The 54,795-nt window shown below is 68.9% G+C and carries 61 protein-coding genes and 1 tRNA gene (2 of these 62 cut by a window edge); 28 read left to right on the top strand and 34 right to left on the bottom strand.

Features of this window, described 5'->3' with window-relative positions:
* On the top strand, nt 1-1,042 hold the 3' portion of the coding sequence (gene typA / locus ASE12_RS15680) for a translational GTPase TypA (RefSeq protein WP_056402644.1). Its footprint begins 824 nt before the window's first position; the window shows 1,042 of its 1,866 coding nt (coding positions 825-1,866); its start codon lies off the left edge, out of view; the stop codon is at nt 1,040-1,042.
* Between the two features lie 54 nt (nt 1,043-1,096).
* On the opposite strand, the gene ASE12_RS15675 is transcribed toward typA, so the two are convergent.
* The 4 genes from ASE12_RS15675 to ASE12_RS15660 all read right to left on the bottom strand — a co-directional run bounded on the left by ASE12_RS15675 (nt 1,097) and on the right by ASE12_RS15660 (nt 5,401).
* Nucleotides 1,097-2,095 carry a hypothetical protein gene (locus ASE12_RS15675; protein ID WP_056402639.1) on the bottom strand — a complete coding sequence of 333 codons (999 nt, stop codon included), beginning with the start codon at nt 2,093-2,095 and terminating at the stop codon, nt 1,097-1,099.
* A 188-nt stretch (nt 2,096-2,283) separates the two neighbouring features.
* Complete coding sequence (locus ASE12_RS15670) at nt 2,284-2,907, bottom strand: alpha-ketoglutarate-dependent dioxygenase AlkB (RefSeq protein WP_056404897.1); 624 nt, start codon at nt 2,905-2,907, stop codon at nt 2,284-2,286.
* A gap of 32 nt (nt 2,908-2,939) precedes the next feature.
* A complete protein-coding gene (locus ASE12_RS15665; protein ID WP_056402636.1) occupies nt 2,940-4,511 on the bottom strand; it encodes an ABC transporter permease in 1,572 nt (523 codons plus the stop codon).
* Nucleotides 4,508-5,401 (bottom strand): ABC transporter ATP-binding protein, encoded by an 894-nt coding sequence (locus ASE12_RS15660; RefSeq protein ID WP_056402633.1) that lies wholly within the window; start codon nt 5,399-5,401, stop codon nt 4,508-4,510. The genes ASE12_RS15665 and ASE12_RS15660 overlap by 4 nt, the downstream gene beginning before the upstream one ends.
* 72 nt (nt 5,402-5,473) lie before the next feature.
* Between ASE12_RS15660 and ASE12_RS15655 the strand changes: the two genes are divergently transcribed.
* The gene (locus ASE12_RS15655) at nt 5,474-5,932 is read left to right on the top strand and encodes a GbsR/MarR family transcriptional regulator (protein WP_056402630.1); all 459 of its coding nucleotides are present in this window, start codon (nt 5,474-5,476) and stop codon (nt 5,930-5,932) included.
* Nucleotides 5,929-6,225, top strand: a complete 297-nt coding sequence (locus tag ASE12_RS15650) for a hypothetical protein (RefSeq protein ID WP_056402627.1) — start codon at nt 5,929-5,931, stop codon at nt 6,223-6,225. The genes ASE12_RS15655 and ASE12_RS15650 overlap by 4 nt, the downstream gene beginning before the upstream one ends.
* On the opposite strand, the gene ASE12_RS15645 is transcribed toward ASE12_RS15650, so the two are convergent.
* From ASE12_RS15645 to ASE12_RS15630, 4 genes are all read right to left on the bottom strand, one after another.
* Nucleotides 6,222-6,488 (bottom strand): DUF2516 family protein, encoded by a 267-nt coding sequence (locus tag ASE12_RS15645; protein WP_056402625.1) that lies wholly within the window; start codon nt 6,486-6,488, stop codon nt 6,222-6,224. The genes ASE12_RS15650 and ASE12_RS15645 overlap by 4 nt on opposite strands.
* A gap of 80 nt (nt 6,489-6,568) precedes the next feature.
* Entirely contained in the window at nt 6,569-7,081 is a 513-nt protein-coding gene (locus ASE12_RS20415) for a hypothetical protein (protein WP_056402621.1), read from the bottom strand.
* Entirely contained in the window at nt 7,078-7,491 is a 414-nt protein-coding gene (locus ASE12_RS15635; RefSeq protein WP_056402619.1) for a helix-turn-helix domain-containing protein, read from the bottom strand. Before ASE12_RS15635 ends, ASE12_RS20415 begins: the two co-directional genes overlap by 4 nt.
* 77 nt (nt 7,492-7,568) lie before the next feature.
* Complete coding sequence (locus ASE12_RS15630; RefSeq protein ID WP_235508926.1) at nt 7,569-8,498, bottom strand: asparaginase; 930 nt, start codon at nt 8,496-8,498, stop codon at nt 7,569-7,571.
* A gap of 125 nt (nt 8,499-8,623) precedes the next feature.
* Here ASE12_RS15630 and ASE12_RS15625 point away from each other — a divergent pair, with 125 nt between their 5' ends.
* From ASE12_RS15625 to ASE12_RS15610, 4 genes are all read left to right on the top strand, one after another.
* Nucleotides 8,624-10,342 (top strand): fibronectin type III domain-containing protein, encoded by a 1,719-nt coding sequence (locus ASE12_RS15625; protein WP_056402612.1) that lies wholly within the window; start codon nt 8,624-8,626, stop codon nt 10,340-10,342.
* Between the two features lie 53 nt (nt 10,343-10,395).
* A complete protein-coding gene (locus tag ASE12_RS15620) occupies nt 10,396-11,607 on the top strand; it encodes an endonuclease/exonuclease/phosphatase family protein (RefSeq protein WP_056402610.1) in 1,212 nt (403 codons plus the stop codon).
* A gap of 210 nt (nt 11,608-11,817) precedes the next feature.
* Nucleotides 11,818-13,254: an endonuclease/exonuclease/phosphatase family protein gene (locus ASE12_RS15615; RefSeq protein WP_056402607.1), complete on the top strand. Its 1,437-nt coding sequence runs from the start codon at nt 11,818-11,820 to the stop codon at nt 13,252-13,254.
* 9 nt (nt 13,255-13,263) lie between these two features.
* Nucleotides 13,264-14,334 (top strand): mannose-1-phosphate guanylyltransferase, encoded by a 1,071-nt coding sequence (locus ASE12_RS15610; protein WP_056402604.1) that lies wholly within the window; start codon nt 13,264-13,266, stop codon nt 14,332-14,334.
* On the opposite strand, the gene manA is transcribed toward ASE12_RS15610, so the two are convergent.
* The 4 genes from manA to ASE12_RS15590 all read right to left on the bottom strand — a co-directional run bounded on the left by manA (nt 14,294) and on the right by ASE12_RS15590 (nt 19,267).
* On the bottom strand, nt 14,294-15,538 hold the full coding sequence (gene manA / locus ASE12_RS15605; RefSeq protein WP_056402601.1) for a mannose-6-phosphate isomerase, class I: 1,245 nt from the start codon (nt 15,536-15,538) through the stop codon (nt 14,294-14,296). The genes ASE12_RS15610 and manA overlap by 41 nt on opposite strands.
* The gene (locus ASE12_RS15600) at nt 15,538-17,358 is read right to left on the bottom strand and encodes a DEAD/DEAH box helicase (protein WP_082582318.1); all 1,821 of its coding nucleotides are present in this window, start codon (nt 17,356-17,358) and stop codon (nt 15,538-15,540) included. The genes manA and ASE12_RS15600 overlap by 1 nt, the downstream gene beginning before the upstream one ends.
* Before the next feature lie 161 nt (nt 17,359-17,519).
* Nucleotides 17,520-19,007, bottom strand: coding sequence for a sugar transferase (locus ASE12_RS15595; protein ID WP_056402599.1), 1,488 nt, complete (start codon nt 19,005-19,007; stop codon nt 17,520-17,522).
* Nucleotides 19,004-19,267, bottom strand: coding sequence for a hypothetical protein (locus ASE12_RS15590; RefSeq protein ID WP_157412980.1), 264 nt, complete (start codon nt 19,265-19,267; stop codon nt 19,004-19,006). Before ASE12_RS15590 ends, ASE12_RS15595 begins: the two co-directional genes overlap by 4 nt.
* 170 nt (nt 19,268-19,437) lie before the next feature.
* On the opposite strand from ASE12_RS15590, the gene ASE12_RS15585 reads away from it, so the two are divergent.
* Nucleotides 19,438-20,799 carry a polysaccharide biosynthesis tyrosine autokinase gene (locus tag ASE12_RS15585; RefSeq protein ID WP_056402594.1) on the top strand — a complete coding sequence of 454 codons (1,362 nt, stop codon included), beginning with the start codon at nt 19,438-19,440 and terminating at the stop codon, nt 20,797-20,799.
* 3 nt (nt 20,800-20,802) lie between these two features.
* Here ASE12_RS15585 and ASE12_RS15580 read toward each other — a convergent pair whose 3' ends face one another.
* From ASE12_RS15580 to ASE12_RS15570, 3 genes are read right to left on the bottom strand one after another with little or no spacing between them, the layout of a single operon-like run.
* Entirely contained in the window at nt 20,803-21,345 is a 543-nt protein-coding gene (locus tag ASE12_RS15580) for a hypothetical protein (RefSeq protein WP_056402591.1), read from the bottom strand.
* A complete protein-coding gene (locus ASE12_RS15575; RefSeq protein WP_056402586.1) occupies nt 21,345-22,277 on the bottom strand; it encodes a folate-binding protein YgfZ in 933 nt (310 codons plus the stop codon). Before ASE12_RS15575 ends, ASE12_RS15580 begins: the two co-directional genes overlap by 1 nt.
* Nucleotides 22,270-22,764, bottom strand: a complete 495-nt coding sequence (locus tag ASE12_RS15570; protein ID WP_056402582.1) for an FABP family protein — start codon at nt 22,762-22,764, stop codon at nt 22,270-22,272. Before ASE12_RS15570 ends, ASE12_RS15575 begins: the two co-directional genes overlap by 8 nt.
* A gap of 36 nt (nt 22,765-22,800) precedes the next feature.
* Here ASE12_RS15570 and dtd point away from each other — a divergent pair, with 36 nt between their 5' ends.
* Complete coding sequence (dtd, locus tag ASE12_RS15565) at nt 22,801-23,244, top strand: D-aminoacyl-tRNA deacylase (protein WP_056402579.1); 444 nt, start codon at nt 22,801-22,803, stop codon at nt 23,242-23,244.
* 69 nt (nt 23,245-23,313) lie between these two features.
* Nucleotides 23,314-24,435, top strand: a complete 1,122-nt coding sequence (locus ASE12_RS15560; RefSeq protein WP_056402576.1) for an LCP family protein — start codon at nt 23,314-23,316, stop codon at nt 24,433-24,435.
* A 21-nt stretch (nt 24,436-24,456) separates the two neighbouring features.
* Here ASE12_RS15560 and ASE12_RS15555 read toward each other — a convergent pair whose 3' ends face one another.
* From ASE12_RS15555 to ASE12_RS15520, 8 genes are all read right to left on the bottom strand, one after another.
* Nucleotides 24,457-26,247, bottom strand: coding sequence for a DUF4012 domain-containing protein (locus ASE12_RS15555; protein WP_056402573.1), 1,791 nt, complete (start codon nt 26,245-26,247; stop codon nt 24,457-24,459).
* A 74-nt stretch (nt 26,248-26,321) separates the two neighbouring features.
* Nucleotides 26,322-26,918: an LPXTG cell wall anchor domain-containing protein gene (locus ASE12_RS15550; RefSeq protein WP_082582317.1), complete on the bottom strand. Its 597-nt coding sequence runs from the start codon at nt 26,916-26,918 to the stop codon at nt 26,322-26,324.
* Nucleotides 26,919-27,178: 260 nt separating this feature from the next.
* The gene (locus ASE12_RS15545; RefSeq protein ID WP_056402567.1) at nt 27,179-27,475 is read right to left on the bottom strand and encodes a DUF1416 domain-containing protein; all 297 of its coding nucleotides are present in this window, start codon (nt 27,473-27,475) and stop codon (nt 27,179-27,181) included.
* The gene (locus ASE12_RS15540; RefSeq protein WP_056402565.1) at nt 27,475-28,323 is read right to left on the bottom strand and encodes a sulfurtransferase; all 849 of its coding nucleotides are present in this window, start codon (nt 28,321-28,323) and stop codon (nt 27,475-27,477) included. The genes ASE12_RS15545 and ASE12_RS15540 overlap by 1 nt, the downstream gene beginning before the upstream one ends.
* A gap of 76 nt (nt 28,324-28,399) precedes the next feature.
* Nucleotides 28,400-28,837 carry a DUF4395 domain-containing protein gene (locus tag ASE12_RS15535; protein WP_056402563.1) on the bottom strand — a complete coding sequence of 146 codons (438 nt, stop codon included), beginning with the start codon at nt 28,835-28,837 and terminating at the stop codon, nt 28,400-28,402.
* A gap of 250 nt (nt 28,838-29,087) precedes the next feature.
* On the bottom strand, nt 29,088-29,513 hold the full coding sequence (locus ASE12_RS15530) for a thioredoxin family protein (protein ID WP_082582316.1): 426 nt from the start codon (nt 29,511-29,513) through the stop codon (nt 29,088-29,090).
* A 42-nt stretch (nt 29,514-29,555) separates the two neighbouring features.
* On the bottom strand, nt 29,556-30,368 hold the full coding sequence (locus tag ASE12_RS15525; protein WP_056402561.1) for a hypothetical protein: 813 nt from the start codon (nt 30,366-30,368) through the stop codon (nt 29,556-29,558).
* Between the two features lie 37 nt (nt 30,369-30,405).
* Complete coding sequence (locus ASE12_RS15520) at nt 30,406-30,672, bottom strand: MoaD/ThiS family protein (protein ID WP_056402559.1); 267 nt, start codon at nt 30,670-30,672, stop codon at nt 30,406-30,408.
* Nucleotides 30,673-30,807: 135 nt separating this feature from the next.
* Here ASE12_RS15520 and ASE12_RS15515 point away from each other — a divergent pair, with 135 nt between their 5' ends.
* Genes ASE12_RS15515 through mshD form a run of 3 tightly spaced genes read left to right on the top strand, consistent with a single transcriptional unit; the run spans nt 30,808 to nt 33,773 of the window.
* Nucleotides 30,808-31,515, top strand: a complete 708-nt coding sequence (locus ASE12_RS15515) for a response regulator transcription factor (RefSeq protein WP_056211454.1) — start codon at nt 30,808-30,810, stop codon at nt 31,513-31,515.
* A gap of 27 nt (nt 31,516-31,542) precedes the next feature.
* Nucleotides 31,543-32,967 carry a carboxyl transferase domain-containing protein gene (locus ASE12_RS15510; RefSeq protein WP_056402556.1) on the top strand — a complete coding sequence of 475 codons (1,425 nt, stop codon included), beginning with the start codon at nt 31,543-31,545 and terminating at the stop codon, nt 32,965-32,967.
* Entirely contained in the window at nt 32,964-33,773 is an 810-nt protein-coding gene (gene mshD / locus ASE12_RS15505) for a mycothiol synthase (RefSeq protein ID WP_056402554.1), read from the top strand. Before ASE12_RS15510 ends, mshD begins: the two co-directional genes overlap by 4 nt.
* Before the next feature lie 3 nt (nt 33,774-33,776).
* On the opposite strand, the gene ASE12_RS15500 is transcribed toward mshD, so the two are convergent.
* Nucleotides 33,777-34,820 (bottom strand): alpha/beta hydrolase, encoded by a 1,044-nt coding sequence (locus ASE12_RS15500; RefSeq protein ID WP_056402551.1) that lies wholly within the window; start codon nt 34,818-34,820, stop codon nt 33,777-33,779.
* 82 nt (nt 34,821-34,902) lie between these two features.
* Between ASE12_RS15500 and ASE12_RS15495 the strand changes: the two genes are divergently transcribed.
* Nucleotides 34,903-37,026, top strand: a complete 2,124-nt coding sequence (locus ASE12_RS15495; protein ID WP_056402548.1) for an RNA degradosome polyphosphate kinase — start codon at nt 34,903-34,905, stop codon at nt 37,024-37,026.
* Between the two features lie 4 nt (nt 37,027-37,030).
* Here the strand turns inward: ASE12_RS15495 and ASE12_RS15490 are convergent, their stop codons facing one another.
* Nucleotides 37,031-38,113 (bottom strand): hypothetical protein, encoded by a 1,083-nt coding sequence (locus ASE12_RS15490; RefSeq protein ID WP_056402544.1) that lies wholly within the window; start codon nt 38,111-38,113, stop codon nt 37,031-37,033.
* 44 nt (nt 38,114-38,157) lie between these two features.
* Here ASE12_RS15490 and ASE12_RS15485 point away from each other — a divergent pair, with 44 nt between their 5' ends.
* The 5 genes from ASE12_RS15485 to pstB all read left to right on the top strand — a co-directional run bounded on the left by ASE12_RS15485 (nt 38,158) and on the right by pstB (nt 43,179).
* Nucleotides 38,158-39,045, top strand: coding sequence for an NUDIX hydrolase (locus ASE12_RS15485; protein WP_082582314.1), 888 nt, complete (start codon nt 38,158-38,160; stop codon nt 39,043-39,045).
* A gap of 139 nt (nt 39,046-39,184) precedes the next feature.
* On the top strand, nt 39,185-40,276 hold the full coding sequence (pstS, locus tag ASE12_RS15480; RefSeq protein WP_056402540.1) for a phosphate ABC transporter substrate-binding protein PstS: 1,092 nt from the start codon (nt 39,185-39,187) through the stop codon (nt 40,274-40,276).
* A 92-nt stretch (nt 40,277-40,368) separates the two neighbouring features.
* On the top strand, nt 40,369-41,316 hold the full coding sequence (gene pstC, locus ASE12_RS15475; protein ID WP_056402537.1) for a phosphate ABC transporter permease subunit PstC: 948 nt from the start codon (nt 40,369-40,371) through the stop codon (nt 41,314-41,316).
* Nucleotides 41,316-42,380, top strand: a complete 1,065-nt coding sequence (pstA, locus tag ASE12_RS15470) for a phosphate ABC transporter permease PstA (RefSeq protein ID WP_056402534.1) — start codon at nt 41,316-41,318, stop codon at nt 42,378-42,380. Before pstC ends, pstA begins: the two co-directional genes overlap by 1 nt.
* Before the next feature lie 19 nt (nt 42,381-42,399).
* On the top strand, nt 42,400-43,179 hold the full coding sequence (gene pstB, locus ASE12_RS15465) for a phosphate ABC transporter ATP-binding protein PstB (protein ID WP_056402530.1): 780 nt from the start codon (nt 42,400-42,402) through the stop codon (nt 43,177-43,179).
* A 139-nt stretch (nt 43,180-43,318) separates the two neighbouring features.
* Here pstB and ASE12_RS15460 read toward each other — a convergent pair whose 3' ends face one another.
* The 3 genes from ASE12_RS15460 to ASE12_RS20410 form a co-directional block, all read right to left on the bottom strand.
* Nucleotides 43,319-44,332, bottom strand: coding sequence for an inorganic phosphate transporter (locus tag ASE12_RS15460; RefSeq protein ID WP_056402528.1), 1,014 nt, complete (start codon nt 44,330-44,332; stop codon nt 43,319-43,321).
* Nucleotides 44,333-44,335: 3 nt separating this feature from the next.
* Nucleotides 44,336-44,953, bottom strand: a complete 618-nt coding sequence (locus ASE12_RS15455) for a DUF47 domain-containing protein (RefSeq protein WP_056402524.1) — start codon at nt 44,951-44,953, stop codon at nt 44,336-44,338.
* A gap of 86 nt (nt 44,954-45,039) precedes the next feature.
* Nucleotides 45,040-45,192: a hypothetical protein gene (locus ASE12_RS20410; RefSeq protein WP_188110630.1), complete on the bottom strand. Its 153-nt coding sequence runs from the start codon at nt 45,190-45,192 to the stop codon at nt 45,040-45,042.
* 213 nt (nt 45,193-45,405) lie between these two features.
* Here ASE12_RS20410 and ASE12_RS15450 point away from each other — a divergent pair, with 213 nt between their 5' ends.
* From ASE12_RS15450 to ASE12_RS15425, 6 genes are all read left to right on the top strand, one after another.
* Complete coding sequence (locus ASE12_RS15450; protein ID WP_056404894.1) at nt 45,406-46,320, top strand: NAD(P)-dependent oxidoreductase; 915 nt, start codon at nt 45,406-45,408, stop codon at nt 46,318-46,320.
* Entirely contained in the window at nt 46,317-47,240 is a 924-nt protein-coding gene (locus ASE12_RS15445; protein ID WP_056402521.1) for an RNA polymerase sigma-70 factor, read from the top strand. Before ASE12_RS15450 ends, ASE12_RS15445 begins: the two co-directional genes overlap by 4 nt.
* A gap of 63 nt (nt 47,241-47,303) precedes the next feature.
* Nucleotides 47,304-47,376: transfer RNA gene (locus ASE12_RS15440), tRNA-Lys, on the top strand.
* Between the two features lie 266 nt (nt 47,377-47,642).
* On the top strand, nt 47,643-47,978 hold the full coding sequence (locus ASE12_RS15435; protein WP_056402518.1) for a hypothetical protein: 336 nt from the start codon (nt 47,643-47,645) through the stop codon (nt 47,976-47,978).
* On the top strand, nt 47,971-48,270 hold the full coding sequence (locus ASE12_RS15430) for a hypothetical protein (protein WP_157412978.1): 300 nt from the start codon (nt 47,971-47,973) through the stop codon (nt 48,268-48,270). The genes ASE12_RS15435 and ASE12_RS15430 overlap by 8 nt, the downstream gene beginning before the upstream one ends.
* A 1-nt stretch (nt 48,271) precedes the next feature.
* A complete protein-coding gene (locus tag ASE12_RS15425) occupies nt 48,272-48,871 on the top strand; it encodes a hypothetical protein (protein ID WP_056402510.1) in 600 nt (199 codons plus the stop codon).
* 155 nt (nt 48,872-49,026) lie between these two features.
* Here ASE12_RS15425 and ASE12_RS15420 read toward each other — a convergent pair whose 3' ends face one another.
* Nucleotides 49,027-50,364 carry an NAD(P)-binding domain-containing protein gene (locus ASE12_RS15420; protein ID WP_056402507.1) on the bottom strand — a complete coding sequence of 446 codons (1,338 nt, stop codon included), beginning with the start codon at nt 50,362-50,364 and terminating at the stop codon, nt 49,027-49,029.
* Nucleotides 50,365-50,450: 86 nt separating this feature from the next.
* Here ASE12_RS15420 and ASE12_RS15415 point away from each other — a divergent pair, with 86 nt between their 5' ends.
* Together ASE12_RS15415 and ASE12_RS15410 are read left to right on the top strand one after the other, a co-directional pair.
* Nucleotides 50,451-50,798 (top strand): helix-turn-helix transcriptional regulator, encoded by a 348-nt coding sequence (locus ASE12_RS15415; protein WP_056402504.1) that lies wholly within the window; start codon nt 50,451-50,453, stop codon nt 50,796-50,798.
* Between the two features lie 113 nt (nt 50,799-50,911).
* Entirely contained in the window at nt 50,912-52,165 is a 1,254-nt protein-coding gene (locus tag ASE12_RS15410) for an HNH endonuclease signature motif containing protein (RefSeq protein ID WP_157412977.1), read from the top strand.
* 34 nt (nt 52,166-52,199) lie between these two features.
* Here ASE12_RS15410 and ASE12_RS15405 read toward each other — a convergent pair whose 3' ends face one another.
* The 5 genes from ASE12_RS15405 to ASE12_RS15385 all read right to left on the bottom strand — a co-directional run bounded on the left by ASE12_RS15405 (nt 52,200) and on the right by ASE12_RS15385 (nt 54,707).
* A complete protein-coding gene (locus ASE12_RS15405; protein WP_056402499.1) occupies nt 52,200-52,853 on the bottom strand; it encodes a cation transporter in 654 nt (217 codons plus the stop codon).
* Nucleotides 52,846-53,208, bottom strand: a complete 363-nt coding sequence (locus ASE12_RS15400; RefSeq protein WP_056402496.1) for a metalloregulator ArsR/SmtB family transcription factor — start codon at nt 53,206-53,208, stop codon at nt 52,846-52,848. Before ASE12_RS15400 ends, ASE12_RS15405 begins: the two co-directional genes overlap by 8 nt.
* A gap of 27 nt (nt 53,209-53,235) precedes the next feature.
* Nucleotides 53,236-53,634 carry an arsenate reductase ArsC gene (locus ASE12_RS15395; RefSeq protein ID WP_056402493.1) on the bottom strand — a complete coding sequence of 133 codons (399 nt, stop codon included), beginning with the start codon at nt 53,632-53,634 and terminating at the stop codon, nt 53,236-53,238.
* Complete coding sequence (locus ASE12_RS15390) at nt 53,627-54,361, bottom strand: MIP/aquaporin family protein (protein ID WP_056402491.1); 735 nt, start codon at nt 54,359-54,361, stop codon at nt 53,627-53,629. Before ASE12_RS15390 ends, ASE12_RS15395 begins: the two co-directional genes overlap by 8 nt.
* Before the next feature lie 61 nt (nt 54,362-54,422).
* Nucleotides 54,423-54,707, bottom strand: coding sequence for a hypothetical protein (locus ASE12_RS15385; RefSeq protein WP_056402487.1), 285 nt, complete (start codon nt 54,705-54,707; stop codon nt 54,423-54,425).
* A 40-nt stretch (nt 54,708-54,747) separates the two neighbouring features.
* Between ASE12_RS15385 and ASE12_RS15380 the strand changes: the two genes are divergently transcribed.
* Nucleotides 54,748-54,795 carry the beginning of an AraC family transcriptional regulator gene (locus ASE12_RS15380; RefSeq protein WP_056402483.1) on the top strand. It continues 954 nt past the right edge of the window, so the window shows 48 of its 1,002 coding nt (coding positions 1-48); its start codon is at nt 54,748-54,750; the stop codon falls past the right edge of the window.

Raw genomic sequence — 54,795 nt, 5'->3', positions numbered from 1 at the left:
GGAGCTCGAGCGCGTACCCGGTGAGAGCGCCGGACCCGGCGACATCGTCGCCATCGCAGGCATCCCCGACATCACGATCGGCGAGACGCTGGCCGATCCCGAGAACCCCGTTGCGCTGCCGCTCATCACGGTCGACCAGCCGGCCATCTCGATGACGATCGGCACCAACACGTCGCCGCTCGCCGGTCGCGAGAAGGGCACCAAGGTCACCGCACGGCTCGTCAAGGACCGCCTCGACCGCGAGCTCATCGGCAACGTGTCGCTCAAGGTGCTCGACACCGAGCGCCCGGACGCGTGGGAGGTCCAGGGCCGCGGCGAGCTCGCGCTGGCGATCCTGGTCGAGCAGATGCGTCGCGAGGGCTACGAGCTCACGGTCGGCAAGCCGCAGGTCGTGACCCGCGAGGTCGACGGCAAGATCCACGAGCCGATGGAGCGCCTCACGATCGACGCCCCCGAGGAGTACCTCGGCGCGATCACGCAGCTGCTCGCCGTCCGCAAGGGCCGCATGGAGCAGATGATCAACCACGGCACCGGCTGGGTCCGCATGGAGTTCATCGTCCCGGCGCGTGGCCTGATCGGCTTCCGCACGGAGTTCCTCACCGACACCCGTGGCACCGGCATCGCGCACCAGACGTTCGAGAAGTACGAGCCGTGGGCCGGCGAGATCTCGACGCGCCCCTCGGGCTCGCTCGTGTCGGACCGCGCCGGGGCTGCGACGTCGTACGCGATGACCAACATCCAGGAGCGCGGCACGCTGTTCATCGAGCCCGCGACCGAGGTCTACGAGGGCATGATCGTCGGCGAGAACTCGCGGTCGGACGACATGGACATCAACATCGTCCGTGAGAAGAAGCAGACCAACGTCCGCTCGAACGCCGACGAGTTCGAGAAGCTCGTGCCGCCGCGCAAGCTGTCGCTCGAGCAGTCGCTGGAGTTCTGCCGTGAGGACGAGTGCGTCGAGGTCACCCCGACCGCCGTGCGCATCCGCAAGATCATCCTCGACGCCACCGAGCGCAACCGCGCCAACCGCGGCAAGAAGTAACCCATCGCCGCTGGGGCGGTGAGCTAGTCGCCCATCGGAAGACGCAGCGGTGAGTTAGTCGCCCATCGCTAGACGCAGCGGTGAGTTAGTCGCCCATCCGGGCTCCGGTTGGGCGACTGACGCACCGCTCGATGGGATCACAGCGAACAAGGCGTCCCATCGATCGGCGAACACGGGCGGCGGGCCGGCGTACCCCAGCTCCACCATCCGCGCGTGAATGCGCTGGACCAGCGTCTTGGGGCGGTCCAGCATCTCGTTGGTGACCTGGAGGTACTCGACGTCGTTGCGCCGGAACGCGGCATAGCGCGTGATGTCTCGGTTGAACTGGCGGATGCTTTCGGCGTGCTGCCGTCCCTCGTACTCCAGCACGAGCATGACGCAGCGAATCAACAGATCGACGACTCCGATGCGTTCGCCGGCGATGATCAATGGCACGTTGACCTCGGGCACCGGGAGCCCTGAGAAGACGACCAGGGCGCGCGTCTCCGACTCCTTCAGGGACCGGGCAGCAGCATCCAGGTACGGCAGAGCTCGGCGCACCTGCCTCGCGCCAGGACGCCATGCATCCCTCCGGGCGAGCTCCGACACCTCGAGAACCGTGATGTGACGGCGGTGCAGCAGCCAATCGCCCACTTCGATCGCGTCGATCAACCGGGCGGTTGCGCAGTACTGGATGAAGGCGGCAGCCGGGGTGACTCCGACGTCGTCGAGCGGCGGCAGGACCTCCGTGCGATGGAGAAAGACGTCATCCACTGCGAGGTGGAGGTCACCGCTGACTGTGAAGTGGACCGGCTTGACGTCCCCGATGTCGAGGCCCAGTGCCTGAATGCGTGAGACATGGCTCAGCTGCGCACGAGTCGGCATGGCCAGCGTCGCAGCGGTGATCCAGTCGCCGCGGCTCATCTCGTGATCGCGGTGCACCCAGACTCGCGGGAAGATCCTCGTCCAGGCCGCGCCGTTGAGCTTGTGGACGCTGAGACCGAGCGCCAACCCCTCGGATTGGAGGAACGGTCGATGGCGGAGGTCGTCTGGTACGAACGGGCGGCGCGGCATTCCTTCAGCAGAGCGTCGCTGCTGGCGGGGCACCACTTGCGCACCGTCAGGTTGTGGACACTCCATTCGGTCCCGCGTCCCTGTGGAGCGGTGAGCTACTCGCCTGTCGGCGCCCGTTTGAGGCGACCAAGTCACCGCTCCATCCAGGGATGGGCGACTAACTCACCGCTCCACCTGGTGACGACGGGTCACAGGACGTTGCGGGGGCGGAACTGGACGCTGATGCGGGGGCCGACGGGCTTGGCGGTCTTGAGGATCGCGTGCTCCCACGTGCGTTGGCACGACCCGCCCATCACGACGAGGTCGCCATGGCCCAGCGAGAAGCCGATCTGCTGACCGCCACCACGGGGACGCAGCGACAGCCGGCGAGCAGCGCCGAGCGAGACGATCGCAACCATCGTGTTGTCGGTGCGGCCACGACCGATGCGGTCACCGTGCCACGCCACGCTGTCGCGGCCGTCGCGGTAGTAGCAGAGGCCCGCCGTCACGAACCGCTCGCCGAGCTCGGGCTCGTAGTGGTCGCTCAGCGCCTCGCGCGCCTCGAGCAGCAGCGGATCGGGCAGCGTGGCGTCGACGCCGTAGTGGCAGAGCAGGCGCGGCACGTCGACCATGCGGTCGTACATCTCACGGTTCTCCGCACGCCACGGCACCTCGGCCTGCAGGCGGAGGAACAGGTCGTCGGACCCCGTGACCCAGCCGGGCTGCACGTCGACCCACGCGCCCTGCGTCAGGACCGTGCGCTCCGGCGCCAGCGGTCCGAGACCCGTGGGCTGCCCCATGTCGAGCAGCGATCCTTGGAAGAACTCCTCCATCCCGACATCGTACGCCGAGTCGAACACATGTTCTAGGCCGAGACGACATCCCGCCGCCGCATCGCGACCATGCCGGCCGCAGCGGCAGCCACCGCGACGAGGGCGACCGCGACCAGCGGCCAGAGCCGGAAGTCCTCCGCCGGTGTCTGCGCGAGGTGCCGGAACGGCGACACGTCCATCAGCCAGGCCGGCAGCTGCAGCACCTCGCCGAACATCATCACGACGAAGCAGAAGCCGAGCCCCAGCCAGCCCACCGCCGCCCACCCCGAACGGATCCCGTACGCCAGCCAGGCCACCGCGGCCAGGAGCAGCACCGGCACGGCGTACGGCACTGTGGCCCCGGTGAGCCGCAGCACCGCCGACCCGTCCCCGGTGACCATCGCGAACCCGAGCCCCATGCCGACGCCTCCCGCGAGGACGACCAGGAGCGTGCCGCAGACCGTCACCGCGAGGTGCGCCACCACCCATCGCCACCGCGGCAGCGCCGTCGCCAGCAGGGTCTCGGCGAAGCCGGAGCTCTCCTCGGCACGCAGCCGCTGCACCGACGCGATCGCGAAGCCCGCACCGATCAGCGACAGCATCACCGCGGCGGTCGCATAGAACGAGTCGACGATCGAGCCGCCGGCCGAGGTGAACACGTCCTGCGAGAACTGCGAGTCGCCGATCAGGTCTGCCACGTCGTCGCCGATCGACCCGTACGCGATGCCGCCGAGCAGCAGGCCGACAGCCCAGCCGATGACGCTGCCACGCTGCAGCCGCCACGCCAGCGCGGACGCCGACCCGAGTGACCCGCGCGCGGGTCCCGGGCGCGCGGGCCACACCCCCGAGCCGATGTCGCGCCGATCGAACAGCGCCACCGCGCCGAGGACGAGCAGCACGACAGCGATGACGGGCAGCACGAGCGGCCACCACTGCTCATCGGCGTACGGGCGCAGGTACTGCCCCCAGCCGATCGGCGACAGCCACGACAATGCACCGTTGCCGACATCGCCGACGGCCCGCAGCGCGTACGCGACTCCGAGCACCGCGCCCGTGATCCCGTATGCGGCGCGCGTGCTCTCGACGAGCTGGACGGCGATCAATGCAACCCCGCCGAACACCAGACCCGTCAGCCCCGCGGCGAGCCCGAGCGCCGAGGATCCGGCCGCCGGCAGCCCGTACGCGATCAGGCTGGCGGCGATCAGCGCACCCATCAGGGCGTCAGCGATCAGCACGACCAGCGCGGTCGCGGCCAGCGGCGCATGCCGGCCGATCGCAGCGGCACGCACGAGCTCGTCACGGCCGGTCTCCTCCTCCGCGCGGGTGTGCCGGCCGACGAGGAACATGCTCATCAGTGCCGCGACGATCGCGCCGAACGCCGAAGCCTGCCAGGCGACCTGCCCACCCAGGGTGTCGAGTGCCCGCGCCGGCCCGGCCATCGCGATGAACGCCGCATTGTCGGCCATCCCGGCCGCAGCCTTGTCGAGATCGGCCTGCGTCGGATAGAGACCGTCGGTGCTGACCGCCTGCGAGTAGTAGAGGAGCACGTTGCCGGCGATCCACCAGAACAGCATCATCCGGTCACGGCGCAGGTGGAACCGCAGCACCGACAACGCACCGGTCACGATGCGACCTGCTCGCCGTAGTGCCGCAGGAACAGCTCCTCGAGCGTTGGCGGCTGGCTGGTGAGCGTACGTACGCCGAACCGGCCCAGGGCTTCGAGCGCAGCACCGAGGTGCACCGTGTCGACCTCGAACGTGGCACGCACGCCCTCGACGACGAGGTCGTGAACGCCGGTCAAGGCTTCGAGCCCCGACGGCGACTGCGACAGCTCGGCCGAGACCGACGTACGGGTGAGGTGCCGCAGGTCCGCGAGCGTGCCCGACTCGGCCGTGCGGCCGGACCGGATGATGCTGACCCGGTCGCACAGCCGCTCCACCTCGGCGAGGATGTGGCTCGAGAGCAGCACCGAGCGGCCGTCGTCCTTGAACTCGTCGACGCAGTCGGTGAACACCGCCTCCATCAACGGGTCCAGCCCCGAGGTCGGCTCGTCGAGGATCAACAGCTCGACGTCACTGGCCAGGGCGGCGACGAGGGCGACCTTCTGCCGGTTGCCCTTGGAGTACGTGCGCGCCTTCTTGGTCGGGTCGAGCTCGAAGCGCTCGACGAGCAGCGCGCGGCGCTTCTCGTCGAGTCCCCCGCGCAGCCGGCCGAGCAGGTCGATGACCTCGCCACCGGACAGGTTGGGCCAGAGGTTCACGTCGCCGGGCACGTACGCCAGGCGCCGGTGCAGCTCCGCGGCGTCGTGCCACGGATCCCGCCCGAACAGCGTGACGCTCCCGCCGTCGGGGCGGAGCAGTCCCAGCAGCACGCGGATCGTGGTCGACTTGCCGGACCCGTTGGGTCCCAGGAAGCCGTGCACCTCGCCGCGCGTGACCTGCAGGTCGAGGCCGTCGAGGGCGGTCGTGTGGCCGAACCTCTTCACGAGTCCGGCGATGTCGATGACGGTGTCCATACCGCCGACCGTACTCCCTTTCATAGATTTGTGAAATCCTTGAATCTTGTGAATTCCGGTATGCTTCGTCGCATGACGACCCGGGCGACGAGTGAGTTCGTCGAAGGCTTCGCGCTCGAGCTCAACCAGTCCGGCATGCAGCGCATGGCGGCTCGGGTGTTCGCGGCTCTGCTCGTGGCGCCCGAGAACGGCTACACGGCCAAGGAGATCGGCGACGTCCTCGGCGTCAGCGCCGCCGCCGTCAGCGGGGCCACCGCCTATCTCACCCGCATGGGTCTCGCCGTGCGCCAGAGGGTGGCCGGCGAGCGGGTCGACCGCTACAACGTCCTCGGCACGACGTGGGCCGAGGTGATGACCGCGGAGACTCGGACCATCACGACCCTCGCCGCCCTGCTCGAGGACGGCATGACGCGGGTCGATGCGGGCAGCGCTGCCCACGAACGGCTCGCCGCGACCCACGACTTCTTCACCTACATGGCTGTCGAGATGCCCAAGCTCGTCGACCGGTGGCACGAGTCGAGGAAGCCATGACCGACACCGCATGGGACCGGCTGCTGGACCTCCTCGACCACTTCGCCGCCAACCCCGACCTGCCCCTGAGCCCCGACGTCGAGCGTACGTTCGCCACATTGTGCACCCAGGCGATCGACGACGGCTCGGTCGACCGCGAGCTCCACGTCGACGACACCGCCCGCTGGCTGACCGGACTCGTCGTGGCCCACCGGGCCGTGCGCGACACACATCCGGAGGTGCCGGCCGACGCCGATCTCGGCGCGCTGCGGGTCATCGTCACCCGCTGGCTGCACCCCGCGCGACCGCGCTAGCGGGCGTCGGAGCCGCGCACCTGCGCCAGGTAGACGAGCGCTGCGACGGTTCCCACGAGGTTGAGCAGCGACAGCGGGTTCCACATCACCAGGTGGGCGAGGACGGCCAGCACCAGGATGATGAGCCAGGTCTGCTTGGGCAGCGTCTCGATGTAGGTGAACTTCGCAGCGGGCCGAGCCACACAGTCGACGAGGGCGAACCCCTTCGCGGCGAACAGCGCGATGGAGATGACGAACGTCAGGCCGTTCTGGATCTCGAACATGCCCCGAAGGCTATCGGGGACGCAGAAGAGGCGGGCCCCCACGTGGGGACCCGCCTCGTTCTAGGTGCTGTGCGGTGAGATCAGGCCTTCTTGGCCGGAGCCTTCTTCGCGGGCGCCTTCTTGGCCGGAGCCTTCTTGGCGGCCGGGGCCTTCTTGGCCGGAGCCTTCTTGGCCGGCTCAGGCGTCTTCTTGACGGTGGTGTCGACCTTCTCGGCAGCCTTGCGGGCCGTGGTCGGCGCCTTCGACGTCACCTTGGTGACCTGCGTCTTGGCGTCCGTCACGAGCTGCTCGGCACGCTTCTGCGCGTCATCGGCGAAGCCCTTGGCCGTCTTGGTGACGTCCTCGACGCTGCTGTCGACGGTCTTCTTGATGTCGTCGACCTTGAGGCCCTTGGCCTTGGCGACGAGCTCCTCACCCTTCTTGGCGAGGTCGGCGTACGCGCTCGAGGCGGTGACGACGGCGGTCTGGGCGTAGCCCTGAGCCTGCTTCTGCAGGTCGGCGATGTCGACCTTCTTGAGCGTCTCGGGCAGAGCCTTGACGTCGTCGACGATGGACTTCACCTGGGCGTTGATGGTCTCGGTGATGGTGCTCATACGGGTTCCTCCTGGTTGGCTTCGGTCACTGTTGCGGCCAGCTCGGTGTCCGACGCTTCGTCAGTGCCGACGAAGGAGCGATAGATATCGAGCAGCGCGGTCTTCTGACGCTCCGTGAGGCGGGGATCGAGGGCGATGGCGTCCTCGACCATCCGCGCTCCGCTCTCGTCGGCATCGAGGATGCCGGCTCGAACGTAGAGCGACTCGGCGGAGATCCTGAGCGCCTTGGCGATCTGCTGCAGGACTTCTGCCGAAGGTCGGCGCAGACCCCTCTCGATCTGGCTGAGGTACGGATTGGAGACATCCGTGAGCTCGGCCAGCTGCCGGAGAGACATCTGTGCCTGACCCCGCTGCTCACGCAGGTAGTCGCCGAGTCCTTCGACGGTGCGCTGCATGCTCAACTTGGCCATGTCTCCATAGTGCTTGCAAAAGTTAGCAAATGCAAGCAGAGCAGCTTGCGAGGTGTGTCACACGGCATCGCCGCAGGTCAGAACGTGGTTCTGACCTCGCCGACGGGCCTGCCACCACCCAGGATCGTAGGGCGTTCGCGGAGCACCGGCGCGTCGAGCCCGGCCAGCTCGAGCGCCCGGTTCATCACGGCGTAGAGCGGCCGCTCTCCTCCGTCCTCGATCTTGACCGCGTACGCCGAGCCGTCCGGCAGGCCCACGACGTAGACGCTCTCGGCGCCGGACTTGGCGACCAGCCCGGGGAACGCCAGCATCAGGTCGCGCTCGGCCCGCGTCGTCCCGCTGACGTACTCCGGGTGGGCCGTCATGGCCCCGACGAGTCGCGCTCCGAGACTGCCCGTCGGGCTCTGCACGATGCGGCCGACCGCCCGCGCGAGCTGCTGGAGCGGCGTGGCGAGCAACGGCGCCCCGCAGCCGTCGACGCCGACGACCGCCGGCGGGCCGTCCGTCAGCTCGGTGAACGTCTGGGTGATCTGCACCTGCAACGGGTGGCCGGGCTCGAGGTAGTCGTCGATCGTCCACTCGTTGGTCACGCAGGTCAGCAGCATCGCGGCGTGCTTGCCCGAGCAGTCCATGCAGATCGGGTCCCGCTTGCCGCCGTTGCGGAGGTAGTCAGCGTGCACGTGCGGGTCCAACGGGTACGACGGCGGGGTCTGCAGCGCCGACTCGTCGAGCCCGGCCAGCGCCAGGATCTCGCGTACGCCGTCGAGGTGGAACGGCTCGCCGGAGTGGCTCGCCGAGGCGAGAGCCAGCAGCCGGCCGTCGAGCGGCAGCCCCGCACGCAGCATGCCGAGCGCCTGGATCGGCTTGTTGGAGGACCGCGGGAACACCACGGTGCCCGGATCGCCGATCGACCAGACCACCTCGCCGGCCGGGTCGACGCCGACCGCGACACCCCGGTGACGGCTCTCCACGAGCCCTGAACGCACGACCTCGGCAAGGACTTCCACGTCGATCACTTTAGGCCGTAGGGGGATTCACCCCGCCGTTCGGTGAATTTCGGCAGGTTTTCACCTATCCTCATAGGACGACTGGTCGGCTCAACGAGCCGCTTCCCCACCAGCAAGGTTTGCTCATGACTGCACCATTCCGGCGAGCAATCGTCTTCGCCATCACGTCCATCGTGCTCAGCGGCGGCTTCGTCGCGGCCCACGCCGCCACGATTCCCGACGCGCCGACCGGGCTCTCCGCCCGCACCGGCGAGTCCTCCGCGGTCCTGACGTGGAAGCCAGCGGCCCATGCCACGAGCTATCGCGTCTGCGTCATGGTGCACAACACCAGCACGACCTGCGTACGCTCCTCGGGCCCACTCACCACGACGTCATTCACCCTTACCGGCCTCGAGCCGACTCCGGGCACGGACTACTTCTTCAAGGTGTACGCCGACAACGGCGACCTCAGCGCAGTCTCCGCGCTCAAGGGCTTCGACCTCAAGGAGTCGGCCGCCCCGGCCGTCGTCACCGGTGTCACGCAGCGCCTGGGCTACTCGACCCTCGTCGTCAACTGGGACGCCGCCGAGTCCGCACGCACCTACTCGGTCTGCCTCATGAGCACGGCGTCGGAGACCTGCCTGCGCTCGTCGACCCGGTCGGCGACGCGTTCCGCGACGTTCACCGGCCTGCACCCGACGTCGTACGACGACTACTACTACCGCGTCTACGCCTACAACGCCGCCGGTGTGTCGTCCCGCTCCACCAAGCACACCGTCAACCTGCCGGTTGCCGGGGTCGCGAACCTGATCGGCAAGAAGGGCACCGTCGCGCGGTCGTTCACGGTGAGCTGGACCGGCGGGCTGAACGCCGAGTCGTTCGAGCTCAAGGTCTCGACGAGCTCGAGCATGACGACCGGGCTCAAGACGTACCGCTCCACGGGCATGCCCGCCACCGCCACGGGCCTCCCGATCGGCACGAGCTACGCCTACCAGGTGCGTGGGATCAACGGCGTCAGCCGTGGCCCGTGGTCGGCGGTCAAGCTGTTCCGGCTGCCGGCGGACCCCGCCACGATCAACGTCATGACCTACAACCTGTGCGGCCAGGACAAGTGCGTCACCTCCGCCAACCACATGAAGAAGTGGTCGACGCGCAAGGACTACGCCGGCGCGATCGCCCGCGGCGCCAAGTCGGGCATCATCGCGACGCAGGAGTCGCACGACGAGGACACCCGCTTCATCACCGAGCTCCCGGGGTTCGGCGTCGCGGCCTACCTCCACGCCAAGACCCTGTTCTACGACAAGGACCTCTACGACGTCCTCCGATCGGGTGGCATCACCTTGAGCGTCGCCGAGAAGAAGTACGCCGTGTGGGCCGAGCTCCGCGACCGGAAGTCGCGAGCGACGTTCATCGTGGTCGACGCCCACCTGCAGCCCGGCAAGGGCAAGTCGCGCGACGACCTGCGCAACACGCAGACCAAGATCCTGCTGAGCCGCGTCGCCGACGCCAACCCCAAGGATCTCCCGGTCGTCTACGCCGGTGACTACAACTCCAACAAGAGCAACGCCGACCAGGACCGCTACCCGGGCGGCTACGACGCCGTCCTCAAGGTGTTCACGGCAGCCGGCATCCCCGACGCCCTGAACAAGGCGGCATATGTCGTGGCGCCGACGTGGAACAGCGCCAACCAGGCGATCAACCCGCCGCTCAAGCACAGCGACCACGTCGACCACATCTACGTCGATCCGGAGATCACGGTCAACTCGTGGCGCGTCGTCCTGCGGCTCAACCGCGACAACTACGCGCTCCCGTTCGCGACGGACCACAACCCCGTACGGGCGATCCTCACCGTGCCGGGACGCTGACCACCCGCACACAAACCGTCACGGGTGAGCCCGACCCGGCCTATCCTCCGTTCATGCGTACGTTCGCCGCGGCGGCCCTCACCGCCGTCCTCCTCCTCGCCGGCCTGCAGCCGGCGTCGGCGGCCACGACGCCCGGCAGCGTCGGCCTGGTGTCGTTCACGGCGGCGTCCTACTCGCGCAGCACCGGCACGGCCGGACTGACGATCGACTGGCACGACGCGAGCCACGCGCGGTCGTACCAGGTGTTCCTCTCGCGACATCACTCGATGGACAACGCCCGGCGCTACACGACGACCGGAAGCTTCAAGACGTTCACCGGCCTCGCCCGCGGCGCCGACTACTTCGTGCAGGTCCGGGCGGTCAACGGCAGTGCGGTGGGCAGCAGGTCCAAGCGCGTCGGCCACACCACGATCCGACGGATGGACCCCGCAGCGGGGTCCACGTACCGCGTCATGACCTACAACGTGTGCTCGCAGAAGTGCTCCGGCTGGGCCACGCGCCAGCCTGCGGCGCTCGCCCGCATCACGGCGTACTCGCCCGACGTCATCGCCGCCCAGGAGGCGGTCTACCTCGAGACGCCGCAAGCGATGGGCTACACGGAGGCGATCCAGAAGAGCTCCAAGCGGTTGCTCTACAAGACCTCGCGGTTCACCCTGGCCGAGCCGACCACGCCCGTGCCCGCCAAGCCGGCGAAGGACTCCGCCGGCTGCGACACGACCTGGCCGCAGAGCACCAAGGGCTACGTCTACCTCGGCTATCACGGCGGCGGCTGCCGGTACGCCGTGTGGGCCGTGCTGGTCGACCGGCAGACCGGGGCGCACACCGTGTTCGTCGACGTGCACACGGTCTCCGGCGACAACGAGACGCGGGCCGTGCAGCGTACGGCCGAGATCACGACGCTCACCCAGCACCTCGCCGAGATCAACCCCGGCAACCTGCCCGTGGTCTACGCCGGTGACTTCAACTCGCACAAGAACCGCTCGAACGACGACCTGAGCAGCGTGTTCCACCGGCGCGGCTACTACGACGCGTACGACCTGGCGCTGAAGCTGCGCCGCCAGCACGTCAACAGCTACAACGACTTCTCGGTCGTGCCGAGGATCAGCTACACGTGGGGTGACCACGTCGACCACGTCTGGATCCGGCCGGACGAGGGCCGGATCCTGTCGTGGACCAACGGCGCGGTGATCGTGAACAACCGCATGGTCGAGCCCATCCCGTCGGACCACAGCCCGGTCATCGTCGACGTACGTCTCAACCGCTGATCCCGGGAGTCCCGGCCACCAGCGCGGCCCACCCCGTAGAATTCAGCCACCTGCACACCCTCGTACGTCCTGGAGCCTGCCGTCGTCACCCGAAGAAAGATCGCCCCGCGTCGGCGTGCTGACCCGCCCGGTCGATCCCGCCCCACCGCGCGCGTCGCCGGACGGCGCAAGCGACGCGATCGTCGCCGCATCCTGACCGGCGTTCTCGGCGTGCTCGTCGTGGGTGGCCTGGCGACCGGACTGGTGCTCACCTACGCGACGCCGGACTCCCTCGACGCACCCACCGAGCTGTCCGCGACCGCGCTGTCGCCCACGAGCGTCAAGCTCGCGTGGCACGGCTCGGACGACGTCGACTCGTACGTCGTGAAGGTCGGTGCCGATCGCGCCCTGACGAAGGCGAGGACGACCAAGGTCCCCGCCAAGGGCACGAGCGTCACGCTGGCCGATCTCGGTGCCACGACGCCCGGCATCGACCAGTTCTACCGGATCGACGCGATCCGCGACGGCAAGGTCAGGTCGTCCCGCACGGCGCGGTTCACGCTGAAGCCCGGCGCCCTCACCGGCGTGCGGATCAGGCAGACGACCGCCGACGGGGTGCGGGTGAGCTGGAAGAAGGTCGAGAACGCTCGCCAGTTCGACGTCACGATCGCGCGCGACAAGGCGTTCGCCAAGAAGGTCCTCTCGGTGCGTACGCTCCGCGGCTCCCACACGTTCGTGAGTCGCGGCCTGGCCGCTGCGACGACGTACTGGCTGCGGGTCCGCCCGGTCAACGGTGACCAGGTGGGCGCGAACGCCAAACCGGTCTCGTTCCGCACGATGCCGCGGCAGACGTCGTTCAAGGTCGGCACCTGGAACGTCTGCTCCGAGAAGTGCTCCGGCTACGCGGGCCGGGCCCGCATCGGCGCGGCATTCTTCAACGCCAACAAGATCGACATCTTCGGCCTGCAGGAGTCCGGCGGGCAGCGGGTCGGACGCACGACCAACGCGATCTGGAGCGGCGGCACGCAGAAGTTCGTCCGCGCCAAGGGTGGCGCCGAGGCGCGCTACATCTTCTACCGGCCCAAGCTGTTCACCCAGCTCAGCGGCAGCTACTTCGCGATCGGCGACGGCCGCCACACGACGTGGGCCAAGTTCCGGGTCAAGGCCACCGGCCGGATCTTCTACTTCGTCGACATCCACCTCGACAACGGCAAGGGCAACGACTCGCACCGGTCACGCGAGATGAACGTCGTGCTGGCCCACATGGCCGGCATCAACGACAAGGGCCTGCCGGTGATCTATGCCGGTGACTTCAACTCCGGCAAGCACCGCGGAGCCGACTCCCCCGGCGTCAAGATGCGCGCGGCCGGCATGACCGACAGCGTCGACCTCGTCAAGAACCCGGTCAACGCCCAGTTCAACACGAGCTACCCCGACGGCGGCACGCCCCGGTCGGGAGCCCACGTCGACCACATCTTCGTGTCCAAGGAGTTCACGGTGCTGTCCTGGAAGCAGCTCGTACGCCTCTCCGGTGGCAGCTACGCCCGGCCGGCCGTCTCCGACCACAACGCCCTGAGCGCGGTCGTCGCGCTCGACGCCGAGGCCAAGAAGCTCGGCGAGCCCACGGCCGTCACGACCGTCGCCGGCCTCGCCACACCCGCGCCCTAGGATGACCGGGTGAGCCTCGCCCATTTCCATGCCGTGATCCCCGCGGGCGGCGCAGGCACCCGCCTCTGGCCGCTGTCGCGCGCGTCCCGCCCCAAGTTCCTCCTCGACCTCGACGGCTCGGGTCGTTCGCTGATCCAGCAGACGTGGGACCGCCTGGTCGACCTGATCCCGCCCGAGCGCATCCACGTCGTCACCGGCGTCGCGCACGCCGATGCCATCCGTGCGCAGCTCCCCGAGCTGACGAACCTGCTGGTCGAGCCGTCGCCGCGCGACTCGATGCCCGCGATCGGCCTCGCCGCCGCCGTCATCGGCGCCACCGATCGCGACGCGATCATCGGCTCGTTCGCCGCCGACCACGTGATCGACGACCAGGTCTCGTTCGCCGAGGCGATCGGCCAGGCCGTCGCGGTCGCCGCCTCCGGCCTCATCACGACGATCGGCATCACGCCGGTCGGTCCGTCGACCGCGTTCGGCTACATCGAGTCCGGCGACCACCTGTCGATCGACGGTGCGGGCTCAGCGCGTGCCGTGGTCAAGTTCGTCGAGAAGCCCGATGCCGCCACCGCGGCGGCGTACGTCGCCAGCGGCGTGCACAGCTGGAACGGCGGAATGTTCGTGACCCGCACGGACGTCCTGCTGGAGCACCTCGCCCGCCTGCAGCCCACCCTCCACGACGGCCTGGCGACGATCGCCGGCTCGTGGGCCACCGACCGGCGTCAGGACGTGCTCGACGAGGTCTGGCCGACGCTGACCAAGATCGCCATCGACCATGCGATCGCCGAGCCGGTCTCGCTCGAGGGCGGCATGGCGGTCGTGCCCGGCGCGTTCGACTGGAACGACGTGGGCGACTACGCCGCGCTCCAGGACGTCGGCGGCGTCTCGTCGTCCGACACCGTGTGGGTCGACGCCGACGGCCTGGCGATCGCCGACGACGGCACCACGATCGCCGTGGTGGGCCTGCGCGACGTCGTCGTCGTACGGACGTCCGACGCGCTCCTCGTCACGACCCGGGCGCACGCCCAGCAGGTCAAGGACGTCGTCAGCCTGCTGAAGGACCGCGGCCGCGCTGACGTCGTCTGAGCTCGCGCTCGGTGAACGGCGGGACCAGGTCGATCAGCTCGCCGGCGACCGTGTCGGGCGTCGGGGTGTAGGCCTGGGCGACCTCGCCCGTGCCGACGACGTGGATGTCGCCGTCGTCGGGACCGGCGTAGACCGAGTCGCCGCGGCTCAGCTTGAGCCGCTCACCCGAGGCGCTGACCAGCTCGACCTCGCCACCCGTGCACACCACGATGCGCTGACCGGCAGCCGGCAACAGCGTGCCGCCGGGCTCGGCGCGTGAGCACTGGCTCACGGCCAGGGCGAACTCGCGTACGTCCGGGCTGAACACGTCGGTGGAGAAGCCGAAGGGTTCGGGGGTCACGCGAGCCAGCCGTGACATGCCGCGGTCGAGGCACTTGACGAGTCCCTCGGGGTCGAGGGCCTTGCTGGTGAGCCCGGCGCGCAGCACGTTGTCGGACGCCGCCATGACCTCCAGGCACATGCCGCGCAGATGCGCGTGGATGATGCCCGTGCCGAGGAATGCCGCCTCGCCCGGCTGCAGGGTCAGGCGGTTGAGCGTCAGCGAGATGACGACGCCGACGTCGTCCGGGTAGTGGTCGGCGATCTCGACCGCGGTCATGTAGGCACGCTTGACGTCGATGCCCTGGTCGACGAGCTCGCGGCAGCACACCACGATCTGCTCGATCTCCGCAGCCGAGATCTCCTCGGTCAGCAGGCGTTCGATCAGCCGTACGATGCCGCGGAACCCGGGAGCGGCGTGCAGGTCCTCGGCGAGGCTCTGCGCCAGCGGGGTGTCGATGCCGTTGAGCACCCGCAGGATCTCCGCGGTCGGCCGGAAGCCGACCAGCGTGTCGAACGTCGTGAGCGCGTAGGCCATCTCGGGCTTGTGGTGCGGGTCCTTGTAGGTCCGATGCGGCGCGTCGAGCGGCACGCCGGCCGCCTCCTCGGCGTCGAAGCCGGCCCGGGCCATGGCCTCGTTGGGATGCACCTGGAGCGACAGAGGCCGGTCCGCGGCGAGGATCTTGAACATGAACGGCAGCTCGCCGGCAACCTCGGCCAGGGTCATCGTGCGATCCGCTCCCTCGACCGTCGACGAACCCAGCGGGTGCGTGCCCATCCAGATCTCCGCGAGGGGCACCTCGCCCGGCTCACCGCCGATGAACTGCGGGATGTCGGTGCGCGAACCCCAGTCGTACGCCCTCGAGGCGTTGTCGAGGCGATGCATCACTTGTGCCTCGGCTTGCGCGTCGGAGCACCGTCCGTCTTGCCCGAGGGCTGGCTCGAAGCCTTTTTGTAGGGCTTGGCCGGCGCCGCCTTGGAGGGATAGGGCCGCTTCTCGTGGGACTTCTTGTAGGGCTTTCGGTCCTCGCGCGTGCGGCGGATCGGCGGGCCGGAATCGGGCTGCAGGTCAATCAGCTTGCCCGAGATGCGGGTGTTGGCGAGCGCCTCGAACACAGCCGGCGGCAGGTCGGCGGGGAGCTCGACGAGCGAGTGGTCCTGGCCGATCGTGATCTTGCCGAAGTCGGAGCGCTTGAGGCTGCCCTCGTTGGCCAGGGCGCCGACGATCGCCGACGGACCGATCTTGTGTCGCTTGCCGACCGCGACGCGGTAGACGGCAGCGCCTTCGGCGGGCAGCCGGTCGGACCGGCCGAAGCCTGCCGGCTTCTCGCGCGGTTCGAAGTCACGGGCCCGCGGCGGGGCCTTGGGCGGATCGGGACGCAGGAAGAACTCCTTGTCCGACTGGCTCATGACCGCCAGCGCGGCGGCCACGTCGGTCATCGAGACGTCGTTCTCGCTGGCGTACTCCTCGACCAGGGAGCGGAACGCGTGGAACGACGGCGAGCCCATGCTCGACGTGATCGCCTGGGCGAACCGGCCGGCGCGGCGCTCGTTGACCTCTTCGGCCGTCGGGATCGACATCTCCTCGACCGGGCGGCCGGAGACCTTCTCGATCGCCGACAGCATGCGGCGCTCGCGCGGCGTGACGAACAGGATCGCCTCGCCGGTGCGGCCGGCGCGGCCCGTGCGGCCGATGCGGTGGACGTACGCCTCGGTGTCGTGCGGGATGTCGTAGTTGACGACGTGCGTGATGCGGTCGACGTCGAGGCCACGGGCGGCGACGTCGGTCGCGACGATCAGGTCGATCGCGCCGGACTTCAGCTGGGCGACGGTGCGCTCACGCTGGGCCTGGACGAGGTCACCGTTGAGCGCAGCGGCGGAGTAGCCCCGGCCGCGCAGCTTGTCGGCGAGCTCCTCGGTCGCGGACTTGGTGCGGACGAACACCAGCATGCCGTCGCCGGTCTCCACCTCGAGCAGGCGCGTGAGGGCGTCGAGCTTGTGGTGGTGCGAGACCTGGATCCAGCGCTGACGGACCGTCGCGGTCGACGTCGTCGCCTTGGGCGTCGCGATGTCGACCGGGTCGTGCAGGTACTTCTTGGCCAGCGAACGGATCTGCCGCGGCATCGTCGCCGAGAACAGCGCGACCTGCTTGTACTCGGGCGTGTCGGCGAGGATGCGCTCGACGTCCTCCGCAAAGCCCATGTTGAGCATCTCGTCGGCCTCGTCGAGCACGAGGTACTCCAGCGACGTGAGGTCGAGGCTGCCGCGCTCGAGGTGGTCGATGACGCGTCCCGGCGTGCCCACGACGATGTGGGCACCCTTCTGCAGGCCCGACAGCTGGAAGCCGTAGCCCTGGCCGCCGTAGACCGGCAGCACGCGGATGCCGGGGATGTTGGTCGCGTACGCCGTGATGGCCTCGCAGACCTGGAGCGCCAGCTCACGGGTCGGCGCGAGGACGATCGCCTGGGTCTTGGCGTTGCTGGGGTCGATCTTCTGCAGGATGGGCAGCGCGAACGCGGCAGTCTTGCCGGTGCCGGTCTGTGCCAGGCCGACGACGTCCTTGCCCTCGAGCAGCGTCGGGATCGCGCGGGCCTGGATCGGCGTCGGCGTCTCGTAGCCGAGCGCGGCGAGCCGGTCGACGAGGGTGTCGACGAGGCCGAGGTCGGCGAACGTCGGCGTCTCGGGCGGGGTTTCGGTCGTGGTCATGGGTGCTCCTGGGTAGGTGGCGCGGGACCGGATCGGTCAAGTCCCGTGCAACCCACCGGCAGCCACATGCATGCCGGGGTCGTGTGAGAACGTACGCGCCCAGCCTCCACGGTATCGGTCGACGACTCGTTCGGAGAAACTCACGAGGCGTGTGATGCGACTCAGTAGGCGCCGGCCGATGACACGACGGCCCGGAACGTCTTCCAGAGGATCAGCATGTCGCCCACGAGGGACCAGTTCTCGACGTAGTAGAGGTCGAGCCGCATCGTCTCCTCCCAGTCGAGGTCGGACCGCCCTGAGATCTGCCACGGCCCGGTCATGCCCGGGCGTACGAGCAGCCGTCGGCGGGCCTCGGCGGCGTAGCCCGAGACCTCGGAGACCAGCGGAGGACGCGGACCGACGAGGCTCATGTCGCCCTTGACGACGTTGAGCAGCTGGGGCAGCTCGTCGAGCGAGTAGCGGCGCAGGGTGCGGCCCACGCGGGTGACCCGCGGGTCGTCGCGCATCTTGAACATCACGACGTTGCTGGTGTCGGGCTGCAGGTCGGCCAGCATCTGGTCGGCGCCTTCGACCATGCTGCGGAACTTGATCATGCCGAACGTCTTGCCGTCGCGGCCGACGCGCTCCTGGACGAAGAAGACCCGACCCGGGCTCGTCAGCTTGATCGCGATCGCCAGGGCCACGAGGATCGGCGAGAAGAGCAGGAGCAGGCCGAGGCCGCCGACCCGGTCGAGCAGGTCCTTGGCCCACCGCTGGGCGCCGCGATAGGCGGGCTGCTCGACGTGCAGGAGCGGCAGCCCGGCGACCGGACGGATGTGGACGCGGGGACCGGCGATGTTGGCCAGCGACGGAGCCACGATGATCTCGATGTCGTAGCCCTCGAGGTCCCAGCCGAGCCGGCGCACCATCTCGGGGTGCATCGCGTCGGACGAGGTGATGATGACGGCGTTGGTGCCGGCCGCGACCACCGTGTTCGTCAGGTCGTCGACGCCGCCGAGCACGGGGACGCCGGCGATGTGACTGGGCGGGTCCTGGCTCGTGATGCAGGCTCCAGAGAGGCGGTAGCCGAACGCCGCGTTGCGGTTGATGACGGCGGCGAGGTGCTGCACGGCGTCGGCGCTGCCGACGACGATCGCGTCGTGCGTCATGCTCCCGTGCTGGCGCCGCACCAGCAGCCACTGCCGCCAGGACCACCGGCTCAGCGTCAGGAGCAGCAGCCCGAACGGCAGCAGCACCACGACGTACGTGCCCGGGATCGCGAACCGCAGGATGTAGCCGATGAACGCGATGATCGCGAACACGACGAGCGTGGAGTTGAAGACCCGCTTGTACTCCTCGGGGCCGGCTCCGAAGACCCGCAGGTCACGCGTGCCGGCGACCGTCAGGACGACGTACCAGAGCACCAGCATCGAGATCGTGAAGCAGATGGGGAACGCGCTGTAAGGGTCGATGTCGGGCTGGTCGAGGTTCTCGGCCCAGACGACGTGTGCCGTGACGAAGGCCCACGCGAGGACCACCAGGTCGGAGCCCAACAGGATGCGGCCATAGCGGCGCTCCCAATCGGTTCCCCGCTGGTCGACCGAGGACTCCACTTCCGCTCCCGTTCCGCCGAGTGTCTGATCGGCGACGGGATCGATCCGGAGGCTCACGCTCTGGTCGGACGCCGAACCATGCGCCGGCCGAGTGCGACCGTCAGCATGAGTGCTCCGATCAGGAGAGCCGTCACCATGACGCTCCCGGCACCGAGCACGAGATCACGGTAGCCGCCGTCGGCATCACGAGACGAGGCGAGGGGGCCTGCACCGGACTGCAGGACGAAGAACAGTGCGGGCGCAAGGGCGACGACCGCGGTGCACGCGAACGCGAGGAACACTCGACGCATGCTGATCGGCGTGTAGTCCATGGCCACCTGGAATTCGTGGAGGGGGCGCTTGGGAGTCGGCGCCTGTTTCCCTAAAAACGATTGTGCGCCAGTCGGGTTACGTGTGTGACGGTTTCTCTTGTTTTCGATGAACCACGAAAAGGCGACCGGGTGTCGTAATCTTCCGGTGAACGCCTCGGGTCCACAAGGAGTGATCGGTGAGTCAACGCCCTCTCGTCAAGCCGCTCGTCCGACGATGGCCGACCCTGATCCTGATGACCTTGGTGGGCATCGGCCTGGCCGTCCTCTATCTCAACCTCGCGACGCCGCGCTACACCGCGCACGCCGAGGTGCTCATCTCTCCACCGCTGGCCAAGAGCACTGACTCGGTGTCGGAGCGGACCATCGAGTCGTACGCCCATGTGCTCGGCGGGCGCAGCACCGCAGCCCGCGTGATCGAGGACCTCGGGCTCTCGGGCAGCGCCGGCTCGGTTGATCGTCACCTCGACGCCTCGGTCGTGCACGGCACGTCCGTGCTGCGAGTGACCGCCGACGACGAGAGCCGGCAGAAGGCCGCCGACCTGAGCCAGTCCGCCGCCGAGGCGTTCGTCGCCTGGGTCGGTGACCAGGACACCCAGCTCACCGCCTCCGTGTCCGAGGACGCCACGCCGCCCTCCGACCCGTCGAGCCCTGCCCGGGTGCCGTGGCTGATCGTCGGCGGCCTCCTGGGCCTGCTCGCCGGCCTGGTGATCGCCGCCGCCCGCAACGCCGCCGACCGCAGCATCCACAGCCCGGCAGAGCTCGAGGAGGCGTCCGGAGCCCCCGTGCTCGGCGCCATCGCGTACGACCGGGCGGCAGTCCAGACTCCGCTCATCACGTCGCTCGGCACCCACCACCCCCGCTTCGAGGCTGTGCGCATCCTGCGCACCAACCTGCAGTTCCTCGACATCGACCGTGACAACAAGGTCATCACGATCACCAGCTCCCTCGCCGGCGAGGGCAAGTCGACGACGGCCTGCAACCTCGCGATCGCGTTGGCTCAGGCCGGGGCGCAGGTCGCCCTGGTCGAGGGCGACCTGCGCCGCCCGCGGGTCAGCGAGTACCTCGGCATCGAGAAGTCCGTCGGCCTCACGACGGTCCTGGTCGGCCGCGTGGCGCTCGACGCAGCGCTGCAGCAGGCCGCGACCCCGGGCCTCGACGTGCTGGCGAGCGGCGCGCTGCCGCCCAACCCGTCCGAGATCCTGCAGACCAACGCGATGCGGTCGCTCGTCTCGGAGCTGCGTCATCGCTACGACGTCGTGCTGATCGACGCTCCGCCCCTGCTTCCGGTCACCGACGCGTCGCTGCTGGCCTCGATCTCGGACGGCGCGATCCTCGTCGTCAAGCACGGCGAGACGGGGCTCGACGAGGTGCGGACCGCCACCGAGCGGTTGAACTCGGTCGGCGCACGGTTGCTCGGCACGGTGCTGAGCATGTCGCCGGTCAAGGAGCTGTCGCGCTACGGCTACGGCTATGGGTACGGCTACGGTCCCGAGTACTTCGAGAAGACCACCAGCGGCCGGAAGCGCCGCAACCGCTAGGGCTCAGCCCACTGCGACGAGCGCGTTGAGGCGCTCGCTGATCGTGCGGACCGCCGCGTCGATCTGGTCCGCCGTGTGCCGGTGGACCTCCGGACTGCGACGGTAGGGGTCGCCGATGTCGATGTCCGACGGCGCCTTGCTGCGCTGCCGCGACGCGTCGGCGACCAGGGCTCGCGGGTCGTCGCCGTCGACGATGTCGCAGAGCGCCGCGAACTCGAGCAGCGTGAACGTACGCCGGAGCGCCGCCGGGGTGATCTCGAGGACCGCCGACCGGTGCGAACGCGTCGCGGTGAGGATCAGGTCGGCGGAGTCGACGAGATAGGTGTCGATCGCGTGGGAGCGGAAGTTGGTGTTCGAGTGACCGAGCCGCATCAGCTCCATCGCGGCCATGCCGTCCATCGGTTGGAGGTCCCAGCCCTGCGTGCCGGCGCTCGCGACCTCGAACTCCTCGTCGTCCAGCTGAGCGCGCAGCAGCGCCTCCATGATGGGCGAGCGGCAGATGTTGGCGGTGCACACCGCCAGGATCGCGAAACGCTGTGAGGACATCAGCCGAGGACCGGTCGTACGTGGAGCCCGGCCTCGGGGTCGACGAGCACCTCCTGGTTGGCGGCCACGCCGTCCGCCAGCAGGGTCGCCGCAGGGTCCACGTTGCGCTTGACGACCGCGAGAGCGATCGGCCCCAGCTCGTGGTGGCGCGCCGACGAGCCGACGAATCCCACGCGTACGCCGTCCAGCGTGACGTCGGAGCCGTGCGCCGGGAGGTGGTCGACCGAGCCGTCGAGCAGGAGTCGTACGAGGCGACGCGGCGGCCGGCCCAGCGTGTGCACGCGGGCGACCGTCTCCTGGCCGCGGTAGCAGCCCTTGTCGAGGTGCACGGCCACGCCGAGCAGGCCGACCTCGTTGGGGATCGTCTTGTCGTCGGTGTCCAGGCCGACGCGCACGAGGCCCGCCTCGATCCGCTCGGCCTCCCACGCCCACATGCCGACGGGGTCGCCGAGCTCGGCGGGCAGGTCCGCGAGTGAGGCGCGCGGGCCCAGCTCCCAGCGCAGCCCGGGCAGGCCGATGACGGCCCACTCGTCGGTGGCGAGCGCGACCTCGACGCGGAGCATGAAACGCATGCGGTCGAGGAACTCGACGAGGGCGGCGCCGGCGCCGGGCTCGGTGTGCGCCCAGAACGTCTCGCCGTCGTCGACACCGGAGAAGCCGTGCTCGATGCGCCCCTGGGGCGACAGCAGCAGGACCTCGGTCGGCACGCCGGGGGCGAGGTTCTCGAGGAACTGGGTCGTGAGCGAGTGCAGCCAGGTCAGGCGGTCCGGGCCCGTGATCGTGACGACGTCGCGGTGCGACAGGTCGACGAACGTGTGACCGTCGGCGAGCCGCCGCTGCTCGGCGGCGATGGCGCCGTAGTGGGCCGCGACGGCGTTGTCGGGCGCGTCTCCGCCCACGGCCCCGGGCAGGGCCAGCAGCGGGCTAGACACGGGCCAGCCTCCCCCACAGGTGCGACTGCATCTCCTGCCCCTCGGCGGCCATGTCGTAGGCGTACATCAGGTCGCCCTCGACGAGGCCGTACATGCGCTGGCCGGCGGTGTACTCCTTGGCGGTCGACGTACGCGCGACGAGGTCCGTCGCGAGCGTGACGCGCGGGCCGTCGACCTTGCCGTACCAGACCTCGGCGTAGCCGGTGGGGTGGGCGAGGACCAGCTCGAGCTCGCCGTCGCCCACAGGGCGCAGGAACCCGGTCTCGAGTGCACCGGGGCGTACGCGCTCGCCCTTGTCGTCGGTGATCCACGTGCGGCTGAAGTAGTGCAGGAACGGCCGGGTGTCGTGCGCGAACACGACATCCTGCTCGTAGGAGAACGGCTCGATCGTCGGATAGTCGCCGTGCCCGTCGCCGTGCCAGTTGCCCAGCAGCCACACGACCGGCATCAGGTCGGGGTGCAGGTCAGACGGGATCTCGAACGGCATGATTCCAGTCTACGGTGGCCCTCTACTCTGGCTCCCATGAGAGCCGTCGTGCAGAGGGTTACCGGCGCCAGGGTCGAGGTCCCTTCGACAGGCTCAGGACAAGCGCGAGAGGTCGTCGGCGAGATCGGCACCGGACTCGTCGTCCTGCTCGGCGTCACGCACGACGACACGACCGGGGCCGCCGAACGGCTCGCCGCGAAGATCTGGACGCTGCGCATCCTGCGCGACGAGAAGTCCGCGTCGGACCTCGACGCCGCGATCCTCGTCGTCAGCCAGTTCACCCTCTACGGCGATGCCCGCAAGGGCCGGCGCCCCACCTGGACGGCTGCCGCGCCGGGCCCGGTCGCCGAGCCGCTCTACGACCACTTCTGCGCGACCCTGCGCTCCCTCGGCGCGACTGTCGCGGAAGGCGTGTTCGGGGCCGACATGGCGATCTCCCTCACCAACGACGGACCGACCACGCTCCTGCTCGAGGTCTGAGGCCACCGCAAGTTGGATGCCTTGGCGCAACCCGGCAGAATGGACGGGATTCCCTGAGGACGGAGCACGATGGCAGGCAGGTTCGGCAACTACCGTGACGCCGGCAAGCGGCGCGCGGACGCTGACAAGTTCCGCCGGCGCCACCGCAAGACGTTCATCGCCCTCGTGACGCTCGGGGTCGTCGTCAGCCTCGGCATCGGCATCACCGGCGCCTACGCCTACATGCTCAACAAGCAGCTCGGCAACGTCGACAAGGTCAAGGTCAGCGAGAAGCTCAAGGAGAAGGAGCGCCCCGACCCCGACAAGGGCAACGCGCTCAACATCCTGCTGCTGGGCTCAGACAAGGGCAAGAAGATCCCCGGCGAGTCCGAGAACACGTCACTCTCCGAGGACGCCAAGGCCGCGAAGTGGCCGGTCGGCAAGTACCGCAGCGACACGTTGATGATCGTGCACATCACGGCCAACCGTAAGTACGCGTTCCTCGCCTCGATCCCCCGTGACACGTTCACCACGATCTACGACGCCGAGGGCAATCCGCACGGGCAGCAGAAGATCAACGCCGCGTTCTCCGAGTTCGGCCCGGTCGGCGCGGTGTCGACCGTCGAGCACCTCACCAACCTGCGCATGAAGCACGTCGCGATCATCGACTGGGAGGGGTTCAAGGACCTCTCGACGGCCGTCGGCGGTGTCCCGGTGCACATCCCCGACGACACGTACGACGAGATGCAGCACGTGCAGTGGAAGGCCGGCGACTACAACCTCAAGGGCAAGAAGGCCCTCCAGTACGTCCGCCAGCGCCACGGCCTGCTCCGGGGCGACTTCGACCGCATCGCCCGCCAGCAGAACTTCCTGCGCGCCCTCATGGGCAAGATCCTCAGCAAGGGCGTCACCCGCAACCCGGTCAAGCTCATCAACACCGTCAAGGCGCTGACCAAGAACCTCACGGTCGATGCCGAGTGGTCGGGCAGCGACATGCGCGGGCTCGCCCTGTCGCTGCGCGGTATGCACACCCGCGACGTCTACTTCCTGTCCGCGCCGGTCGCCGGCACCGAGACGATCCCGGTCTACGGCAGCATCGTGCGGCTCAACCAGGCCAAGTCCGACGAGCTGTTCACCGCGTTCCGCAAGGACAACCTGCGGGCGTACCTCAAGAAGTACCCCGACGACGTGCTCAAGAAGGACGTCGACTGACCGAGGCCCGGGGGCCCTGGGTCAGGAGCAGGCGGACTTGATCGACACGTCGTTCTGCATGCTGTGCACGCCCGGCGTCGTGGAGAACACCGGGTCGCCGGGCTGGTGGGGACCGGAGATCATCGACGTGCGGATCGTGTAGCTCTGCTGCGGCTTGACCGTCAGGAGCACCTTGGTCACGTTGCGTCCGCGATGCGTGTCGGCGTAGACCGTCTGCTTGACCCCGTTGACGCGTACGTCCGTGAAGCCGCCGGCGTAGGGCGAGTAGAAGCGCAGGACGAGGCGCATCGTGCCGCGCGGCGTGTAGAGGCCGTTGCCGGTGACCGCCTTGGGCAGCTCAGCCGCGTTGGCCGGCGCGTTGGACGTCAGCTCCGTCGTGGTGTTGATCTCCTGGACGTCGTCGCGGAGGCAGCGCCCCACCGACACCGAGGTGTTGTAGTCGAGGTAGTACTCCATCTTGGTCGACGCCGCGTCGCCGAGATAGAGCCCGACGTGTGGGACCTTGCCGCCGTTGCCGCTGAGCTCGCCGGACACGCCGGACGGCTCGATCAGGGCCTGCTCGTCCTTGTGCGCGGACCAGATCATCAGGCGGTTCTCGCTGGCGGACTTGACCAGGCCGTCGATCACGAGCCGTGAGTCGCTGCGGCCGGCCTTGACCGAGTCGAAGATGGCCCGCGCCGCGACCTTGAAGACCGAGTCCTGCTGGTCACGATCCTTGAGCAGCACGTACGTCTTGTTGAGCAGCAGGTCGACCGCGTTGGACTGGTCGAGCGAAGGCCCGTTGGGGATGCGGATCGGGCCGGTGCCGGCGAGGACGTAGCTCATCGCCACGGGGTCGACCGAGATGACGCCGTCGACCTTGGCGTCGAGGCCCTTGGCGACCATGGCCCGGGCGATCTCCGCGGTGCGGGGGAAGTCGGGGGTGAGGTTGGCGTCGAGCAGGTTCGTGACCAAGGTCGGCGAGAACACCGTCGACTCGTTCTTGGTCATCGGCAGCACGGGCTTGGAGAATTGCTTGAGGTCCTGGATGGAGCCCTGGAAGCCCATCGACAGCTTGCCGTTCTTGGCCTTCAGGATCGAGTAGGAGCCCGAGATGCCGCCGGTCGACCGGATCTCGGCATTGTTCTGCACCAGCAGCAGGTAGCGGCGGGTCCCCTTCTGGCCCAGCATGTCGGGCAGCAGCTTGGCTGCGAGGTTGCCGGAGTCCGCGGCGGCCTTGGCGCTGTCGACCTTGAACTGGATCGTGCTGACCGGCCCGCGGAGCGGCACGAGGAGCGACTGCGCGTCGATGCCGCTGAGCTCCTTCTGGGCGTCGGTCAGCGCGCCGTCGACGGTGTTGACCGACGGGGCGATCTTGTCGATCGCCGCGAGGTCGACCTTGCCGTCGTGCGGGCTGTAGGTGTTGAGGTTGATCTCCTTGGACAGGGCGACCACCGGCGGCAGCGCCTGGGTGGAGACGTCGTCCATGACACGCGAGACGGTCTGCACGGCCTCGACGTTGCGGCCGAAGAAGGGCACGTGCGCTCCGAGGTCCCAAAGGGGCCCGTCAGTGGTGTTCCGGGCCCGCGAGGTCGACTCCTGAAGGCTCGACAGCGTGGCCTTGGCCGCGGCGTCGTCGCCTGCGACGATCTGGTTCTGCAGCAGCTCGGCCTGGCTGGCGGCGAGGCGGAGCGATGAGTTGGCGCGAAGTGCCTGGAAGGCGAACAGCAGGAGCAGCAGCACGACCAGGCCCAGGAGCGCCATGAGGACGCGGTCGCGGGTGATCTGGCGGTACCACGGCTTGTGGCCACGCCTGCGCTGTGTCGAGCTCACCTGGTGCGCCCATGCAAAAAGGTCATGCACGCCCCGAAGAATGGGACGTGCATGACCGTGCGGTGCTCAGGGTCTCAGCGAGCCGAGTGACGGCGACGCGCGACGTAGGTGATGCTGCCACCTGCGGCGACCAGCGCTGCACCGAGGACCAGGATCCAGGCGTTCGAACCACCCGTGTTGGGCAGCGCGCCGTCGTCACCGTTGTCAACGCCACCCAGGGGCAGCAGCGTGATGGTGGCGGAGGCGCTGGCGTTCTGGATCGCGGCGGGCAGCGTCTTGGCTGCGCTCGTGGAGTAGAACGCCGGGCTGACCTGGTTGGAGGTCACGACCTTGGCGCTGACGGCCGGGACGTTGTCGTCGTACTTGCACAGCGCCTTGATCGGCGACTTGAAGATCTTGGAGACGACCTTGGTGTCGTAGGTGCCCGTGAGCGAGGTGCCGGTGCCGGTCTGCGTCGCGCTGCCGTTGACGGCCTCGGCGTAGGTCACGGTCCAGTCACACTCGACGTCGGCGCTGGCCTTGTAGTCGAAGGTCTTGCCACCGATCAGGGTGGCGTCCGAGACCGTGATCGTCACGTTCGGGATGTCGGGGTACGCCTGAGCAGCTCCCGAGGACAGCAGTGTCGCGGCTGCCGCAATGGCTGCCGCGGCTACAAGCCGAAGTTTGATCATGACGCACTCCCAGTGGGCTCCGAGTCTCAATGGTGCTGTGTTGCCGTGTTGCTGATGTTACGGGACTAAATTCGACGACGTGTCACTTAACGAGCGTCAATGACGGTCCGTTACGGTCACAGCGTAGCGTAGCGAGAGCACATCTGTGACCAGTTCCTCACTAGGTGATACGCGTGACATCGCCGCGTGCACGCCCAGCTCATGACGATGGGGCGCACTCGGCCGAGCCGGATGCACCCCATCAGGTCGAGAATTCCGCGTCAGACCGCGACCGCGACCTCGGCCACGACGCCCTTGGCGGCGGTCACGGCGTTGTCGACCGAGATCGACTTCGGGGCGAGCGTGCGCAGCGTCCACTCGCCGGGACCGGCGAAGAAGCGGAACTGCCCGGTCGCTGAGGTGGGGACCTCGGCGGTGAACTCGCCCGTGCGGTCGAGCAGCCGGACGTACGCGTTGCCGACCGGCTGGCCGTCACGCGTGACGATGCCCTGGATCACGGCCTGGTTCTCGACGTCGACGCCGTCGAGCGAGGGGCCGCCCTTGATCGCGCCGCACATCAGGCGACACCCGGCTCGTCGCCCAGGGCGACCGGCACGCTGCGGAGCGAGCCGTACTCGCTCCACGATCCGTCGTAGTTCTTGACGTTGGGGTAGCCCAGGATCTCCTTGAGCACGAACCACGTGTGCGAGCTGCGCTCGCCGATGCGGCAGTAGGCGATCGTGTCCTTGCCCTCGTCGAGCCCGGCGTCGGCGTAGAGCTCCTTGAGCTCGTCGTCGCTGCGGAACGTGCCGTCGTCGTTCGCGGCCTTGCTCCACGGCACGTTGCCGGCGGTCGGGATGTGGCCACCGATCTGCGCGGCCTCCTGCGGGAGGTGCGCCGGGGCCAGGAGGCGGCCGGCGTACTCGTCGGGGCTGCGCACGTCGATCAGGTTCTTGGTGCCGATCGCGCCGATGACCTCGTCGCGGAACGCGCGGATCGACTCGTCGGCGTCCTTGGCGACGTAGGTCGTGGCCGGACGGGACGGGACCTCGGTGGTCAGCTCACGCGAGTCGAGCTCCCACTTCTTGCGGCCACCGTCGAGCAGACGGAGGTTGTCGTGGCCGTAGTAGCTGAGGTACCAGTAGGCGTAGGCGGCGAACCAGTTGTTGTTGCCGCCGTAGAACACGACCGTGTCGTCGTTGCCGATGCCCTTGGCCGACAGCAGCGCCTCGAGCTTCTCCTTGCTGACGAAGTCGTGGCGTACGCCGTCCTGGAGGTCCTTCTTCCAGTCGAGCTTGACGGCGCCGGGGATGTGCCCCTTGTCGTACGCCTCGGCGTCCTCGTCGACCTCGACGAGAACGATCGACGGGTCATTGAGGTGTTCCTCGACCCAGTCTGCGGTGACGAGCGCGGATTCGCGGCTCATGCTGTACCTCCGTTGTGTGCCCGGGATGGGCGTTGGTTGATGAGACAGTGCTTGTTCGGTGCGGCGGATGAAGTTGTCAGGCGCGAGCCGGCGTGAACCGGCGGAGCACCAGGTAGAGCTCGCAGCCGAGGCACAGGCCCACGGATGCGTTGAGCAGGGCGGCCACGAGTGCGAACACCGTGGCGACGTAGCCGACCGGCGCCGCCCCCACGAGGAAGGCGACGAGGGCCGTTGCGGTGAACACGAGTCCGACGAGCTGCGCGAACCGCGGTGGCCGGGCGTCCTCCAGCTCGGTGGGGCGACCCAACCGTGGGCGGACGACCTTGGCGAAGAACACCGCGTAGGGCGACGCCTGCAGGCTGACCAGCGCCGAGACCGCGAAGACCGCGACCTGGACCGCCAGGAGGGCGACGCTGACGGTCTCCGGCGTGACCAGCACGGCAGCCAGCACGACGGCGGTGATGCCGGCGTTGACTCGCAGACCTCGGGGATCCACCTGTGCGGGTTGGGACATGTTGCTCCTGCGCTGGGGCACGGCCCGGCGTGGCCTGGGCGTGCGGGAACTGACGGACGAGAGGTGTCAGCGCATTCGACACAGCGAGGAGCGCGTGCGGCAGTTGTCGACTGCGCGCCGCCTCGTCAGGTGTGTCGTCTCAAGCATGTGTTCAAGAGTAGGGACACATGCCGGGTTGTCCACGCCATTGTCTCACGATGTGGACGGTCATCCCACATCGTGGCGGCGATCCCGCAATTCCAGACCGTTTTTACCGCTCGGAGACGGCCTGACCGAGGGCTGCGAGCACCTGTTCGCGCCTCGGCAGTCCGGACGCGCGGGTCGAGACGGCGCCCTCAGCGTCCAGGACCAGCACGGTCGGCGTGCGCAGGATGCCCAGCCTGCGCACCATGTCGAGGTGCTCCTCGGCGTCGATGTCGACGGTCGTGACGCCGTCCACCTTGGCCGCGATGTCGTTGAGGAGCACGCGGGTGGCGCGGCACGGGCTGCAGAACGCGCTGGAGAACTGCACCAGCGTCGCCCGCTCACCGAGCTCGGCGCCGATGTCGGCAGCGGTCAGGACCTCCGCGTCGCTGCGGGGTGCCTGGTCGGCGAACCGGCCGTTCTTGGCCTTGACCGCCCAGGCGGCGACCCCGGTCAGCACCAGGGCGGCGAGGAGCGCCTCGATTCCAGCCATGCCTCCAGCGTACGTTCGGGCCGGTGACGCGGCTGGTGCGTCTCAGAGGCCGGGCGCACCGACGAGCTGGCCACCGACGTAGACGAGCGGTGCGGCGAGGGCGATCGACATCGCGCCCGGGAAGCCCCAGCCGGCCGAGGCATGCGTACGACCTCGGGACCACGCGCGTCCCAGGACCTGGCCCAGCACGGCGAACAGGGCCGTGGCAGACCCGATGGTGACGCCGAAGACCCAGGTCAGGGACGAGTCGACCAGCAACGTCACGGCTGCTCCAGCGGCCGCGCCCGCGACGACCGCGAACGAGGCGCAGACGAACCGGTCGAGCGGCACGAGCCAGACGAGCAGGCCGGCCGCGAGACCGGCCGCACCGACCGCGACCGCTTCGGCATCGCCAAGGGACTGGGCGGCTCCGATCCAGCCGGCGCACAAGGCGGCGAACGCGCCGAGCGTCACGGCGTACGCGGTGGAGGGGACGAGGTCGGGGCGGCCGTCCTTGCGCAGCATCTGGGCGATCAGCGCGACGAAGACCGAGACCGCGATCGCGATCGCCGGGAGGATGCCGGCCAGCATCCCACTGTCGGTCGCTCCGACGACGTCGGGCGAGGTTCCGTCAGCACCGTTCAACAGGTCGGGCGCCAACGTGATCGCCGTCGCGACCAGTCCGCCGCTCAACGCCGCCACGAAGTGGGGCGAACGGATCGAGCGGCCCGACGGGCCGACCGCCCTCGGCGCCAACGCGATCAGGACCTGGACCAGCGCGACCGCCGCACCGACGAGCACCGGATCGGTGTAGGCCGCGAGCGTGATGGCCCCGGCCAGCGCGAGCGAGAGCAGGGTCGATCCGAGGCGTGGCACCCCCGCATGATGCCAGTACGAGCCCGGCCGTCGCGGGCTAACCGCCGGCGAAGGGCGGCAGGAACTCGACCGTGTCGCCGGCGTGCAACGAGATCGTGGCCGGCTCCCGCGCACCGACCGGCGTGTCGCCGACGAGAATCGAGCACGTCGCGATCACGTCGTCGAAGCGGTCGCGGGCCCCGTGCCGGGCACTGATCTCGGTCAGCAGGTCGGCGAGAGTGCCTGCGGGGACGTGCTCCTCGGCGACGCCGGCGGCAGCGCGCGCGGCAGCCCAGTAGTGCACTGTGACGTCGTTCTCATTCACGTCACCGCGTGGCAATTGGTCCGACACATGACGTATTGTTGACCATGCAACGAGGCCACGGTGTTCCACCATGGCCTTTTTGCATATCTGGACCTGAACGACCCGGCTAACTCACGCGGCACCGGAAGGCTCACCATGTCCCACCTGCTTCTCCTCACCAAGAGCACGCAGTCGTCGGTCGAGGTGCTGCCGGCGCTCGCCCTGTTGCCGCACCACGTCAAGATCCTGCCCGCCGAGGCCAGCGCGCTGCTCGACGCGCCGCCGTGCGACGCCGTGCTGGTCGACGGTCGCCACGACCTCGCGCAGGTCCGCAGCCTGACGCGCGTCATCCGCACGACCGGCATCGAGTGCCCTCTGATCCTCATCCTGACCGAGGGCGGCCTCGCGGTCGCCGCGTCCGACTGGGGCATGGACGACGTCATCCTCACGACGGCCGGACCCGCGGAGCTCGAGGCCCGCCTTCGCCTGGGCATCGGCCGCATCGCCGCGACGCTCGACGGCGACAACGAGAGCCACGTGATCTCGTCCAGCGGCCTCGTGGTCGATGACGCGACCTACACCGCCAAGCTCGAGAACCGCACGCTCGACCTGACGTTCAAGGAGTTCGAGCTCCTCAAGTTCCTCGCCCAGCACCCGGGTCGCGTGTTCACCCGCCAGCAGCTGCTGCAGGAGGTGTGGGGTTACGACTACTTCGGTGGCACCCGCACGGTCGACGTGCACGTACGCCGCCTGCGCGCCAAGCTCGGCACCGACAACGAGACGTTGATCGGCACCGTGCGCAACGTCGGCTACCGCTTCGTCGCCACCAAGACCGAACCGGCCCGCGACACGGCCGACGCCTGACGGCCTTCGGCCTGACAGGATGGGCCCATGGCTCATCTGACCGCGCAGGAGCTGCTCGACCTCGTCCTCGACGAGGGCTCCTTCGAGTCGTGGGACCAGCCGGTCGACCACTCCGGGCTCGACCCCACGTACCAGCAGGAGCTGGTCGCTGCGGCCGAGCGAGCCGGCACCGACGAGTCGGTGCTGACCGGGCGTGGCCTGATGCACGGCCGGCCGGTCGCGGTGCTGGTCAACGAGTTCCGCTTCCTCGCGGGATCGATCGGCCAGGCGGCGGCGCAGCGGATCGTGTCCGCGGTGCGCCGGGCCACAGCCGAGGGCATCCCGCTGCTGGCGACGACGGCCTCCGGCGGCACCCGGATGCAGGAGGGCACGCCGGCGTTCGTGCACATGGTCGACATCTCGCGGGCGATCATGGACCATCGCGCGGCGGGCCTGCCGTACCTCATCTACCTGCGGCATCCCACGACGGGCGGTGTGTTCGCCTCGTGGGGCTCGCTGGCGCACGTCACGGTCGCCGAGCCGGGTGCGCTCATCGGCTTCCTCGGACCCAAGGTCTACGAGCTCATGGAGGGCCGCCCCTTCCCGCCCAACGTGCAGACCGCCGAGAACCTCGCCGATCGCGGCATCATCGACGCCGTCGTGCTGCCGGACGAGCTGCCGCTGCTCGTCGACCGGGCGCTCAGCCTGCTGATCGACCCGCCCAAGCCGCAGACGCGCGAGCTGCGCACCGGCGAGGTCACCCGCAAGCGGACCGCGTGGGAGTCGATCCAGATCACCCGCGGGCGCCACCGCGCCGGCGTGCGCGAGGTGCTGCGCTACGGCAGTGACGAGACGCTGCGCCTGCAGGGCACCGAGAAGGGTGAGCGCGACAGCGCGATGATCGTGGCCCTGGCGCGCATCGACGGCCAGCCGTGCATCGTCATCGGCCAGGACCGGACGACGCAGACCCGTTTCAAGCCCATGGGCCCTGCGGCGTTGCGGGAGGCCCGGCGCGGGATGCGCCTCGCCAACGAGCTGCGGCTGCCGCTCGTGTCGTTCATCGACACTCCAGGCGCCGAGCTGTCACCCGAGGCGGAGCAGGGCGCGATCGCCGGCGAGATCGCCCGGTGCATCTCGTGGATGTCGACGATGCGGGTGCCGACCGTGTCGGTCATCCTCGGCCAGGGGTGCGGCGGCGGTGCGCTGGCGCTGCTGCCGGCGGACGTCGTCATCGCCGCGGAGAACGCCTGGCTGTCGCCCCTGCCGCCGGAGGGAGCCAGCGCGATCGTGCACGGCGACCTCGACCATGCCGCCGAGATGGCGGAGGCGCAGCGGGTCAGCGCGATCGACCTCTACGACAACGGCACAGTGCACCACCTCGTCGCCGAGCCCGAGGGCGACACCCCTGAGCTGCTCGCGCGCGCGATCGCCGCCGAGGTCGGCGCACAGCTCGTGGCACTGAGGGCACGATGAGCATCCTGGAGCTCGCGGAGCACGCTGCCGCCGTCGACGGTGTCGAGCCGTTCAACGAGGCGAGCCTGTTCGCCCTCCGCGACGGCTCGCCCGCGCGCGTCCTGGTGCAGCAGACGGAGGCGGACGGCACGATCACGGCTGCGGCGTACGCCGTGGGTGATGCGCCGGTCGAGATCGTGGTCGACCCGGCTCACCGGCGGACCGGCAAGGGGCGGCGCATCCTCGACGAGCTCATGGCTGACGGTGAGGACCGCTACTGGGCGCACGGTGACCTTCCGGCGGCCCAGGCGCTGGCGGCGTCCGCCGGGTTGTCGCCGGCGCGCACCCTCCTGGTGCTCCGCCTGACGTTCGACGGCCCGCCGGCACCCGAGCGCGTACCCGACGGCATCACCCTGCGCTCGTACGTGCCGGAGGATGCCGAGCAGCTGATCGCCGTCAACGCCCGGGCGTTCGCACATCACCCCGAGCAGGGCGCGATGGACGCCGCCGACTTCGCCCGGCGCACGTCGTCTGAGTGGTTCGACCCCGCAGGGCTGTTCGTCGCCGAGCAAGCGGGGCGCATCCTCGGGTTCCACTGGACCAAGGTCGAAGAGGGCATCGGCGAGGTCTACGTCGTCGGGATCGACCCAGACGCACAGGGCGGCGGGCTCGGCACAGCGCTCACCGCGCGGGGTCTGCGGCACCTGTACGACCGGGGACTGCCGATCGTCGACCTCTACGTCGAGGGCGACAACGCCCCGGCCCTCAAGGTCTATCGCAACCTCGGCTTCCAGGACTGGAAGAAAGACGTGCTCTACGCGCGCTGACCGTCAGCTGAGACCGCGCTGCAGCGCGTTGGCGGCGCGACGCATCGCCCGCGGTGCCGTGGTGCCGACGCCGACCATGTTGGCGAACGTGTGGATGAGACCGTCCTCGCAGACGTACTCCACCGGCACGCCGGCCGCCTTGAGCTTGTCGGCGTACGCCTTGCCCTCGTCGCGCAGCAGGTCGAAGCCCGCCGTCACGAGGTAGGCCGGGGCGACCCCCGTGACGTCGTGCCGGAGCGGTGAGAGCCGGGGATCGGCCCGGTCCTCGTCGCCGAGGAGATAGCTCTCCTCACCGAGGTCCATGAAGGCCGTCGTGAGATAGAACCCCTCGGCGTACGTCTTGCGGCTCGCGCTCGTCTCGAGGAAGTCCGTCACCGGATAGATCAGCAGCTGGAAGGCGGGCTTGATCCCCTCGTCGTCCGTGGCGTGCTGCGCGACGAGCGCCGCCATGCACCCGCCGGCGCTGTCGCCGCCCACGGCGATGCGGGCCGGATCGATCCCGATGCCCTTGGCGTGCTCGGTGACCCACCGCCATGCGGCCCACACGTCGTCGAACGCAGCAGGGAACGGCGCCTCCGGCGCGAGGCGGTAGTCGACCGCGACGACCCTGACCTGCGCCTCCTCGGCGAGGAACCGGCAGACCGCGTCGTGGCTGTCGAGGTCGCCGTAGATCCACGCACCACCGTGGAAGAACACGAGCGCCGGAGCGTCCCCCGTGAGCCCCCGCGGCGTGTAGAAGCGGAGCGTCAGCGGACCACCGGGACCGTCGATCGTCCGGTCGGTGACGGCGCCGATCGGCAGGTTGCCCCCGACCACCTTGGCGTCCGCGACGGCCTTGGCGCGACCCTTGCGGATCGGCAGCGTCTCGATCGCCGGGCCCTCGATCCGCTGGACCCGCAGGATCAGCTGCATCTCGGGGTCGAGCGTCCGCCCGTCGATCACGACCGGCGAGCCGGCGAGCCGCCTGAGGACCGGGCGCGGCAGCCGGAGGAGCGAGCGGGCGGTGACACCGCGGGCGGTGCCGGCGAGCTGGGCCACGAGCGACATGGTGGTCAACGTAGCGCATCGGATTCTTGTTCAATCAGCGTTCATCTTCGCCTGTCAAAGTGGTCATGTGGAGACTCATGACATGGCCGTTGCCGACCTCGAGGCGCCGGCGTCCCCCGACGAGTTCGACGTCGACCCGCCGTTCGACCCTGCCGAGAGTGCCGCCTTGCCGCACGACCGGTTCCTCGACCGCGAGCTGTCATGGATCGCGTTCAACGCCCGCGTGCTCGAGCTGGCCCAGGACGACGCGCTCCCACTGCTGGAGCGCGTACGCTTCGCAGCCATCTTCGCGAGCAACCTCGACGAGTTCTTCATGGTGCGCATCGCCGGGCTCAAGCGCCGCATCGCGGCCGGTGTCGCGGTGCCCTCGGCCAGCGGGCTCAACCCCCGCGACGTGCTCTCCCGCAGCCTCGCGGCCAGCCAGGAGCTGATGGTCGCGCACGCCGAGACGTACCACCACGACCTCGTGCCGGCGCTGGCCGCCGAGGGCATCGAGCTGCTGCACTGGAGCTCGCTGCGGCCCACCGAGCAGGAGCAGATCAGCGCGCTCTACCGCGACCGGGTCTTCCCGATCCTGACGCCGCTCGCCGTCGACCCCGCACACCCGTTCCCCTACATCTCGGGGCTCTCGCTCAACCTCGCGCTCGTCATGCGCAACCCCGACACCGGCAAGGACCACTTCGCGCGGGTCAAGGTGCCGCCGATCATCAACCGGTGGATGGAAGCCGACGCCGGCCGGTTCGTGCCGCTCGAGGAGGTCATCGCGGCGCACCTCGACCTGCTGTTCCCGGGCATGGAGCTCATCGCCCACCACGCCTTCCGGGTCACCCGCAACGAGGACCTCGAGGTCGAGGAGGACGACGCCGAGAACCTGCTCAAGGCGCTCGAGAAGGAGCTCCTGCGACGCAAGTTCGGCCCGCCCGTACGCCTGGAGGTCGAGGAGTCGATCGATCCCGGCGTGCTCGACCTTCTGGTCTCCGAGCTCGGCATCAAGGTCGACGAGGTCGTACGCCTGAGGGGTCCGCTCGACCTGCGCAGCCTCAACGAGATCGCCGACCTCGACCGGCCCGAGCTCAGCTACGAGCGGTTCGTCCCGGGCACGCACGAGCACCTCGCCGAGGTCGAGACGTCCAAGCCCGCCGACCTGTTCAGCGCGCTCCGCAAGCGCGACGTGCTGGTGCACCACCCCTACGACTCGTTCGCCACGAGCGTGCAGCGCTTCATCGAGCAGGCCGCCGCGGACCCGCACGTGCTCGCGATCAAGCAGACGCTCTATCGCACCTCGGGCGACTCCCCCATCATCGACTCGCTGGTCGACGCCGCCCGCGCCGGCAAGCAGGTCCTGGTGCTCGTCGAGATCAAGGCGCGCTTCGACGAGCAGGCCAACATCCGCTGGGCCCGCAAGCTCGAGCGCGCCGGCTGCCACGTCGTCTACGGGCTGGTCGGGCTCAAGACCCACTGCAAGCTCGCGCTCGTGGTCCGCGACGAGCCCGACGGCCTGCGCCGCTACGCACACATCGGCACGGGCAACTACAACCCCAAGACCGCGCGGCTCTACGAGGACTTCGGCCTGCTGACCGCCGACCCCGACATCAGTCACGACCTGACGGACCTGTTCAACAACCTCTCGGGCTTCGCGCAGGACTTCTCCTACCGCCGGCTCATGGTCGCGCCGGCCGGCCTGCGCGACGGCATCCTCGAGCGCATCGACACCGAGATCGCGCACCACGCCGCCGGCCGCCCCTCGGGCATACGCCTCAAGGTCAACTCGCTCGTCGACGAGGCCGTGATCGACAAGCTCTACGAGGCGTCACGCGCCGGCGTCCAGGTCGACCTCGTCATCCGCGGCATCTGCACGCTGCGGCCCGGCGTGCCGGGGCTCAGCGAGAACATCCGGGTGCACAGCATCCTCGGCCGGTTCCTCGAGCACAGCCGGGTCTACTGGTTCGCCGGTGGTGGCGAGCCCGAGGCGTGGATGGGCTCGGCCGACCTCATGCACCGCAACCTCGACCGTCGCGTCGAGGTCCTCGTACGCGTGCCGTCGGCGGAGCACACCGAGCAGCTCGGCGACCTGCTCGCCAGGTCCGTCGATCCGGAGACCACCTCGTGGCACCTGGGCCACGACGGCCAGTGGGTGCGGCACGTCGGCTCGTCGGACCTGCAGTCCGTGCTGATCGACCGCGCGAAGGCCCGCCGCAGCCGCTGAGCGACTACTCGGGGCAGCCGGCGAAGAGCAGCGGGCCGTCGCCGGTCATGTACGCCGTGCTGTCCGGGTCGTGCCGAAACCTCAGCACCGCGGTGCTCCCGCGCACGGCCGCCGACCGCAGCACGAGTGACTCCTCGACCCGCCCGGACCGACCGATGAACGGTCCGGTCGTCAACGCCCTCCGGACCGCGACCTGGTCGGCAGCGGCCCCGGGCGACCCGAACGCCAGCGCGAAGCGCATGGTCTCGCTGCGCTTCGAGCCGGCATCGAGGGCGCGGCCGGCGTAGCGCGGCTTCCGCAACGCGCCGGCCCGGTCGATCGCGGCACGAGCCTGCGCCTGGACGTCGGCGCCTGCGTCGGCGAGCGACGTCGACCGGCACGCGAACCCGCCGGTCTGCAGGAGCGCGCTGTCGGCGCCGACGAGGGCGCTCGCGACGTCGGCCGCGCTGCGTACGCTCAGCAGCGAGGGCGCGTCGCGGTCGATCGTCCGGAGCACGGTGTGCGCGTACGTCGCCCGGTCCGCCGCGACGATGAGCCGCCTCCCGGGCACGAGCGTGATCGCCGCCAGGGTCCCGGCGAACTCGGACCGCGCAATCGGGCTGTCCTTGCCGATCGTCCAGACGCCGCCGTCCTGCGTGTATCCGAGCTTCGTCAGGTGCGAGCGGACCGAGCCGAACGACACCGCGTCGTCGAGCCGCGCCACCATCACCGAACCGTCGTCGGCCTGTCCGTACACCTCCCAGTCGAGGTCTGCCGGCGACCAGCCGTAGGAGTCGTGCAGCTGCTCGGTGTATGGCCCCAGCACGGACCGGGTCGACAGGTCGCGCAGCGAGGCGTCGTCGGTCAGGGCTGCACGATCGGCGACCGTGGTCGAGCCGACCCCGAGGACCCGTCGGACCCGCGACCAGTCCGTGAACCCGGCGACCTGCGTGTCGGCCGGCAACGTGTCGAGGGCCGAGGGGAGCGCCGACCCGGGGTCGGCCGAGACCGCGGTACCGGCCCAGCGACCACCCACGATCGCTGCGGCGATGACGAGCAGCGGGACCACGACGGAGATCAGCACGAGCCGCAGTCGCATCCCGTCCATGTCTCCTTCATCCGCCGGCCACGTCCACAGGGGAGAATACGCGTATGCCAAGTGAACGGATCATCAACGCAGCGGGTGGGGTCGTGTGGCGCAAGCGCGCCACCGCGAGCCGCGCCGAGCCGCGCGTCGACGTGCTCGTGGTGCACCGGCCGTCGTACGACGACTGGTCGTTCCCCAAGGGCAAGGTCGACCCGGGCGAGGTCCTGCAGGCCACGGCGGTGCGCGAGATCTTCGAGGAGACCGGGGTGCGCGTACGCCTGGGGCCGCCGCTCGTGCAGGTCCGCTACCCGATCGCCGCCGGCACCAAGGTCGTCGACTACTGGTCGGCACGCGCCGTCGGCGAGGGCGCCAACGAGCCGTTCGAGCCCAACAAGGAGGTCGACGAGCTCCGCTGGGTCGGTGTCCGCGAGGCCCGCGAGCTGCTGACGTACGCGCACGACATCGAGGTGCTCGAGGACTTCCGCAGCCTGCGCGAACGCCAGGGGCACCGCGCCCGCACGTTGATCGTGGCTCGTCACGGCAAGGCGGCCTCGCGCGACGACTACGCGGACGACCTCGATCGCCCGCTCACGGCAGTCGGCGTCGAGCAGGCGCGCACGCTGGTCCCGCTGCTCGCGGCCTATGGCGTACGCCGGGTCGTGAGCAGCCCTGCGGTGCGCTGCGCCCAGACGGTCGAGCCGTACGCGCACTCCATCAGCACGTTCCTCGAGATCGACGACAGGCTCGCGGAGGACACCCGGGCGGCCCAGGTCGAGCGCTCGGTGGCGGCGTTGCTGGACCGCAAGAAGCCGGTCGCGCTGTGCTCGCACCGGCCGACGCTGCCGTGGATCTTCGACGCCATCGGCACCGACGTGCACGAGCTGGCCACCGGTGAGGCGATCGTCGTCCATCACCGCAAGGGCACGGTCATCGCGACCGAGAAGCTGCCCTGACAGGCAGAACCGCCGCACCACGACTCGACCGTTACATCAGCGTTCACCTCTCGTTCACCCACGGTCGGACATCGATACACCTGCCCCTCATAGCGTCACGGGACGTAAGCATCTAGAGAATCCCAGAGAGGGACCCCCCGTGAACCGCAACTCACTGCGCATCGCCGCCCCCGCGGCCGTGCTCGCACTCGCCTTCGGCCTCAGCGCCTGCGGTGCAGCGAACGAATCCGATGACTCGGGATCGAAGGGCACCGACACCAAGGTGTCCGGAACGCTCAACGCCGGCGGATCCAGCGCCCAGGAAGCCGCTGTGGCTGCCTGGAAGAAGGCTTTCCAGACCCAGAACCCCGACGCGACGGTCAACTACGACCCGGTCGGCTCGGGCGGCGGCCGCGAGCAGTTCCTCGCCGGTGGCCTGGCGATCGCCGGCTCCGACGCGTACCTGAGCGACGACGAGCTCGCCAAGGCGAAGGAGCTCTGCAAGGGCGACATCGTCGAGGTCCCCGTCTACGTCAGCCCAATCGCCGTCATCTTCAACCTTGACGGTGTCAAGGAGCTGAACCTGTCGGCCAAGACGATCGCCGACATCTTCGCCGGCAAGATCACCAAGTGGGACGACGCAGCGATCAAGGCCGACAACCCCGACGCCAAGCTGCCCAGCGACAAGATCACGCCCGTCCACCGTTCCGACGACTCGGGCACGACGCAGAACTTCACCGACTACCTGTCGAAGGCTTCTGAAGGCGCCTGGACGGCCGAGCCCGGCCAGACCTGGCCGGTCAAGGGCGGCGAGGCTGCCGAAGGCACCTCCGGCGTCGTCGCTGCCGTCACCGGCGGCAAGGGCACGATCGGCTACGCCGACGAGAGCCAGGCCGGCGACCTCGGCCAGGCCAAGGTCAAGGTCGGCGACACGTTCAACGCCGCCACGCCCGAGGCTGCCGCCAAGGTGCTCGACACCTCCAAGGCAGTCGCCGGTCGCGCAGCGACGGACATCGCGATCGACATCGACCGCACCTCCACCGAGGCCGGTGTCTACCCGATCGTCCTGGCGTCGTACCAGATCGCGTGCCAGACGCCCGCCAAGGACGCGGACCTCATCAAGGCGTGGCTGACGTACGTGGCCAGCCCCGAGGGCCAGTCGGCCGCCGGTGACTCCGCCGGTTCGGCTCCGCTCACCGCGGACTTCGGCAAGAAGGTCCAGGCCGCGATCGAGACGATCAAGGCCAGCTGACCCCGACCCGTGAGCTTGTCGGAAGGGCAGATGTCCTTCCGTCAGGCTCAAGGGCCGGGTTCCGGTCCCCCATCCCCCGAAAGGCACCACCTGTGACCAGCACGCAGGCCCCGGCTCCCGGAAAGAGCACGGTCATCCGCCGCCCCGGCGACCGCATCTTCTCCGGGCTCTCGCTGAGCGCGGGAGTCCTCATCCTCGCCATCCTCGCGGGCGTCGCGATCTTCCTGACGGTGCAGGGCATCCCGGGCATCACCGCCCACCCCGACGAGGTCAAGAGCGGCAAGAACTTCCTGCCGTACGTGTGGCCGCTCGTCTACGGCACCCTGATCGCCGCGACGCTCGCGATGCTGATCGCGGTGCCGGTCGCCATCGGCGTGGCCCTCTTCATCTCGCACTACGCGCCTCGCAAGCTCGGCCAGAGCCTCGGCTACCTGATCGACCTGCTCGCCGCGGTGCCGAGCGTCGTCTACGGCCTCTGGGGCATCGGGTTCCTCGCGCCGCACCTGGTCCCGTTCTACGCCTGGCTCGACGAGCACCTCGGGTTCCTGCCGTTCTTCGGCCCCGCGTCGGCAACCGGCCGCACCATCTTGACCGCGAGCATCGTGCTGGCGGTCATGATCCTGCCGATCATGACCGCGATCTGCCGGGAGATCTTCCTGCAGACGCCGCGCCTGCACGAGGAGGCTGCCCTGGCCCTCGGCGCCACGCGCTGGGAGATGGCCCGCCTGGCGATCTTCCCGTACGCGCGATCCGGCATCGTGTCGGCCGCGATGCTGGGCCTGGGCCGCGCCCTCGGCGAGACCCTCGCCGTCGCGATGGTGCTCTCCGTCGGAGTCGGCACGGTCACCGCCAACCTCATCGGCAGCGACAACCCCAGCACGATCGCCGCGAACATCGCCCTCGGCTTCGCCGAGGCGACGGGCAAGAGCGTCAACGCCCTGATCGCCAGCGGCCTGGTGCTGTTCGTGATCACCTTCCTCGTCAACTTCGCCGCCCGGTCCATCGTGGACCGCCGCAAGGAATTCTCCGGAGCCAACTGATGACGACCACCCTCACTCCGCCGCCCGTCGACGTCTCCCGCGAGCTCTACGGCGCGCAGCTGCCGGCCTGGGGCCCCCGTGGCGTCATCGCCTTGGCCGTGGCCGGGGCCGCTGCCGCGTACGCCGCCGGTGCGAATCTCCTGCAGGCCGCCCTGCTCGCGTGGGTCGTCTGCATGGTCCTGCCGCTGTGGTCCGCCGTCGTCGAAGGCCGCCGCAAGGCGACCGACCGGCTCGTCACGACCTTGGTCTCGTCCGCGTTCGTGCTGGCGATGTTCCCCCTGTTCAGCATCCTGTGGACCGTCATCAGCAAGGGCACCAAGGTCCTGTCCGAGGAGTTCTTCACCAACTCGATGCGCAACGTCGTCGGCGAGGGCGGCGGCATCTACCACGCCCTGGTCGGGACGCTGCTGATCACCGGTGCCGCGGCGGTCATCTCGATCCCGATCGGCATCTTCGCGGCGATCTACCTCGTCGAGTACGCCGAGGGCAACCGGCTGTCACGCTGGATCCGGTTCCTGGTCGACGTCATGACGGGCATCCCGTCGATCGTCGCGGGCCTGTTCGCGTACGCGCTGTTCGTGCTGTTCTTCGGCGAGGGCGTCCGCATGGGCATCGGCGGCTCGGTCGCGTTGTCGGTCCTGATGATCCCGATCCTCGTGCGCTCGACCGAGGAGATGCTCAAGCTCGTGCCGAACGAGCTGCGCGAGGCGTCGTACGCACTCGGAGTGCCCAAGTGGCGCACCGTCTCCAAGGTCGTGCTGCCGACGTCCCTGGCCGGCATCGTCACCGGCATCACGTTGTCGATCGCTCGGGTGATCGGCGAGACCGCTCCCCTGCTGATCATCGTCGGCACGACCGACTCGGTGAACTTCAACCTGTTCAACGGGCGCATGGCGTCGCTGCCGGTCTTCGCGTTCGCGTCGCAGCGCAACCCCGGCATCCCGCCGCAGTTCAGCATCGACCGCGCGTGGGGTGCCGCGCTCGTGCTGCTCATCATCGTCATGCTGCTCAACCTCGTCGCCCGCCTCGTCTCCTACTTCTTCTCGCCCAAGGGCGAGCGCTGAGTTCAGAAAGGACTCTGTCATGGCCAAGAGCATCGATGTCTCTGACCTGAACATCTACTACGGCGACTTCCTCGCCGTGGAGGATGTCACCATCCCGATCGCCGCGAAGTCCGTCACGGCGTTCATCGGCCCCTCGGGCTGCGGCAAGTCGACCTTCCTCCGGTCGCTCAACCGTATGCACGAGGTCATCCGTGGCGCGCGCGTCGAGGGCAAGGTGCTGATCGACGGCCAGGACCTCTACGGCGCCGACATGGACCCCGTGAACGTCCGCCGGATGATCGGCATGGTGTTCCAGCGGCCCAACCCGTTCCCCACGATGTCGATCTACGACAACGTGCTCGCGGGCCAGAAGCTCAACAGCAAGCGCATGAAGAAGACCGAGGCCGACGACATCGTCGAGCGGTCGCTGCGCAGCGCCGGCCTGTGGGCCGAGGTCAAGGAACGCCTCGACCGGCCCGGCTCGGGCCTGTCGGGTGGTCAGCAGCAGCGCCTCTGCATCGCCCGTGCGATCTCGGTCGAGCCGGAGATCCTGCTGATGGACGAGCCGTGCTCGGCCCTCGACCCGATCTCGACGAGCGTCATCGAGGACCTGATCCACGAGCTCAAGTCGCAGTACACGATCGTCATCGTCACCCACAACATGCAGCAGGCGGCACGCGTCTCCGACGAGACCGCGTTCTTCAACCTGTCCGGCGTCGGCAAGCCCGGCCGCCTGATCGAGCACGGGCGTACCGAGACGATCTTTTCCAACCCGACCGACTCCGCCACCGAGGCCTACATCCAGGGCCGGTTCGGCTGACCGCTGCTGCGGTTTACCAAGAGGTCAGGGCAATCTGCGCCCGACCTCACGGCAAACAGCCACTCCTCAAGGCGCGCGTGCCCTGAGGAGTGGCTGTTTGCCGTGACCTCTTGGTAAACCGCAGCAGCGGGCGGAGGCGCTAGTTGCCGGGGATGACGACGTGGAGGATCACGTACGTGAGCGCTCCGACGGCAGCCGCGGCGGGGATCGTGATGACCCACGCGGTGATGATGCCGCGAGCGACTCCCCACCGTACGGCGCTGAACCGCTTGGTCGCTCCGGCACCCATCACGGCCGACGTCATGGTGTGCGTCGTCGAGACCGGGGCGTGCGCGCCGATCGCCATGCCGTAGAGGACAAGGGCCGCGGTCGACTCGGCCGCGAAGCCACGAGGCGGGTCGAGCGCGATGATGCGACGGCCCATCGTGCGCATGATGCGCATGCCGCCGGACATCGTGCCGAGCGAGATCGCGCTGGCCGCGGCGATGATGACCCACAGCGGGATGTCATCACCGCTGTGCTCGCCGCCGGCGATCAGCGCCAGGACGATGACGCCCATGGTCTTCTGCGCGTCCTGCAAGCCGTGGCCGAGCGACAGCGCCGCCGCCGAGACGGTCTGCGCGAGCCGGAAGCCGCGGTTGAGCGTGTGCGGGTTGGCGCGACGGAAGACCCACATGATCGTCAGCATCACGATGAACGCTCCGCCGAAGCCGATCGCCGGGCTGACCACCATCGGGATGGCGACCTTCTCGACGACCTTGTCCCAGTCGACCGAGACACCGGCCGCGAGACCGACGCCGATCAGGCCGCCGATCAGGGCGTGCGAGGACGACGACGGGATGCCGAAGTACCAGGTGATGAGGTTCCAGACGATCGCGCCGACCAGGGCGCTCAGCACCACGGTCAGGGCGTGGTTGGACGACATGTCGTCGAACCCGGTGAGGATGTCCTTGATCGTCTTGGCGACGCCGACGCCGAGGAGCGCGCCGACGAAGTTGAGGATCGCGGCCATCGTCAAGGCGAGGCGCGGCGTCAGGGCACGGGTCGACACCGAGGTGGCGATCGCGTTGGCGGCGTCGTGGAAGCCGTTGGTGTAGTCGAAGAACAGGGCGATGGCGACGGTGGCGATCACCAGCGCCAGGGTGAGGTCCACGACTCAGGACTCCTTGACGGCGATCTGCTCCACCGTGTTCGCCACCGACTCGAGCGCATCGATGGCGTGCTCCAGGGAGTCGACCACGTCCTTGAGCTTGAGCACTTCGAGCGACTTGTAGTTGCCGCTGAACAGGTTGGCCACGATGCGGCGATAGGAACGGTCGCCCTGGTTCTCGAGCCGGTTGATCTCGATCCAGTACTCGTCGAGGTCCTTCATGGTGCGCAGCCGCGGCATCGCCTCGGCGGTCAGCTGGGTGGCCCGCTGGAGCACCTCGACCTGGGGCGCGAAGTCGGCCGGCAGGTCGCCGAGCTCGTAGAGGCCGACCAGGTCGACTGTCTCCTCCATGAAGTCCATGACGTCGTCGAGGCTGCTGGCGAGGCGGTAGATGTCCTCGCGGTCGAACGGGGTGATGAACGTGGAGTTGGCGCGCTTGATGATCTTGTGCGTCGTCTCGTCGGCCTGGTGCTCGGCCTCGCGCATCTGCTCACCGATCGACTTCTTGTCGGTGCCGGTGTCCAGCATCTGCGCCAGCAGATCGGCGCCGAGAACGAGGTGGTTCGCCATTTCGGTGAAGAGTTCGTAGAACGTCGTCTCAACCGGTCGAATGCGAAAACGCACGACTAGCTCCTGTCAATGCTGGGTAGGCCACGCCCATGCTAGAGGCAGGGCGCTCAAGAGTGTCAATCGCGGTGCCACTCAGGCGGTCAACCCGCTTTCGCGATCCCGAGTATCTCGTCGACCTCACGCTGCGAGAGGTGCCCGTCCTTGGATGAGGCCGCGATGATGAGCCGGCTCGTGAGCTCGATCTCGTCGAGTGCCTGGTCGTCGCGGAGGCGACTGTCCAAGGGCTCGGGCATCAGGGCGCTCCATCTTGCATCGATCTGCACAACACACGGTCAACCTGGTCGCGGCACGCCACGCCAGGGTCGTCCTCCCCTTCCGTCGAGGATATCGGGTCGCTCCTCGGGGCGCACGCACTTTGCCCGACTTGTGCCGGGTGATGTCACAGGAATCGAGGCTGTCTCGTCCCAGGGGATGACACTGAAGTCGAGTCCTGGAAGGTGACCATCATGCGAGTGTTCGTGGCAGGCGGTACGGGAGTGATCGGCAAGAGCCTGATCCCTCAGCTGGTGGCGAAGGGCCACCACGTGACAGCGACGACGACCAGCGCGGGCAAGCTCGACCTGCTCCGCCAGCTGGGCGCCGAGGCCGTCGTGATGGACGGCCTCGACGCGGCGGCCGTCGGCGAGGCGGTGGCCGCGGCAGAGCCCGACACGATCGTCAACCAGATGACCGGGCTGTCGCCGACGCACGGCGGCAAGCTCAACCCGCGCAAGGCCGATCGCTACTTCGAGGCGACCAACCGGCTCCGGAGCGAGGGCATCGACCACCTGCTGGCAGCCGCCGAGGCAGCCGGTGTGTCCCACGTCGTGTCCCAGAGCCACGCCAGCTTCAACGGCAAGCGCGAGGGCGGCTGGGTCAAGACCGAGGAGGACCCGCTCGAGGTCGTCGAGGGCACCAAGGCGGTCGAGCACCTCGAGGCCGCGGTGCTCGCGGCCGGCGGCGCGGTCCTCCGCTACGGCGGGTTCTACGGCAACGGTGCCGACGAGGAGCAGCTGAGGTTCGTGCGCAAGCGCCTCGTCCCGATCCTGGGCGGCGGCGCCGGCTACTCGTCGTTCGTGCACATCGAGGACGCTGCGAGCGCGACGGTCCTGGCGGTCGAGCAGCGTGCGCGTGGCGTGTTCAACATCGTCGACGACGAGCCGGCCCCGTTCAACGAGTGGCTGCCCTACTACGCGAAGTGCGCGGGCGCCAAGCCTCCGCGACGGATCCCCGGGTGGCTCGCGAAGCTGCTGGTCGGCGAGATGATGGTCGGCATGATGACGGAGGGTCGCGGCTTCTCGAACGCCAAGGCCAAGCGGGAGCTCGGCTGGGAGCTGCGCTACCCGAGCTGGCGACAGGGATTCGAGAAGGAGCTGGCATGACGCGGACCGAGGAGTTCGAGGAGCTGCGCGGGCTGCTGTTCTCCATCGCGTACCGGATCCTCGGCAGCGTCGCCGAGGCCGAGGACGCCGTGCAGGAGACCTGGTTGCGCTACGAGGCGACCCCGACCCAGCCGACGTCGACCAAGGCGTTCCTCTCGGCCGTCGTGACCCGCATCTCGATCGACGTGCTGCGATCGGCCCGCGTGCGCCGGGAGGCGTACGTCGGGCAGTGGCTGCCGGAGCCGCTGCTCGACGACCCGTACGAGGACCCCGAGCGCGCGGCGGAGCTGGCCGATTCGGTGTCGATGGCGGCACTGCTCCTGCTCGAGCGTCTCAGTCCGCTGGAGCGCGCGGTGTTCGTGCTGCGAGAGGTGTTCGGGTTCGGCTTCCCGGAGGTCGCGGCCGCGGTCGGCCGGTCCGAGGCGGCGTGCCGCCAGCTCGCCGCCCGCGCCCGGCGGCACATGGACGGTGGACAGGCGCGGTTCGAGGCCGACCGCAAGGAGCGGGACGAGCTCGCAGCCCGGTTCTTCGACGCGCTGCTGGGCGGTGACGTCGACGGGCTGCAGGAGCTGCTCGCCGCGGACGTCCAGATGGTCGGCGACGGCGGCGGCAAGGCGCCGGCGTTCGCCAGGGTCGTGCACGGCGCGCTCAACGTGGCGCGGGTGCTGGGCGGCAACTTCCCGCTGCTCGCCGAGATCGACGTCCAGCTCGAGCCGCGAACCCTCAACGGCGAGCCCGGTCTCGTCCTGCGCGACCGTGACGGCCTCGTCGTCGGCACCATGACGTTGGAGGTGCTCGACGGTCGCATCCAGACGATCCGCTCGGTCGTCAACCCCGACAAGCTCGGCCACGTGGGACCCGTCGGCGACGGCTGGGCGCTGGCCGAGGCGATCAAGCAGGCCCGGCGCTCGGGCAGCTGAGCCTTTCCGGTTCAACGATCCGGACCGGCCACTGGCAGACTGTGTACGCGCGTCGTGAGGCGCGGGCCTCTAGCTCAATTGGCAGAGCAGCGGACTTTTAATCCGCGGGTTGTGGGTTCGAGTCCCACGGGGCCCACTCAGGACGATCGTCGATCGGCACTGGACGGCGGGCAGTGATACCGGCTAGGTCACGAGCCGGGTGGTCCAGTGGGCACAGAATGGGCACGACTCGCCGGGATTCAGGCGGGTGCTGCGCCGTCTGCCTGACGTTTTGACGCCGCCGGCCCAGCGGTGCCTTCTACCCGAAGAGCGCGGGCCGCACCATGCTCGTCTGAATCACATTTCTCGCCAATCTGGCGCGTAGGGTGGCACACTGAACGCATGTCCCCACAGCCTGAGGGCGTGTTCCAGCAGTTCTTGGCCGACTGGAGCCACGCTGACGAACTTGATCTGCTGCCTGCGAATGCGTTCGTAGGCCAGCTCGGTGCGCCCTCGTCGAATGTCGGTCTTCCCGACTGCATCTACATCGTCATCGGACACGTTGCGCCACCCCTCATCGTGGGCGACAACCCGGCCGACATCCAACGCCAGGTCAACAAGCTCCACGGCAAGCTTCCGGTCAAGGGACTGGCTCGGCTCGTGCTGACCAGAGAGCGGGCCGCAGAATTGCGCGACTTGATGGCGAACATGGTCGCGCAGTTCGACGCAGCACATCGCCAGGGTGTGACGCATGGATAGCTTGAATTCGCTGCCGACCTACGTCGCTGGTGCGGCTGTCGCGGCAGCCACGGGCGCCGCCATGGTGACGATGCCTGTGCAGCCGATCGGCAATCAGATCGTGGAATTCCGCCTGCCAGTCTTGCCACGCCTGATGGTCGCGGGAGGACAGACGTTCATCGAGGACGTCCACGAGTTGACTGCAGCGGACTTCGACGTACTCACGGCTGCCGACATCGAGATGTTGAACGTCGCCATGAGCATTGGCTCGGACGACCTCGACTACTCCGCTTTCTACGTCGACGACGACTGAGGTGTGGGAGCAGGACCTCCCTGATCCGACGGATCTACTTCGCCAGGGAGATTTGCTTGCCTGGATACCGTTCCCTCGGCGAGGCACACTCGAACTCACGATCGAGGAGATGCGGGCGAACGTCTATCCCGAGAGGTCCGCGATCGTGTTGGACCAGTGCTGCACGGTCGAGCAGAAGCACACCGTACTTCTGGGCCGAGTGGGGGAAGTCCGACGCCTCCCTCCAGAGCATGATCTGATGCTGGCGCTCAACAACAACGACCCGGAGTCGGGCGAGAAGTACTCGAAATATGTCCATCTGCTCGAGCCGAACCACGTCCTGGTCGAGAAGGCGAACAAGCTGTGGGTCCTCGAGCTTCTCGAGCGCGTGAGCATCGGGGAGAAAAGCATCGAACGGCTCGCGTGGCTGCAGGACAAGCGGGTCGCGCGAATGACTCCGCACGCTCGTGCGCAGCTGAGGATGCGATTGCTGTACCACTTCTCAACGGTGGCAGACGATGACCGGGACGTACTGAAGGAGTCCGGCTTCGACACCCTCGGACGAGCTGTCCCACCTATGGACGAGCCGCTGCCAGGAGTCGATGAAGGTGACACGACGTAGTGGGCACAGAATGGGCACAACTCAGCGGGCTCCAACAGTAGCCTGGTAGCCCTGCGCGCGGTCGAAATGGCTGCAATTGCACCGCGTCACCACATACATGATGGTCAGGGAATCTCTCGGAGAGAGTTCGAGTCCCACGGGGCCCACTCAGGGTGTCACCGCGTGGCGCCGAGGGTGATGACCTCGGGTGCGGCCGTCGTGCCGCAGCAGCCGCCACCAGAGGGTGCGGCGTCGAAGCCGCCGGCACCGCCGCACACACCCGTCTCGGGCAGTGTCAGCTCGACGCGCGCCGCGGACTCGTGGTCGCCGGCGATCTCGGCGACGATCGACCGCGTCTGCTCGAAGCCGGTGAGCGTGAGGAACGACGTCGCCCGTCCGTACGACTTCATGCCGGCGAGGTAGAAGCCGACCTCGGGCTGCGCGAGCTCCTTGGCGCCGTGTGGGTAGACCGTGCCGCAGGAGTGCACGTTGGGGTCGATCAGGGGCGCGAGTTGCCGGGGCGCCTGCAGCACGGGATCGAGGTCGAGCCGGATCTCGGACAGCATCGAGAGGTCGGGGCGGAACCCGGTCAACGCGATGACCTCGTCGACGCCTTCGAGCACCTGCCCGTCCATCGAGGTCAACGTCAGCGTGCCGTCGTCCTCGCGTACGACCGAGGCCGTGCGGAAGCTGTTGAGCGTACGAACGGGACCGGACGACACGGCCTCGGCGGCCCGCCGCCCCAGGGCGCCGCGCTCGGCGAGCTTGTCGTCGGCGCTGCCCTCGAACGCGGCCCCGACGCTCGCGCGGCGAACCAGCCAGGAGACCCGCGTCGACGGGTCCTGCTCGGCGAGTGCCACGAGGCCGATGAGCGCACCCTTGGCCGAGGCGCCGGTGCCGGCCACGACCACGTGCTTGCCGGCGTAACGCTGCTTGGTTGCCGGGTCCGCCAGGTCCGGGATCCGGTACGTGATGCGGTCGGCGGCAGCGCGTTCTCCGAGAGCCGGCAGCCCGTCACCGCCGAGCGGGTTGGGTCCGGTCCAGGTGCCGGAGGCGTCGATCACGGCCCGGGCGGTGATCCGTTCGTCGCCGGCAGCCGTCTCGACGTGCACCGTGAACGCCTCGTCCTCTCGGCCGGAGTCGACGAGGCGGTCCCGGCCGCGCTTGGCGACCCCGACGACCTTCGCGCCGTAGCGGACGGTGTCACCGAGCGAGTCGGCGAGCGGCTGCAGGTAGTCGTCGGCCCACGTACCGCCGGTCGGGTAGGCCGACAGGTCGGGCCTCGTCCAGCCGTTCTCGTCGAGCAGCTCAGCGGCAGTCGGGTCGATGAGCTCGGACCACGGCGAGAAGAGGCGTACGTGCGACCACTCCCTCACGGCTGCCCCGGCGACCTCGCCCGCCTCGAGCACCACGAACGGCAATCCCCAGCTTCGCAGCTGGGCAGCGGCGGCCAGGCCGGAGGGGCCCGCTCCGATGACGACGACGGGAAGCTGGGGGTTCTGCAGGTCCGACATGAGTGCTCCTGATTCATCCAAAAGTTTCGATGAATGCGACTGTACCCCTTCATCGACAGATGTCAATGAAGGGGTATGCTGGCTGCATGACCACGTCGCTGACCGTCCTCGAGTCCGCCACCACCGCGTGCTGCTCCCCCATCACCGGTGGAGCACTGAGCGCGGAGGAGGCGAGCGAGCTCGCGGCACGCTTCAAGGCGATCGGCGACCCGACCCGCCTGCGCCTGCTGTCGCTGGTTGCCGCACACGAAGGTGGCGAGGCGTGCGTCTGCGACCTCAACGAGCCCCTCGACCTGTCGCAGCCGACCGTGTCGCACCACCTCAAGATCCTGGTCGACGCCGGGCTGCTGACCCGTACGAAGCGGGGCACCTGGTCCTACTACGCACTCGTCCCCGGCGCGCTCCCGATGCTCGCGGAGACACTGCAGGTCTGAAATCTCGACGCATCCGGCGTCCATCCTTTCACGAGGCTCGGACACTGAGTTTTGGCTGCGATACCAGGGAATTACCTCTTGTTATCGAACATGTGTTCGAGTACTATGGGGGGGTGAATCCTCAGCCCACGATCGACGCGATGCGCACCGCCGCGCAGACGCTGAGCGTGGGTGATGTGCGCGAACAGCTCCGTGTCTTGCAAGAGCTGCGGCACGCCGTGGACGCGGCGCAGGCTGCGTTGTTGGTGGAGCTGGAGGCGTCCAAGGACTATGAGCTGGACGGCGCGTCGACGCTCAACACGTGGGTGCGCAACCAGCTGCGGATGAACTCCGGCGAGGCCAACGCCCTGGTCCGCGGAGCGATCGTGGCGCGTGAGCTGCCCCTGGTTGCTGATGCGGCATTCGATGGGCGGATCAGCACGCAGCATGTCCGCGCCTTCGTCTACGGACTCAAGCATGTAGGGCTCGAGCCGATGCGCCAGCACGAGGACGTTCTGCTGGCGGTGGCGTTGGAGCACGCACCTTCGGACCTGTTCGAGACCATCAAGCACCTGAAAGACACGGTGCACCCTGAGGACCTGGACGACGCGTGGGAACGCGGCATGGATCGCGAGGACATCACCGTCGACGCCGTCCCTGACGGTTGGCACGTGACGGGCTTCCTCAACACCGTCACCGGCGCCAAGCTCAAGGCCGTTATGGATTCGGTGTCAGCACCGAGGGACAAGGACGACGACCGCACCGGATCCCAACGCCGGGTCCAGGGTCTGGACGACCTGCTCGACAGCATCCTCGCCAGCGGTTTGCCCTCGGACAAAGGCGTCCGGCCCCACCTGTCGGTGTTCGTCGACGCCAACACCGTCGCCGCAGCCGCGGACCACGTCCAGAACGCCACCGACCACCCATTCACAGCACCGGGGCCGTCGCCCGAGACCAAGCCGGCCAAGCTCGCCGGACACGGAGCGATCGGACCGCACCTGCTGATGTACCTGGCGTGCATCGGCGACACCACCGCATTCCTCACTCAACACCGTGACGGCCAGCAGGCGCAGATCCTCAACGCCGGCCGGGTCAAGTACGAACCCACCCTGATCCAGCGCCGCGCCGTGCTGGCCCGCCAGAAGGGTGTCTGCGCCACCCCCGGCTGCCACCACACCCACCTCGAGATCCACCACACCATCTGGTGGTCCCACGGCGGACCCACCGACCTCGACCTCCTTGTTGGGTTGTGCGTCAGATGTCACCACCTCATCCACCGCGGCCGACTCCAGATCACCGGCAACGCCGTCGACGGATTCGAATTCGCCACCCACGCCGGCCGGTCCCTGCGCCGCCGACGACAAACCAGCTACCGCCGAGCCGCCTGACCCCACGTCCGGCGGCCCACCGGCCTGCCTTGGGTTAGTCGCAGCAGCCCTCCGCGCAGCCCTGTGACGCAGCCGGGGCGCAGCAGCCCTCGCCGCGCCAGGCCTCGAGCCCCTCGCGGATCGCCACGGCCGCGATGACGAGCCCGGCGACCGGATCGGCCCACGACCAACCGAGCGTCGCGTTGAGCACGAGGCCGGCCAACAACACAGCCGACAGGTAGGTGCACAGGAGCGTCTGAGTCCCGTCGGCGTAGACGGCGTTGGATCCCAGGGCGCGGCCCGTCCGGCGCTGGGCGTACGAGATGAACGGCATGATGACCAGCGACGCGATAGCCAGCCCGATGCCCACGCGCGAGTGATCCGCTTCGGCACCGGTGACCAACGCTCGAACGGACTCGAAGCCGACGTAGGCGGCAAGGGCGAAGAACGACCAGGCCAGAAGCCGCAATGCCTGGCGTTCGCGCGACTCGGGCATGCGGTGCGAGAACTGCCACAGGATGATGAGGCCGCTCGAGACCTCGACGGCCGAGTCGAGGCCGAACCCCACGAGCGCAACCGAGCCCGCGGCGATGCCGGCCGCGATCGCGACGACGCCTTCGACCACGTTGTAGCCGACCGACGCGGCCGCGAGCAGCTGAGCGCGACGGCCGAGCGCCGCTCGATCCACCACGGACGCCCTCTCAGCCATGAGCATCCAACCCGTGGTTGCTGCACAGCGTCACGGCGTAGCCAGTGGCATCGAGGAGCTGCTCGGCCGCCACCAGCAGCCGCCGCGTCGTCTCGGGATGGGTGACGCTGAACATCGACGCCCGCCCCACAGGCCGTGACGAGACCAGACCGCAGTCCTTGAGGCAGGCGAGGTGCTTCGACACGGTCGACTGCGCGAGCCCGAGGTGCTCCGTGAGCTCCACGACCCGGTGCTCGCCGAGCAGGAGGTGCTGCATGATCCGAAGCCGCGAGACGTCGCTGAACCCGTGGAACAGGCAGGCGGCCGCCGCCAGGTCGGTCGTCATGGCATCGGCATCGCCGACTGTCATCGTCATATGACGATGCTAGGCGACGCGCGCTGATCAGTCGAGCGAGGCGATGAGCTGCTCGACGCGAGACTTGATCTCGTCACGGATCGGCCGGACCGCCTCGATGCCCTGACCGGCCGGATCGTCGAGGACCCAGTCCTCGTAGCGCTTTCCGGGGAAGTACGGGCACTCGTCGCCGCAACCCATCGTGATCACGACGTCGGACGCCACCACCGCGTCATCGGTGAGCTTCTTGGGCTGCTCGCCGGCGATGTCGATGCCGACCTCGGCCATGGCCTCGACGGCGACGGGGTTGATCGCGTCGCCGGGCATCGAGCCGGCGGAACGGACCTCGATGCGCCCCTCGCCGAGCGACTGCAGGAAGCCCGCAGCCATCTGCGAGCGACCCGCGTTGTGCACGCAGACGAACAAGACGCTGGGGTGATCAGGCACGAGACTCTCCTTGGTGGGTGTGCGGCGTGACCGCCTGCGACGGATACAACGCAAGAACGAGGGCGGCGCCGACGGCGCCTCCGGCGACCTGGGCGAGCACGAAGGCCGGGACCGAGCTCGGTGCGATGCCGGCGAACGTGTCCGAGAACATCCGGCCCAGCGAGACGGCGGGATTGGCGAACGATGTCGAGCTCGTGAACCAATAGGCAGCACCGATGTAGGCACCCACGGCCGGAGCCACGATCGCGACACGATCCGTTCGTACGAGCGCGAACACCAGCAGGACGAGTCCTGCCGTCGCCACGACCTCACCGAGAAGGTGCCCTCCGCTCGCGCGTTCGTGGCCGGAGAAGGACGTACGGACGTCGAACATCGCGTTGGCGAGCACCGCTCCCCCGGCAGCACCGACCGCCTGAGCTGCGACGTATGGCGCGATGTGGCGCGCCGAGAAACCTTCGGGATCGCGCCGGGACAGGTACCAGTCGGCGACCGTGACGACCGGGTTGAAGTGCGCGCCGGAGACCGGGCCGAGCATCAGGATCAGCACGGCCAGGCCGAGGACCGCCGCGGTGCTGTTCTCGAGCAGCTGCAGGCCCGTGTCGTGCGGCGAGAGATCGGCTGCGGCGATCCCCGAGCCCACCACGACGGCGACCAGCAGGCCGGTCCCGAGCAGCTCGGCCAACAGGCGACGACCGAGCGGCTGAGGTGAGGTGGCGGGTGCGTTCACCTCCCCATCCTGCCGGGCGCCGGTACGTCCGGGCGAACTGCAGCCGTGAACATCGGGTGAATCAGTGCAGGGCGGGCGTGCCTTCGGCCTGGCCGGCGCGAATAGTCCGGCTCGACAGCGGGCCGCCCAGCGCGGCGCTGACCCAGCAGAGGTCGAACAATCCGGCGCTGAGCGGGAAGAAGCTCCAGGTCATGGCGGCCACCCCCCACCAGTGGTCCCGGAAGACCAGGCCGAAGGTGAGCCAGGCGACGCCCGCAACGAGCCGGAACGCGCGACCGCCCCTTCCGTTGATCCAGCAGGAGAAGCGCGTGGCATTGAACCGAGCAGCGGTGGAGTGGTGCGACATGTGCTGTCTCCCTTGAAAAAGTGGTGTCACACTCAGTCTCATGACGAGCGTCGGCGCCGACCATGACCGGGATGCCGCAGCACCTGAC

Source organism: Aeromicrobium sp. Root236 (assembly GCF_001428805.1).
Taxonomy (GTDB): Bacteria; Actinomycetota; Actinomycetes; order Propionibacteriales; family Nocardioidaceae; genus Aeromicrobium.
The sequence above is the reverse complement of the archived record's forward strand: the minus strand, read 5'-3'. Positions and strand labels throughout refer to the sequence as shown.

What these genes read in the sequence shown, in the direction of transcription:
- ASE12_RS15675 (WP_056402639.1), bottom strand. Translation starts at nt 2,095, where the DNA reads ATGCCGCGCCGCCCGTTCGTACCAGACGACCTCCGCCATCGACCGTTC.
- ASE12_RS15670 (WP_056404897.1), bottom strand. Translation starts at nt 2,907, where the DNA reads ATGGAGGAGTTCTTCCAAGGATCGCTGCTCGACATGGGGCAGCCCACG.
- ASE12_RS15660 (WP_056402633.1), bottom strand. Translation starts at nt 5,401, where the DNA reads ATGGACACCGTCATCGACATCGCCGGACTCGTGAAGAGGTTCGGCCAC.
- ASE12_RS15655 (WP_056402630.1), top strand. Translation starts at nt 5,474, where the DNA reads ATGACGACCCGGGCGACGAGTGAGTTCGTCGAAGGCTTCGCGCTCGAG.
- ASE12_RS15650 (WP_056402627.1), top strand. Translation starts at nt 5,929, where the DNA reads ATGACCGACACCGCATGGGACCGGCTGCTGGACCTCCTCGACCACTTC.
- ASE12_RS15645 (WP_056402625.1), bottom strand. Translation starts at nt 6,488, where the DNA reads ATGTTCGAGATCCAGAACGGCCTGACGTTCGTCATCTCCATCGCGCTG.
- ASE12_RS20415 (WP_056402621.1), bottom strand. Translation starts at nt 7,081, where the DNA reads ATGAGCACCATCACCGAGACCATCAACGCCCAGGTGAAGTCCATCGTC.
- ASE12_RS15635 (WP_056402619.1), bottom strand. Translation starts at nt 7,491, where the DNA reads ATGGCCAAGTTGAGCATGCAGCGCACCGTCGAAGGACTCGGCGACTAC.
- ASE12_RS15625 (WP_056402612.1), top strand. Translation starts at nt 8,624, where the DNA reads ATGACTGCACCATTCCGGCGAGCAATCGTCTTCGCCATCACGTCCATC.
- ASE12_RS15620 (WP_056402610.1), top strand. Translation starts at nt 10,396, where the DNA reads ATGCGTACGTTCGCCGCGGCGGCCCTCACCGCCGTCCTCCTCCTCGCC.
- manA (WP_056402601.1), bottom strand. Translation starts at nt 15,538, where the DNA reads ATGCATCGCCTCGACAACGCCTCGAGGGCGTACGACTGGGGTTCGCGC.
- ASE12_RS15600 (WP_082582318.1), bottom strand. Translation starts at nt 17,358, where the DNA reads ATGACCACGACCGAAACCCCGCCCGAGACGCCGACGTTCGCCGACCTC.
- ASE12_RS15580 (WP_056402591.1), bottom strand. Translation starts at nt 21,345, where the DNA reads ATGTCCTCACAGCGTTTCGCGATCCTGGCGGTGTGCACCGCCAACATC.
- ASE12_RS15570 (WP_056402582.1), bottom strand. Translation starts at nt 22,764, where the DNA reads ATGCCGTTCGAGATCCCGTCTGACCTGCACCCCGACCTGATGCCGGTC.
- dtd (WP_056402579.1), top strand. Translation starts at nt 22,801, where the DNA reads ATGAGAGCCGTCGTGCAGAGGGTTACCGGCGCCAGGGTCGAGGTCCCT.
- ASE12_RS15560 (WP_056402576.1), top strand. Translation starts at nt 23,314, where the DNA reads ATGGCAGGCAGGTTCGGCAACTACCGTGACGCCGGCAAGCGGCGCGCG.
- ASE12_RS15550 (WP_082582317.1), bottom strand. Translation starts at nt 26,918, where the DNA reads ATGATCAAACTTCGGCTTGTAGCCGCGGCAGCCATTGCGGCAGCCGCG.
- ASE12_RS15545 (WP_056402567.1), bottom strand. Translation starts at nt 27,475, where the DNA reads ATGTGCGGCGCGATCAAGGGCGGCCCCTCGCTCGACGGCGTCGACGTC.
- ASE12_RS15540 (WP_056402565.1), bottom strand. Translation starts at nt 28,323, where the DNA reads ATGAGCCGCGAATCCGCGCTCGTCACCGCAGACTGGGTCGAGGAACAC.
- ASE12_RS15535 (WP_056402563.1), bottom strand. Translation starts at nt 28,837, where the DNA reads ATGTCCCAACCCGCACAGGTGGATCCCCGAGGTCTGCGAGTCAACGCC.
- ASE12_RS15530 (WP_082582316.1), bottom strand. Translation starts at nt 29,513, where the DNA reads ATGGCTGGAATCGAGGCGCTCCTCGCCGCCCTGGTGCTGACCGGGGTC.
- ASE12_RS15515 (WP_056211454.1), top strand. Translation starts at nt 30,808, where the DNA reads ATGTCCCACCTGCTTCTCCTCACCAAGAGCACGCAGTCGTCGGTCGAG.
- ASE12_RS15510 (WP_056402556.1), top strand. Translation starts at nt 31,543, where the DNA reads ATGGCTCATCTGACCGCGCAGGAGCTGCTCGACCTCGTCCTCGACGAG.
- mshD (WP_056402554.1), top strand. Translation starts at nt 32,964, where the DNA reads ATGAGCATCCTGGAGCTCGCGGAGCACGCTGCCGCCGTCGACGGTGTC.
- ASE12_RS15500 (WP_056402551.1), bottom strand. Translation starts at nt 34,820, where the DNA reads ATGTCGCTCGTGGCCCAGCTCGCCGGCACCGCCCGCGGTGTCACCGCC.
- ASE12_RS15495 (WP_056402548.1), top strand. Translation starts at nt 34,903, where the DNA reads ATGGCCGTTGCCGACCTCGAGGCGCCGGCGTCCCCCGACGAGTTCGAC.
- ASE12_RS15490 (WP_056402544.1), bottom strand. Translation starts at nt 38,113, where the DNA reads ATGGACGGGATGCGACTGCGGCTCGTGCTGATCTCCGTCGTGGTCCCG.
- ASE12_RS15485 (WP_082582314.1), top strand. Translation starts at nt 38,158, where the DNA reads ATGCCAAGTGAACGGATCATCAACGCAGCGGGTGGGGTCGTGTGGCGC.
- pstA (WP_056402534.1), top strand. Translation starts at nt 41,316, where the DNA reads ATGACGACCACCCTCACTCCGCCGCCCGTCGACGTCTCCCGCGAGCTC.
- pstB (WP_056402530.1), top strand. Translation starts at nt 42,400, where the DNA reads ATGGCCAAGAGCATCGATGTCTCTGACCTGAACATCTACTACGGCGAC.
- ASE12_RS20410 (WP_188110630.1), bottom strand. Translation starts at nt 45,192, where the DNA reads ATGCCCGAGCCCTTGGACAGTCGCCTCCGCGACGACCAGGCACTCGAC.
- ASE12_RS15450 (WP_056404894.1), top strand. Translation starts at nt 45,406, where the DNA reads ATGCGAGTGTTCGTGGCAGGCGGTACGGGAGTGATCGGCAAGAGCCTG.
- ASE12_RS15445 (WP_056402521.1), top strand. Translation starts at nt 46,317, where the DNA reads ATGACGCGGACCGAGGAGTTCGAGGAGCTGCGCGGGCTGCTGTTCTCC.
- ASE12_RS15430 (WP_157412978.1), top strand. Translation starts at nt 47,971, where the DNA reads ATGGATAGCTTGAATTCGCTGCCGACCTACGTCGCTGGTGCGGCTGTC.
- ASE12_RS15420 (WP_056402507.1), bottom strand. Translation starts at nt 50,364, where the DNA reads ATGTCGGACCTGCAGAACCCCCAGCTTCCCGTCGTCGTCATCGGAGCG.
- ASE12_RS15415 (WP_056402504.1), top strand. Translation starts at nt 50,451, where the DNA reads ATGACCACGTCGCTGACCGTCCTCGAGTCCGCCACCACCGCGTGCTGC.
- ASE12_RS15405 (WP_056402499.1), bottom strand. Translation starts at nt 52,853, where the DNA reads ATGGCTGAGAGGGCGTCCGTGGTGGATCGAGCGGCGCTCGGCCGTCGC.
- ASE12_RS15400 (WP_056402496.1), bottom strand. Translation starts at nt 53,208, where the DNA reads ATGACGATGACAGTCGGCGATGCCGATGCCATGACGACCGACCTGGCG.
- ASE12_RS15385 (WP_056402487.1), bottom strand. Translation starts at nt 54,707, where the DNA reads ATGTCGCACCACTCCACCGCTGCTCGGTTCAATGCCACGCGCTTCTCC.